At 71.0% G+C, this 55,161-nt stretch carries 61 protein-coding genes and 1 pseudogene (2 of these 62 cut by a window edge); 33 read left to right on the forward strand and 29 right to left on the reverse strand.

Annotation, left to right across the window (positions count from 1 at the left end):
* Positions 1-171 carry the final stretch of a glycosyltransferase family 9 protein gene (locus FZ046_RS09930; protein WP_070353536.1) on the forward strand. 792 nt of this gene lie to the left of the window's left edge, so only the last 171 of its 963 coding nucleotides appear in the window; its start codon lies off the left edge, out of view; its stop codon occupies positions 169-171.
* The gene (locus FZ046_RS09935; protein ID WP_070353594.1) at positions 171-1,463 is read left to right on the forward strand and encodes a UDP-glucose dehydrogenase family protein; all 1,293 of its coding nucleotides are present in this window, start codon (positions 171-173) and stop codon (positions 1,461-1,463) included. The genes FZ046_RS09930 and FZ046_RS09935 overlap by 1 nt, the downstream gene beginning before the upstream one ends.
* Positions 1,464-1,468: 5 nt before the next feature.
* On the opposite strand, the gene FZ046_RS09940 is transcribed toward FZ046_RS09935, so the two are convergent.
* Together FZ046_RS09940 and FZ046_RS09945 are read right to left on the reverse strand one after the other, a co-directional pair.
* A complete protein-coding gene (locus FZ046_RS09940; RefSeq protein WP_070353537.1) occupies positions 1,469-2,308 on the reverse strand; it encodes a glucose 1-dehydrogenase in 840 nt (279 codons plus the stop codon).
* Positions 2,309-2,396: 88 nt separating this feature from the next.
* Complete coding sequence (locus FZ046_RS09945) at positions 2,397-2,591, reverse strand: hypothetical protein (protein WP_070353538.1); 195 nt, start codon at positions 2,589-2,591, stop codon at positions 2,397-2,399.
* 109 nt (positions 2,592-2,700) lie between these two features.
* Here FZ046_RS09945 and FZ046_RS09950 point away from each other — a divergent pair, with 109 nt between their 5' ends.
* The 4 genes from FZ046_RS09950 to FZ046_RS09965 all read left to right on the forward strand — a co-directional run bounded on the left by FZ046_RS09950 (position 2,701) and on the right by FZ046_RS09965 (position 5,963).
* Complete coding sequence (locus FZ046_RS09950) at positions 2,701-3,372, forward strand: phosphodiesterase (protein ID WP_070353539.1); 672 nt, start codon at positions 2,701-2,703, stop codon at positions 3,370-3,372.
* Positions 3,373-3,424: 52 nt separating this feature from the next.
* On the forward strand, positions 3,425-4,072 hold the full coding sequence (locus FZ046_RS09955) for a phosphate signaling complex PhoU family protein (RefSeq protein ID WP_070353540.1): 648 nt from the start codon (positions 3,425-3,427) through the stop codon (positions 4,070-4,072).
* A gap of 108 nt (positions 4,073-4,180) precedes the next feature.
* The gene (locus FZ046_RS09960; RefSeq protein ID WP_246182953.1) at positions 4,181-4,834 is read left to right on the forward strand and encodes a PAS and ANTAR domain-containing protein; all 654 of its coding nucleotides are present in this window, start codon (positions 4,181-4,183) and stop codon (positions 4,832-4,834) included.
* 103 nt (positions 4,835-4,937) lie between these two features.
* Entirely contained in the window at positions 4,938-5,963 is a 1,026-nt protein-coding gene (locus FZ046_RS09965) for a helix-turn-helix transcriptional regulator (RefSeq protein WP_149484239.1), read from the forward strand.
* Positions 5,964-6,007: 44 nt separating this feature from the next.
* Here the strand turns inward: FZ046_RS09965 and FZ046_RS09970 are convergent, their stop codons facing one another.
* Complete coding sequence (locus tag FZ046_RS09970; RefSeq protein WP_070353543.1) at positions 6,008-6,340, reverse strand: DUF3140 domain-containing protein; 333 nt, start codon at positions 6,338-6,340, stop codon at positions 6,008-6,010.
* Positions 6,341-7,044: 704 nt separating this feature from the next.
* On the opposite strand from FZ046_RS09970, the gene FZ046_RS09975 reads away from it, so the two are divergent.
* The 5 genes from FZ046_RS09975 to FZ046_RS09995 all read left to right on the forward strand — a co-directional run bounded on the left by FZ046_RS09975 (position 7,045) and on the right by FZ046_RS09995 (position 10,401).
* The gene (locus FZ046_RS09975; protein WP_083298274.1) at positions 7,045-7,794 is read left to right on the forward strand and encodes a SigB/SigF/SigG family RNA polymerase sigma factor; all 750 of its coding nucleotides are present in this window, start codon (positions 7,045-7,047) and stop codon (positions 7,792-7,794) included.
* 54 nt (positions 7,795-7,848) lie between these two features.
* A complete protein-coding gene (locus FZ046_RS09980; protein WP_070353544.1) occupies positions 7,849-8,841 on the forward strand; it encodes a chemotaxis protein CheB in 993 nt (330 codons plus the stop codon).
* 10 nt (positions 8,842-8,851) lie between these two features.
* Complete coding sequence (locus tag FZ046_RS09985; RefSeq protein WP_083298262.1) at positions 8,852-9,589, forward strand: hypothetical protein; 738 nt, start codon at positions 8,852-8,854, stop codon at positions 9,587-9,589.
* 61 nt (positions 9,590-9,650) lie between these two features.
* Complete coding sequence (locus FZ046_RS09990) at positions 9,651-10,088, forward strand: phage holin family protein (RefSeq protein WP_083298263.1); 438 nt, start codon at positions 9,651-9,653, stop codon at positions 10,086-10,088.
* On the forward strand, positions 10,081-10,401 hold the full coding sequence (locus FZ046_RS09995) for a DUF3618 domain-containing protein (RefSeq protein WP_070353546.1): 321 nt from the start codon (positions 10,081-10,083) through the stop codon (positions 10,399-10,401). The genes FZ046_RS09990 and FZ046_RS09995 overlap by 8 nt, the downstream gene beginning before the upstream one ends.
* Positions 10,402-10,490: 89 nt before the next feature.
* Here the strand turns inward: FZ046_RS09995 and FZ046_RS10000 are convergent, their stop codons facing one another.
* Both FZ046_RS10000 and FZ046_RS10005 read right to left on the reverse strand, forming a co-directional pair.
* On the reverse strand, positions 10,491-12,842 hold the full coding sequence (locus tag FZ046_RS10000; protein ID WP_070353547.1) for a glycoside hydrolase family 65 protein: 2,352 nt from the start codon (positions 12,840-12,842) through the stop codon (positions 10,491-10,493).
* The gene (locus FZ046_RS10005) at positions 12,839-13,579 is read right to left on the reverse strand and encodes a beta-phosphoglucomutase family hydrolase (protein ID WP_083298264.1); all 741 of its coding nucleotides are present in this window, start codon (positions 13,577-13,579) and stop codon (positions 12,839-12,841) included. Before FZ046_RS10005 ends, FZ046_RS10000 begins: the two co-directional genes overlap by 4 nt.
* 105 nt (positions 13,580-13,684) lie before the next feature.
* Here FZ046_RS10005 and FZ046_RS10010 point away from each other — a divergent pair, with 105 nt between their 5' ends.
* From FZ046_RS10010 to FZ046_RS10020, 3 genes are all read left to right on the forward strand, one after another.
* Positions 13,685-14,320: a Crp/Fnr family transcriptional regulator gene (locus tag FZ046_RS10010; RefSeq protein WP_070353549.1), complete on the forward strand. Its 636-nt coding sequence runs from the start codon at positions 13,685-13,687 to the stop codon at positions 14,318-14,320.
* Positions 14,321-14,489: 169 nt separating this feature from the next.
* Entirely contained in the window at positions 14,490-14,861 is a 372-nt protein-coding gene (locus tag FZ046_RS10015) for an STAS domain-containing protein (RefSeq protein WP_070353550.1), read from the forward strand.
* Positions 14,862-14,929: 68 nt separating this feature from the next.
* A complete protein-coding gene (locus FZ046_RS10020) occupies positions 14,930-15,592 on the forward strand; it encodes a DUF6766 family protein (protein ID WP_070353551.1) in 663 nt (220 codons plus the stop codon).
* Positions 15,593-15,598: 6 nt separating this feature from the next.
* Here the strand turns inward: FZ046_RS10020 and FZ046_RS10025 are convergent, their stop codons facing one another.
* Positions 15,599-17,440 (reverse strand): CheR family methyltransferase, encoded by a 1,842-nt coding sequence (locus FZ046_RS10025; RefSeq protein WP_070353552.1) that lies wholly within the window; start codon positions 17,438-17,440, stop codon positions 15,599-15,601.
* A 378-nt stretch (positions 17,441-17,818) separates the two neighbouring features.
* On the opposite strand from FZ046_RS10025, the gene FZ046_RS10030 reads away from it, so the two are divergent.
* Positions 17,819-18,652 (forward strand): helix-turn-helix transcriptional regulator, encoded by an 834-nt coding sequence (locus tag FZ046_RS10030; RefSeq protein ID WP_070353553.1) that lies wholly within the window; start codon positions 17,819-17,821, stop codon positions 18,650-18,652.
* On the opposite strand, the gene FZ046_RS10035 is transcribed toward FZ046_RS10030, so the two are convergent.
* Entirely contained in the window at positions 18,643-19,290 is a 648-nt protein-coding gene (locus FZ046_RS10035) for a UdgX family uracil-DNA binding protein (protein WP_070353598.1), read from the reverse strand. The genes FZ046_RS10030 and FZ046_RS10035 overlap by 10 nt on opposite strands.
* Before the next feature lie 107 nt (positions 19,291-19,397).
* Here FZ046_RS10035 and FZ046_RS10040 point away from each other — a divergent pair, with 107 nt between their 5' ends.
* On the forward strand, positions 19,398-20,960 hold the full coding sequence (locus FZ046_RS10040; RefSeq protein WP_246182954.1) for a Na+/H+ antiporter: 1,563 nt from the start codon (positions 19,398-19,400) through the stop codon (positions 20,958-20,960).
* A 3-nt stretch (positions 20,961-20,963) separates the two neighbouring features.
* Here the strand turns inward: FZ046_RS10040 and FZ046_RS10045 are convergent, their stop codons facing one another.
* From FZ046_RS10045 to FZ046_RS10070, 6 genes are all read right to left on the reverse strand, one after another.
* Positions 20,964-22,400 (reverse strand): lipase maturation factor family protein, encoded by a 1,437-nt coding sequence (locus FZ046_RS10045; protein ID WP_070353554.1) that lies wholly within the window; start codon positions 22,398-22,400, stop codon positions 20,964-20,966.
* A 36-nt stretch (positions 22,401-22,436) separates the two neighbouring features.
* Positions 22,437-23,570 carry an AI-2E family transporter gene (locus FZ046_RS10050; protein ID WP_070353555.1) on the reverse strand — a complete coding sequence of 378 codons (1,134 nt, stop codon included), beginning with the start codon at positions 23,568-23,570 and terminating at the stop codon, positions 22,437-22,439.
* Positions 23,571-23,609: 39 nt separating this feature from the next.
* The gene (locus FZ046_RS10055) at positions 23,610-23,765 is read right to left on the reverse strand and encodes a hypothetical protein (protein WP_099045934.1); all 156 of its coding nucleotides are present in this window, start codon (positions 23,763-23,765) and stop codon (positions 23,610-23,612) included.
* A gap of 85 nt (positions 23,766-23,850) precedes the next feature.
* Entirely contained in the window at positions 23,851-24,468 is a 618-nt protein-coding gene (locus FZ046_RS10060) for a pyridoxamine 5'-phosphate oxidase family protein (protein ID WP_070353556.1), read from the reverse strand.
* Between the two features lie 7 nt (positions 24,469-24,475).
* Entirely contained in the window at positions 24,476-25,627 is a 1,152-nt protein-coding gene (menE, locus tag FZ046_RS10065; RefSeq protein ID WP_407664477.1) for an o-succinylbenzoate--CoA ligase, read from the reverse strand.
* On the reverse strand, positions 25,624-25,923 hold the full coding sequence (locus FZ046_RS10070; RefSeq protein WP_070353601.1) for a DUF3349 domain-containing protein: 300 nt from the start codon (positions 25,921-25,923) through the stop codon (positions 25,624-25,626). Before FZ046_RS10070 ends, menE begins: the two co-directional genes overlap by 4 nt.
* A 244-nt stretch (positions 25,924-26,167) precedes the next feature.
* Here FZ046_RS10070 and FZ046_RS10075 point away from each other — a divergent pair, with 244 nt between their 5' ends.
* The 3 genes from FZ046_RS10075 to FZ046_RS10085 are packed head-to-tail and all read left to right on the forward strand — an operon-like array spanning position 26,168 to position 28,048.
* The gene (locus tag FZ046_RS10075) at positions 26,168-27,418 is read left to right on the forward strand and encodes an inorganic phosphate transporter (protein WP_070353557.1); all 1,251 of its coding nucleotides are present in this window, start codon (positions 26,168-26,170) and stop codon (positions 27,416-27,418) included.
* Positions 27,419-27,444: 26 nt separating this feature from the next.
* Positions 27,445-27,729 carry a hypothetical protein gene (locus tag FZ046_RS10080; RefSeq protein ID WP_070353558.1) on the forward strand — a complete coding sequence of 95 codons (285 nt, stop codon included), beginning with the start codon at positions 27,445-27,447 and terminating at the stop codon, positions 27,727-27,729.
* A 4-nt stretch (positions 27,730-27,733) separates the two neighbouring features.
* Positions 27,734-28,048: a DUF3349 domain-containing protein gene (locus FZ046_RS10085; protein ID WP_070353559.1), complete on the forward strand. Its 315-nt coding sequence runs from the start codon at positions 27,734-27,736 to the stop codon at positions 28,046-28,048.
* 13 nt (positions 28,049-28,061) lie between these two features.
* Here FZ046_RS10085 and FZ046_RS10090 read toward each other — a convergent pair whose 3' ends face one another.
* From FZ046_RS10090 to FZ046_RS10115, 7 genes are all read right to left on the reverse strand, one after another.
* The gene (locus FZ046_RS10090; RefSeq protein WP_070353560.1) at positions 28,062-28,448 is read right to left on the reverse strand and encodes a VOC family protein; all 387 of its coding nucleotides are present in this window, start codon (positions 28,446-28,448) and stop codon (positions 28,062-28,064) included.
* A 105-nt stretch (positions 28,449-28,553) separates the two neighbouring features.
* Positions 28,554-29,354, reverse strand: a complete 801-nt coding sequence (locus FZ046_RS27835; protein ID WP_246182955.1) for an ABC transporter permease — start codon at positions 29,352-29,354, stop codon at positions 28,554-28,556.
* Positions 29,351-30,094 (reverse strand): ABC transporter permease, encoded by a 744-nt coding sequence (locus tag FZ046_RS27840; RefSeq protein ID WP_070353561.1) that lies wholly within the window; start codon positions 30,092-30,094, stop codon positions 29,351-29,353. The genes FZ046_RS27835 and FZ046_RS27840 overlap by 4 nt, the downstream gene beginning before the upstream one ends.
* On the reverse strand, positions 30,091-31,038 hold the full coding sequence (locus FZ046_RS10100) for an efflux ABC transporter ATPase subunit, DrrA-related (RefSeq protein ID WP_070353562.1): 948 nt from the start codon (positions 31,036-31,038) through the stop codon (positions 30,091-30,093). The genes FZ046_RS27840 and FZ046_RS10100 overlap by 4 nt, the downstream gene beginning before the upstream one ends.
* A gap of 28 nt (positions 31,039-31,066) precedes the next feature.
* Positions 31,067-31,942 carry an SDR family oxidoreductase gene (locus tag FZ046_RS10105; RefSeq protein WP_070353563.1) on the reverse strand — a complete coding sequence of 292 codons (876 nt, stop codon included), beginning with the start codon at positions 31,940-31,942 and terminating at the stop codon, positions 31,067-31,069.
* Between the two features lie 11 nt (positions 31,943-31,953).
* On the reverse strand, positions 31,954-32,517 hold the full coding sequence (locus tag FZ046_RS10110; RefSeq protein WP_070353564.1) for a GNAT family N-acetyltransferase: 564 nt from the start codon (positions 32,515-32,517) through the stop codon (positions 31,954-31,956).
* A gap of 80 nt (positions 32,518-32,597) precedes the next feature.
* A complete protein-coding gene (locus tag FZ046_RS10115; protein ID WP_070353565.1) occupies positions 32,598-33,518 on the reverse strand; it encodes a 1,4-dihydroxy-2-naphthoyl-CoA synthase in 921 nt (306 codons plus the stop codon).
* Between the two features lie 106 nt (positions 33,519-33,624).
* Here FZ046_RS10115 and FZ046_RS10120 point away from each other — a divergent pair, with 106 nt between their 5' ends.
* Positions 33,625-33,900 carry a hypothetical protein gene (locus FZ046_RS10120; RefSeq protein ID WP_070353566.1) on the forward strand — a complete coding sequence of 92 codons (276 nt, stop codon included), beginning with the start codon at positions 33,625-33,627 and terminating at the stop codon, positions 33,898-33,900.
* On the opposite strand, the gene FZ046_RS10125 is transcribed toward FZ046_RS10120, so the two are convergent.
* The 4 genes from FZ046_RS10125 to FZ046_RS10140 form a co-directional block, all read right to left on the reverse strand.
* The gene (locus FZ046_RS10125; RefSeq protein WP_070353603.1) at positions 33,878-34,300 is read right to left on the reverse strand and encodes a nitroreductase/quinone reductase family protein; all 423 of its coding nucleotides are present in this window, start codon (positions 34,298-34,300) and stop codon (positions 33,878-33,880) included. The two genes, FZ046_RS10120 and FZ046_RS10125, sit on opposite strands and share 23 nt — an antisense overlap.
* Positions 34,301-34,345: 45 nt before the next feature.
* Positions 34,346-35,032: an HAD family hydrolase gene (locus FZ046_RS10130; protein WP_070353567.1), complete on the reverse strand. Its 687-nt coding sequence runs from the start codon at positions 35,030-35,032 to the stop codon at positions 34,346-34,348.
* Positions 35,029-36,261 (reverse strand): RNA polymerase sigma factor, encoded by a 1,233-nt coding sequence (locus FZ046_RS10135; RefSeq protein WP_070353604.1) that lies wholly within the window; start codon positions 36,259-36,261, stop codon positions 35,029-35,031. Before FZ046_RS10135 ends, FZ046_RS10130 begins: the two co-directional genes overlap by 4 nt.
* Positions 36,262-36,332: 71 nt before the next feature.
* Entirely contained in the window at positions 36,333-37,499 is a 1,167-nt protein-coding gene (locus FZ046_RS10140; protein WP_070353605.1) for a CynX/NimT family MFS transporter, read from the reverse strand.
* A gap of 98 nt (positions 37,500-37,597) precedes the next feature.
* Here FZ046_RS10140 and FZ046_RS10145 point away from each other — a divergent pair, with 98 nt between their 5' ends.
* Positions 37,598-38,272, forward strand: coding sequence for a FadR/GntR family transcriptional regulator (locus FZ046_RS10145; RefSeq protein ID WP_070353568.1), 675 nt, complete (start codon positions 37,598-37,600; stop codon positions 38,270-38,272).
* On the opposite strand, the gene fadD8 is transcribed toward FZ046_RS10145, so the two are convergent.
* Complete coding sequence (gene fadD8, locus FZ046_RS10150; RefSeq protein WP_070353569.1) at positions 38,269-39,870, reverse strand: fatty-acid--CoA ligase FadD8; 1,602 nt, start codon at positions 39,868-39,870, stop codon at positions 38,269-38,271. The two genes, FZ046_RS10145 and fadD8, sit on opposite strands and share 4 nt — an antisense overlap.
* A gap of 64 nt (positions 39,871-39,934) precedes the next feature.
* Between fadD8 and FZ046_RS10155 the strand changes: the two genes are divergently transcribed.
* Positions 39,935-40,201 carry a DUF3253 domain-containing protein gene (locus FZ046_RS10155; protein WP_083298269.1) on the forward strand — a complete coding sequence of 89 codons (267 nt, stop codon included), beginning with the start codon at positions 39,935-39,937 and terminating at the stop codon, positions 40,199-40,201.
* Positions 40,202-40,279: 78 nt separating this feature from the next.
* Here the strand turns inward: FZ046_RS10155 and FZ046_RS10160 are convergent, their stop codons facing one another.
* Entirely contained in the window at positions 40,280-40,747 is a 468-nt protein-coding gene (locus tag FZ046_RS10160) for a YciI family protein (protein WP_070353570.1), read from the reverse strand.
* 118 nt (positions 40,748-40,865) lie between these two features.
* On the opposite strand from FZ046_RS10160, the gene FZ046_RS10165 reads away from it, so the two are divergent.
* The 7 genes from FZ046_RS10165 to FZ046_RS10195 are packed head-to-tail and all read left to right on the forward strand — an operon-like array spanning position 40,866 to position 48,853.
* Positions 40,866-42,473, forward strand: a complete 1,608-nt coding sequence (locus FZ046_RS10165) for an amidohydrolase (RefSeq protein WP_070353571.1) — start codon at positions 40,866-40,868, stop codon at positions 42,471-42,473.
* Positions 42,474-42,505: 32 nt separating this feature from the next.
* On the forward strand, positions 42,506-44,098 hold the full coding sequence (locus tag FZ046_RS10170) for a long-chain-fatty-acid--CoA ligase (RefSeq protein WP_070353607.1): 1,593 nt from the start codon (positions 42,506-42,508) through the stop codon (positions 44,096-44,098).
* 15 nt (positions 44,099-44,113) lie between these two features.
* The gene (locus FZ046_RS10175; protein WP_070353572.1) at positions 44,114-45,085 is read left to right on the forward strand and encodes an o-succinylbenzoate synthase; all 972 of its coding nucleotides are present in this window, start codon (positions 44,114-44,116) and stop codon (positions 45,083-45,085) included.
* A 26-nt stretch (positions 45,086-45,111) separates the two neighbouring features.
* Positions 45,112-45,852, forward strand: a complete 741-nt coding sequence (locus FZ046_RS10180) for a DJ-1/PfpI family protein (protein ID WP_070353573.1) — start codon at positions 45,112-45,114, stop codon at positions 45,850-45,852.
* A complete protein-coding gene (locus tag FZ046_RS10185; RefSeq protein ID WP_070353574.1) occupies positions 45,849-46,631 on the forward strand; it encodes an alpha/beta fold hydrolase in 783 nt (260 codons plus the stop codon). Before FZ046_RS10180 ends, FZ046_RS10185 begins: the two co-directional genes overlap by 4 nt.
* A gap of 36 nt (positions 46,632-46,667) precedes the next feature.
* Positions 46,668-48,317, forward strand: a complete 1,650-nt coding sequence (menD, locus tag FZ046_RS10190) for a 2-succinyl-5-enolpyruvyl-6-hydroxy-3-cyclohexene-1-carboxylic-acid synthase (RefSeq protein ID WP_070353575.1) — start codon at positions 46,668-46,670, stop codon at positions 48,315-48,317.
* Positions 48,318-48,346: 29 nt separating this feature from the next.
* Complete coding sequence (locus FZ046_RS10195) at positions 48,347-48,853, forward strand: DUF3592 domain-containing protein (protein ID WP_246182956.1); 507 nt, start codon at positions 48,347-48,349, stop codon at positions 48,851-48,853.
* Here the strand turns inward: FZ046_RS10195 and FZ046_RS10200 are convergent.
* Positions 48,814-49,491, reverse strand: coding sequence for a DsbA family protein (locus FZ046_RS10200; protein WP_070353576.1), 678 nt, complete (start codon positions 49,489-49,491; stop codon positions 48,814-48,816). The two genes, FZ046_RS10195 and FZ046_RS10200, sit on opposite strands and share 40 nt — an antisense overlap.
* Positions 49,492-49,598: 107 nt before the next feature.
* Between FZ046_RS10200 and FZ046_RS10205 the strand changes: the two genes are divergently transcribed.
* The gene (locus FZ046_RS10205) at positions 49,599-50,726 is read left to right on the forward strand and encodes a glycosyltransferase family 4 protein (RefSeq protein WP_070353577.1); all 1,128 of its coding nucleotides are present in this window, start codon (positions 49,599-49,601) and stop codon (positions 50,724-50,726) included.
* A gap of 983 nt (positions 50,727-51,709) precedes the next feature.
* On the opposite strand, the gene FZ046_RS10210 is transcribed toward FZ046_RS10205, so the two are convergent.
* Entirely contained in the window at positions 51,710-51,892 is a 183-nt protein-coding gene (locus FZ046_RS10210; protein WP_070353578.1) for a hypothetical protein, read from the reverse strand.
* A gap of 4 nt (positions 51,893-51,896) precedes the next feature.
* Positions 51,897-52,721, reverse strand: coding sequence for an SDR family oxidoreductase (locus tag FZ046_RS10215; RefSeq protein ID WP_070353579.1), 825 nt, complete (start codon positions 52,719-52,721; stop codon positions 51,897-51,899).
* A gap of 113 nt (positions 52,722-52,834) precedes the next feature.
* Here FZ046_RS10215 and FZ046_RS10220 point away from each other — a divergent pair, with 113 nt between their 5' ends.
* From FZ046_RS10220 to FZ046_RS10230, 3 genes and pseudogenes are all read left to right on the forward strand, one after another.
* Positions 52,835-53,524, forward strand: coding sequence for a demethylmenaquinone methyltransferase (locus FZ046_RS10220; RefSeq protein ID WP_070353580.1), 690 nt, complete (start codon positions 52,835-52,837; stop codon positions 53,522-53,524).
* A 143-nt stretch (positions 53,525-53,667) separates the two neighbouring features.
* Positions 53,668-54,213 carry a hypothetical protein gene (locus FZ046_RS10225; RefSeq protein ID WP_070353609.1) on the forward strand — a complete coding sequence of 182 codons (546 nt, stop codon included), beginning with the start codon at positions 53,668-53,670 and terminating at the stop codon, positions 54,211-54,213.
* Between the two features lie 17 nt (positions 54,214-54,230).
* A pseudogene (locus tag FZ046_RS10230) lies at positions 54,231-55,161 on the forward strand (HAD-IC family P-type ATPase); its annotated part runs 3,371 nt beyond the window's last position; the annotation flags it as partial.

Raw genomic sequence — 55,161 nt, forward strand, 5'->3', positions numbered from 1 at the left:
GGGCCGACGTCGCCCGCGCACTGGGGCCCGCGCCGGCCCGGTCGCCACGTCGCCCTGTGGGCCGGCCGTACCGGCGACCCCCACGCCGGCGACCCCGACCCGGGGTTGCTGGCGCTTTCCACCACGACGGTGCTGGACGCCGTCGACGAAACGTTGAGGGAGTGCTCGTGATTCGCGCAGGTGTCGTCGGAGCGGGATACGTCGGCCTGACGACGGCGGTGTGCGTCGCCGAGCGCGGCGTCGACACGGTGTCGGTGGACACCGACCAGGCCCGGGTGGAGATGCTGACCGCGGGATTGTCGCCGATCGACGAACCCGACCTCGAGGACGCGATGCGGGCGGGCATGGCCGCGGGCCGGCTGCGCTTCACCGACCAGTTCGACGCCCTGGCCGACCGCGACGTCGTCTTCGTCTGCGTCCCGACGCCCAGCGGCGCCGACGGCGCGGCCGACCTGCGAGCGGTCGACGCGGTGGCCGACCGGCTCGCCGACGTCCTGGCGCCCGATGCGGTGATCGCGGTCAAGTCGACCGTGCCCGTCGGCACCACCCGGCGCCTCACCGAACGCGTCGCACACCGGGGGATCCGCGTGGTCTCGACGCCGGAGTTCCTCCGCGAGGGGCACGCGGTGCACGATTCACGGCACCCCGACCGCGTCGTCATCGGCGCGTTCGGCGACGCCGAGGCCGAGGTCGCGCTGCACGCGTGCGGCACGGCGGACGCCCCGGTGCTCCGCATGAGTCCGGAGAGCGCCGAACTCGCGAAGTACGCCTGCAACGCGTTCCTCGCCGTCAAGCTCTCCTACGCCAACTCGCTGGCCCAGTTGGCCTCGGCGCTCGACGCCGACGTCACCGACGTCACGTCGTGCATGGGTGCCGACCCGCGCATCGGCGGGGCGTTCCTGGCTCCCGGTCCCGGGTGGGGTGGCTCCTGCCTACCGAAGGACACCGCGGCGCTGCTGCACCTGGCGCACCAGGTCGACGTGCCCGTCGCCGAGGTGCGGGCGTGCCGGGAGACCAACGCGGCGCAGGCCGACCGGGTGGTGGCAGCACTGGGCCGTGCCATGACCGCGCCGTGGGAGTCGGCCACGGTCGCCGCACTCGGGCTGACGTTCAAGGCGGGCATCAGCGACACCCGTGACTCGCCGGCGCTCGAGGTCTGCCTGCGGCTCGCCGAGACCGGTGCCCAGGTACACGCGTTCGACCCGCGGCTGTCGGCCATCGACCCCGAGATCGTGAAGGCCGCCCGGGCCACGCCCATCGACGACCCCTACCAGGCGATGAAGGCCGTCGACGCGGTGGTGGTGCTCACCGAGTGGCCGGAGTTCCGGGACCTGGACTGGGCCGCGGTCGCCGAGGGTGCGCCCGACGCGGTGGTGATCGACACCCGCAACCTGCTCGATCGCGACGTCGTCGAACGCGCCGGGCTCACCTATCTCGGCAACGGCAGGCCCGCCGGCTACTGACCCGGCTAGAGGACCGGTCGCCCGCCGGTCACGGCGAGGCGGGCGCCGGAGATGTAGCTGCCCTCGTCGGAGGCCAACAGGACGTACGCCGCGGCGAGTTCGGCGGGCTGCCCGGCCCGGCCGAGCGGGGTGTCGTCGCCGAAGTTCTGGACCTTCTCACTCGGCATCGTCGCCGGGATGAGCGGCGTCCAGATCGGCCCGGGCGCAACGCTGTTGACGCGGATGCCCTTCTCGCCGAGCAGCTGCGCCAGGCTGGCGGAGAAGTTCGCGATGGCCGCCTTGGTGGCGGCATACGGCGCGAGCGTCGGTGACGGCATGTCGGAGTTCACCGACGAGCTGCCGATGATCGAGCCGCCGGACGGCATGTGTCCGACCGCCGCCTTCACCAGGTGGAAGTAGGCGCCGACGTTCAGCTTGAAGGTGTGGTCCCACTCCTCGTCGCTGATCTCGTCGAGGCTGTCGTGGGTCATCTGGTACGCCGCGTTGGACACCAGGACGTCCACTCGACCGAATTCCTCGACGGCGGTGGCGATGACGGCACGGCAGTGCGCCGGATCGGACAGGTCGCCCGCGACCGTCACCGCGCGGCGCCCCTCGGCCTCCACCAGCTTCGCGACCTCGGCGGCGTCGTCGTGTTCGTCGAGGTAGGAGATGAGGACGTCGGCGCCCTCGCGCGCGAAGGCGATGGCGACCGCGCGGCCGATGCCGCTGTCGGCGCCGGTGATGACGGTCTTCTTGCCGGTCAGCCGGCCGTTGCCGCGGTAGCTCCGTTCGCCGCAGTCCGGCGTGGGGTCCATGAGTGACTGCACGCCGGGGGGTTGCTGCTGCTGGTCGGGGAAGGGCATGAGGGTCCTCTCGTCGATGTGCCCGTGCTCGCGCGCCGCGGCCGGGGTGCGGCCGCGGGCGCTCGACAGGTACCCGCCGCGGCAGGGCTCACGCCACGGATTCGTTGTCCAGTGCGCGCCACGGTCCGTAGCTGACCACCCGCGTGATCAGCCGACCCTCGCCGATGAGGTCGAGCGTCCGCTCGGCTTCGTCCAGGTCCTCGGTGACCATGAGGATCGTCTTGCTGTTCGGCGTCTGGATGCCGTACTCGGTGACCGTCGCGGCGCCGTCCCGTGCTGCCATGTGTCCTTCTCCTCGCCCCCGGGTGCGCCGCGGATACCCAGCCGCGGTGCGGCGACACACCGGTGGGCGATGTCGTTTGTGCGAGCGCCGTGCGGGCATCCGTGCCGCCATGAAGCCGACCGACGTGCTGTCGTTGCCATTCGAATGGGGTTCCGCGGTGCGGCACGCCCGCATCTTCCATCCGCGCGGCGTCCTGCTCTCGGGGACCGTGGACCGCATCGCGCCCGAGGACCGCGGGTTGCCGCTGGTGTCCGGTCCGGTCGTCGCGCGGTTCTCCAAGGCGGTGGGGTTGCCCGGCGCGCTGCCGGACATCGGCGGGCTCGCGCTGCGCGTGCCGTCGGTCGATACGAGCCGCCCGGACTGGGACGTCCTGCTCGTCACCGTCTACCGCGGACTGCTGGGCCGGGCGATCCTGCGGCCGGTCACGTCCTGGCAGGGCCCGGTGTTCTCGACGCTCGCCCCGCTGGAGCACGACGGGCAGACGTGGTGGCTGCGGGCGAGGATCGACAGCCGCATGGACGGTGGCGGGCTGACGTTGGACGGCGTGGCCGCGCAGGTTCGAGCGACCGGGGTGGAGATCGACGTCGAGCAGGCGCTCGGCACCGGCGACTTCGAGCCGCTGGCCCGGCTCTCGCTGACCGGCGAGACGCCGCGCGGCGACGTGTCGTTCGACCCGGTGCGCAACCGGGCGCCCGGTGTGCGGTTGCTGCCCGGCTGGCTCAACGACCTGCGCGAGGCGGCGTACCGGCGCAGCCGGGAGGGCCGGCACGCGGACGTTTGAGATCGCGCATTGGCGGGTAGGTGGCCGCGCAGTCTTCGAACGAGGAGCGGTCATGCGCGACGACTTCCACCAGCAGCTCGACACGCTGCGCGACGACCTGGCGAGGATGTGCACGCTGGCAGGGACTGCCCTGCGGCACGCGACCGCCGCGCTGCTGGACGGTGATCAGGAAGCTGCCGGGCTGGTGTTCGACGACGTCGAGCGGTTGCGGCTGCTTCAGGGCACCGTCGAACGGCGGACGGTCGTCATCCTCGCCCGACAGGCACCGGTCGCCGGTGACCTCCGCACGGTGGTGTCGGCCATCCGGATCGCCGCCGACGCCGACCGCATGGGTGGTCTCGCCGCCCTGGTGGCCCGCATGGCCGTTGCCCGTCATCCCGGCCGCGTCCTGCCCGACGACCTGATCGACACGTTCGGGCGGATGGCCGACATGGCGATCGAGTCGGCCGACCGCTGCGTCGACGCGGTGCGCACCGGTCACCTCGACCTCGCCGGGGACATCCGCGAGCGCGATGACGCCGTGGAGGAGATGCATGCCGACCTCCACCGCAGGGTGGTCGGTGCATCCTGGCCGCACGGGTGCGCCGTCGCCAGTGACGTCGTGCTGCTGGGCCGGTTCTACGGCCGCTTCGCCGACCACGCGGCCGAGATCGCCCGGCGGGTGCGATTCCAGGCCGCCGGCGTGACGGCGGGCATCTGACCGTCGTTCACCGACGACGTATTCGCCTGCGGGACTGGACTTCGCGAGGCGGATGATCCGCTGCCGACTCGCCGCGCCGGGCGTGCCGGTGTGATAGATGTTCCTGCTGTGGTCGTCGCGTCAACCCCCGAGCCGGCGGAGGGCTTCGAGTGGGTGGGCAGCTTCCGCTACCTGCTCGCCGAAGGCACCTGGGAGTGGTCGGACGCGGTGGCCCGCATGCACGGCTACGAGCCGGGCACGGTGATGCCGACGACGGAGCTGATCCTGTCGCACAAGCACCCCGACGACAAGGCCGCGGTCTCGGAGATCATCACCAGGGTGCTGCGGGAGGGGGCGGCCTTCAGCAGCAGGCATCGCATCATCGATGCCTCGGGCGGTGAGCACGTCGTCGTGGTCGTGGGCGACGAACTGCGCAACTCCTCGGGTGAGGTCATCGGTACGTCCGGTTTCTACATCGACGTCACCGAGTCGTTCGAAGCCGACATGCAGCGGTCGGTCAGTCGCGTCGTCGCCGAGGTCGAGCAACGCCGCGCCGTCATCAATCAGGCCATCGGCATCATCCGCATGACCTATGGCGTCTCGGCAGAACGCGCCTTCGAGGTCCTCGTCTGGCGGTCCCAGGATGCCAACGTGAAGCTGCGGCAGATCGCGGAGAACTTCGTTGAACGGCTCTCGGGTCATCCGTTCGATCCGACGGTGCGCGGACAGATCGACCACGTCCTGCTGACCGCGCACGACGACGCCGAACGGACCGGGTCCTGACCGACGGCCCGGGCAGGACAGTTTGCGAAGTCGGGGAGTCGGGTAGCCTACGTCGACAGCGAGTTCAGACGTCAGCTCGAATGCTGCACGCGGGGAGCCCCTCATGCACAGCGCTCGACTCGATCACGCCACCCTTCAGCGCGAGGCCGGACGGCTTCGTCGACGAGACTTCGCGCACGACGACGTGGACGAGATCCGTCGTCATCTCGGCCGGTTGTACGACACCGACCTCGCCATCGAACTCCTCGACCGCCCGTCGCACGGGCCTCGGGAGCGGCCATCGGTGGCGCACCGGCGCATCGACGCGGGCGCCTTCGCGCTCGAGGACGTCCGGCACGGCGGTCACGCCGCCGCGCGGGCCGACGACGTCCCGGTCATAGTGGTGCTCGCACCCGTCGACGGCGCCGTCCACAGCTGCATCCGCGATCGCGCGGCCGATGCCGGCCCGGGCACCTTGGTGCTGGCCGCAGCGGGACGTGGACCCGTGGAACTCCGCAGCCGCGAGGCCACCCTCAAGACGGTGGTCCTCGGCCACGACCTCGTCGACCGCGTCGCGCGCGAGGCCGCCGGCAAGCCCGAGGGTTCGGGTGTGCAGTTCACCGACGTAAGGCCGCGGAGCCAGGCGGCTGCCGAGGCACTGCTCAAGGCGCGCCGCTACGTCGAGCAGACCGTGCTCGGCAGCGCCGACGTCGCGACACCGCTGGTCCTCTCGGCCGCGGCGCGGTTGCTGGCGGCCACTACGCTGGCCGCGTTCCCGAACACCGTGACCGACGGCGAACCCCATCGCGACCGCGGGCAACACCGCCAGCCGGTGCACGTGCGGCGCGCCATCGATTACATCCACGAGCACGCCGGCACCGACATCGGAATCTCCGACGTCGCCGCGGCCGTGTGCGTGACGCCGCGGGCGCTGCAGTACGTCTTCCGGCGCCACCTCGATACCACGCCGATGGCCTACCTACGGACGGTGCGTCTGTCGCGGGCGCACGACGACCTGCTGCGCGCCGATCGCAGCGCGGCCACCGTCACGTCCATCGCCGCGCGGTGGGGATTCGCGCACACCGGCCGATTCGCGGTGCTGTACCGCGAGGCTTACGGGCAGAGCCCGCACGTCACGCTGCGGCAGTGAGCCGCAGCGTCACTGCGTCCGGGGATCGTCATCTCTTCAGGGGATCACTTCTTCAGGGGATCGTGGCCCCAGTTCATCAGTGAGTACCGCCATGGCGTGTCCTCGACGTCGCCGGACGGCTTCTGCGCCTGGTGGCGCTTGACGTAGCCGACGACCTTGCGCATGTGCGCGTAGTCGTCCGAGGACAGGTCGCCCTTCTTCTTCTCCAGGATCTTCACGATGTGCCGTCCGCTGGCGTGGCCGGTGGACTCGGAGTCGCCGGACTTCTGCCCGACCTTCTTCGATTCATCGGTGTCCAGGAACGTCTCGAGCTGCTTGGCCGTCATGTTCACGGCTTCCTTGAATTCGTCGTACGTGGTGTCGTCGTCGTCGCTCATGTCCTCGGCTCTCGTCGGTGGCTCTCGTCGGTTGGGTGCGTGATTTCCCGGTCGGCGGGGCGACAAACGATTGTGACGTCGCGGGGACGTCCGCGGCGGTGGCGTTTCGCAACGGGGCGCCCGGGTAACGGCCACACGTGTCGGCCGCCCCTGCGCGCCGACGACGACGAAAGGGGCGACCATGGCCGTCACGCACTGGAGGAACGCCGCAACGGGAGCCGGGTTCGCCGCGTTGCTCGCGCTCACACCGATCCTTGCGGCATGCAACGGCGAGGACTCCGCCCCCACCTATTCCAATACCAGTGAGACCTCGAGTTCGTCGTCCCCGAGCCCGACGCCGTAGCGGCGCGAACCCGTCTGCGGGCAGGAACGCGAAGCCATTTCGCGAAGAGTGCATGCCGGACGGTTGGCCGCTGCACGAACAGATCGCGCGGGCGTCGAAGAGCCCGTCCCCGGGAAGCGGCTGTTGTACGGGGTGCTTAGCCGGGCTGCCGGTTGACGCGTCGGGGAGCGCCCGTTCCGATCTTGATGCATCCGGAGCACAATGATCGTGGCCCTCCAGCCTCGCGGGGTGACGCATCGTCTGCTCCTGGAGGTCGAGGACGTTGACCACCGATCGCACCGCCGCTTCTCCCGCCGTCGGCCGCGCCGCCAGCCGCGGCCCCGCCCACGACGACGAGCACCGCTACGCCCGCGTGCAGACGATGTTCCGCGAATTGCGGACGCTGCCGGTCGAATCCGTCGAGCATCGGCGGCTGCGCGACGAGATCATCGGTTCGGCACTGCCATTGGCAGACCACGTCGCACGCCGCTACACGCGCAGCAATGAGTCCTACGAGGACCTGGTGCAGGTCGCGCGCGTCGGCCTGCTGAACGCCGTCAACCGCTACGATCCCGACGCCGGCGACTTCCTGGCCTACGCCGTGCCGACGGTGATGGGCGAGGTGAAGCGGTACTTCCGGGACTGTGGCTGGGCGGTCAAGGTGCCGCGCCGCCTGAAGGACGTCTACCCGCGGATCGCCCCGGCGACAGCCGAACTCACGCAGCGCCTGGGCCGCGCGCCGACGCCGAGCGAAGTCGCCGCCGAGATGGGCATCGATCGCGAGGACCTCGTCGAGGGGATGCTCGCCGGCGAGTCCTACTCGACGCGTTCCATCGACGCCGTGATCGGCGACGGGGACGACGGGCACGCGATGGTGGACCGGCTCGGCGCGCTCGATCCCAACATCCGGTTCATCGAGGACCGCGAGGACCTGCGCACCCACCTCGCACTCCTGTCGCGCCGGGAGCAACAGATCCTCAAGATGCGGTTCTTCGAGTCGCTCACCCAGAGTGAGATCGCCGCACGAGTCGGCGTGTCGCAGATGCATGTGTCGCGGTTGCTCGCCCAGGCGCTGACCACGCTGCGCGACGCGATGAGCGACTCGCCGGCGCCGCTGTCCCGCGCCGGGTGAGTCGCACTGCGGCGCCGACGGGTTGACGGGCTCGCGGGCGGGTAGGTTCCCACCATGTCCGATCCCGCCCTTCGCGGCGTCGTTGCCGTCGGTGCGTCTGCCGGAGGAGTCGAGGCGCTCAAGGACTTCGTTGCCGGCCTGCCCGAGGGCTTCGGATACGCAGTTCTCGTCGCGCTGCACACCGCGCCAGGATCGCCCGGCGTACTCGGCCGCATCCTGGACCGCTGTGGGCCATTGAGCGCCGCCACCGCGCACCACGGCGAGCCCCTACGGCCGGGGCGCGTGTACGTAGCGGTGCCCGACCGACACATCATGGTCGACGACCGTCGGGTGGTGTTGTCCCGCGGCCCGTCCGAGGGTCGACACCGCCCCGCGATCAATCCGCTGTTCCGGTCCGTCGCGTTGCACCATGGTCCGCGCGGGGTCGGCATCGTGTTGTCGGGTGTCCTCGACGACGGCGTCTCGGGGCTGGGCGCCGTCCACGACCGCGGGGGCCTGACCGTCGTCCAAGACCCCGACGAGGCGCTCTATTCGGACATGCCGCTCAACGCGCTCGCGGCGGTGCCGGTCGACCACACCCTCAAGGCGGCCGAAATGGGTGCGATGCTCTCGAACCGCCCCTGGCCGCTCGGCGCGGTCACCGACCTGCCGCCCGACCCGTCGCTGGAGATGGAGCAACGAATCGCCATGGGATCTCCCTATGCCAGCTCTGGTGCAACGCAACTCGGTCCGCCCTCGGGTTACTCCTGCCCGGATTGCAATGGCGGCCTCGTGGAGGTGGGACCGGGCAACTACCGGTGCCGTGTCGGGCACGCGTGGACGCCAAACGCGCTCTTCGACGCCTGGGACTCCGAATCGGAGAACGCCTTGAGCATGGCGGTGCGCAGCTTGGAGGAGAAGGCCCGCCTCGCCCGCCACCTCGCCGGGACGGTGAGCCCCGGCATGCTGCAACGTCGCTACGCCGAGATCGCCGACGAGGGCGATGCAGCCGTGGAAGTGCTTCGGGCGCGCCTAGATCGGGCTCGCGAGGAGATGGACGGTGAGTGACCATTCCCTCGTGACGGTCGAAGTCAACCGCCGCGAGGCCTGCGTGGAGTTGACGTTCGATGGCACGCTCGACGGCAGGACTTACCGGGAGGTGCGCGACGCCGTGGTCAAGGCGGCCATCGATGAACCGCACGTCCTGGTCCTCGACGTCACGAACCTGCAGGCGCCCCTGCCGTCGGCGTGGTCGGCGTTCACCAGTGCCCGTTGGCTGGTGGTTCGGTGGCCCCACGTCCCGATGGGTCTGGTATGCACCTACGCCAGTGGCAGGAGAACGTTGCGCCGCAACGGAATCGGACGTTATCTCCCCATCTACGGATCATCGGAGGCAGCGTCCGCCGCCCTGACGGTCGATAGGGAACGCGATGTCAGGCAGCGCGCACGACAACGCTGGCCTGCCCATCGGTCGTCGGTGGCGGCGGCACGGCGCTTCGTGGTGGACGTGCTGCACGACTGGGGTGCGGACGACATGATTCCGGCGGCGTGCGTGGTGGCCACCGTCCTGGTGGAGAACGTGCTCGTGCACACGGACAGCGAACCGGACGTGCGGCTCGAGTCGGACGGCGACAAGGTGACGGTCGCCGTCGCGGACGGCAGTGCAGCTCTGGCCGAGATGCCCGAGCGGGCCGAGGCCCACGGTGTCATGACCGACCTCGTGATGGTCAGCGCGCTGTGTGCCGCATGGGGTAATTCGCCCACTGCCGACGGCAAGGTGGTCTGGGCGGTGCTGACCCCGCGCAGTCGGATCTGACCCCCCGGGAGCGTTTCGTCCCCGGCCCGTCGGGTATCGACTCCTCAGCTTCCGAGGAGGTATGGCGATGAGCACGGCATCCGAGGCCAGGTCCGGCGCCCCCGGCGCGCCGAACGCCCCCGAACCGACGGTAGGCGAACTGCTGGGCCGACTGTCCGAGCAGACGTCGCGGCTGGTGCGCGACGAGATGAAGTTGGGGCAGAAGGAGTTGCAGCACTCAATCACGCATGCCGCGGTCGGTGCCGGGCTCGGTGGCGCCGCCGGCGTGCTGGCGCTGTTCGGCTTCGGCGTGCTGCTGGCTGCGATCGTCGCGGCGCTCGCACTGGTCCTGCCGGTGTGGGCCGCGGCGCTGATCGTGGCAGCCGTGCTGTTCGTCGGCGCCGCGATCGCCGGTCTACTCGGCCGCAAGCAGGTGGCCGAGGTCGCTCCCGTCGCGCCGAAGACCGTCGACACGGTGCGCGACGACATCCGCGAGGTCAAGGAGGCCCGCCGTGCCTGACGAACGTGAACCCGGCCCCGACGCCAGCATCGACGACATCCAGGCCGACATCGAGGCCACCCGGGCCGAACTCGCCGACACCGTGAGCGCGCTCGCCGACAAGGCGGACGTGAAGGGTAGGGCGCAGGACAAGGTCGCCGAGACCCGTGAACGGGTCGCCGAGTCGGTGCAGGACACCAAGGAGACGGTGGTCCGCACCACGCACCAGGCCACCGAGACGGTCACCCAGAACCGCGGGGCGAGCATCGGCGCCGTCGTCGCCATCGCTGCCGTCGTCGGGCTGGTCGTCTGGCTCCGCCGCCGCAACGCGTAGACAGGCGCCCTTCGGCGTCGACCGCGGGCCGCGTGCACGCCAAGGGCCGGTTTCGCGTACCCAACCCCCACACTCGGCGCCGGATGGTCCTACCGCTGGCGGCCGAGGGGGATGCGGCCGACTGGCTGGCGCGGGGTGCCGAGCAGCGGCGTGCGCGGAACCATCGGCACCGTGGTCGGCCCGTGGGTGGTCAGGTGTAACTCCTCGCCGGCGTGCTGGATGGTCAGCTCGCCGTCGGGACCGTCGCGCAGCGTGTAGGTGATGTCGTCGTGCGTCACGTCGACCGTCACGCGGAACCCCTTCCAGCACAATCGGAATCGCAGCCGTGCCAGTCCGTCGGGAAGTGCCGGGTCCAGGGCGACCACGTGCTCGTCGTCGCGCAGCCCGCCGAAGCCCGCGACCAGCGCCGTCCACGCCCCCGCGAGCGACGCCATGTGCAGTCCGTCGCGGGTGTTGTGGTGCAGGTCGCGTAGATCGATGAGCGCCGCCTCGTAGGTGTAGTCGTGCGCAAGCTCGAGGTGGCCTACCTCCGCGCACAAGACGGCCTGGGTGCACGCCGACAAAGACGAATCACGCACCATCCGTGGCTCGTAGTAGTCGACGTTGCGGGCCTTCTGCTCCTTGCTGAATGCATGCCCCTGCCAGTGCATCGCCAGCACCAGGTCCGCCTGCTTGATCACCTGCGCGGGATAGAGCCGGACATAGGGCTCGTGCAGCAGCAGCGGGTACTGCGTGTTGTCGTCGAAGTCCCACTCGCGCAGCGTCGTGAAACCCTCGCACTGCTCGTGGACGCCCAGGCCGTCGTCGTACGGCAGGTGCGCGGCCTCGGCGGCGTCGCGCCACGCCGCCATCTCCTCGGTGGTGACGCCGAGTTCACGGGCGCGGTCCGGATGCCGCACGCACGCCGCGGCGGCAACCCGAAGGTTGTGCGCCGCCATGAGATTGGTGAACACGTTGTCCCGGACGACGGCGGTGTATTCGTCGGGCCCGGTGACGCCGTCGAGATGCCAGACGCCGTGCCGGTCGTGGTGCCCGAGCGACCGCCACAGCCGCGCCGTCTCCACCAGAACCTCGATGCCGCAGTCAGCCTCCAGGTCGGCGTCGCCGGTCACCAGGCGGTAGCGCTCGAACGCGGCGGCGATGTCGGCGTTGACGTGCCATGCCGCGGTGCCGGCCGGCCAGTAGGCCGAGCACTCCTGACCGCGGATCGTGCGCCACGGGAATGCCGCCCCGTCGAGGTCGAGTTCCTTGGCGCGGTCGCGCGCAAGGTCGAGCGTCGACGCCCGCCAGCGCAGCGCGTCGGCCGCCGCCCGGGGCACCGTGTAGGTCAGCACGGGCAGCACGTAGCCCTCGGTGTCCCAGAACGCGTGCCCGTCGTATCCGGTGCCGGTGAGGCCCTTGCCGGCGATCGCCCGGCGCTCGGCGCGCGCGCTGGCCTGCAGCACGTGGAACAGCCCGAACCGCACCGCCTGTTGGATGTCGGCGTCGCCTTCGACCTCCACGTCGGCGCGGTCCCAGAAGTCGTCGAGGTACGCCCGCTGCGCGTCGAGCAGGCCCTGCCAGCCGACGTAGCGGGCGCCCGCGAGCGCGGCGGCGGTCTGGTCCCGCAGCGCGGGTCGCGAGCGCAGGCTCGACCATCCGTAGGCGAGGTACTTGACGATGCGCAGCTTCTGGCCCGGCCTCAGCCCGCAGATCACCGTGGTGCGCGCCAGGTCGTCGCGGGCGTCCGTGGCGACCTCGACGCGGCCGGGCACGTCGACGTCGTGGTCCATCGCCGCGGCCATCATCAGCTCGGAGTAGCGCGTCTCGTGGATGAGGATCGCGCCGTCCTGCTCGCGCTCGTGCGACACCGCCCGTAGCGGCGTCTTGAGGATCGCCGAGGCGCGCGGATCGTTCGACGTCTCCGGCTGATCTTCATTGGCGACCAGCTCGGACTGCACGGTGACGCGCGTGAACTCGTCGATCGCCTCGACGCAGTACTCGATGGCCGCGACGCCGCGCTGCTCCAGGGACACCAGCCGCGTCGACGTGATCGCCACCCGCTTGCCGGCCGGCGAGCACCAGCGCACCTCGCGGGTCAGCGTGCCGGCCCGCATGTCCAGGACGCGTTCGTGGTGCTGCAGTTCGCCGTAGCGGACGTCGAACGGTTCGTCGTCGACGAGCAGCCGGATGAGCTTGCCGTTGGTGACGTCGACGACGGTCTGCCCCTCCTCGGGGTAGCCGAAGCCCGCCTCTGCGTACGGCAGCGGACGGATCTCGAAGAACGAGTTGAGGTAGGTGCCGGGCAGCCCGTGCGGCTCGCCCTCGTCGAGGTTGCCGCGCAGCCCGATGTGGCCGTTCGACAACGTGAAGACCGACTCGGTCTGGGCCAGGATGCCGAGGTCCAGGGTGGTCTCGCGGATGGTCCACGGTTCGACGGTGAACGCGCCCTCGTGGATCATCGGGCGTCCAGCAGGTCGGCGAGGTCGGTGACGACGACGTCGGCCCCGTGCTGGCGCAGCGCGTCGGCGTGGCCGACGCGGTCGACGCCGATGACGATGCCGAAGTGGCCGGCCCGGCCGGCCGCCACGCCGGAGAGCGCGTCCTCGAAGACGGCCGCCGCGGACGCGTCGACGCCGAGGCGGGCTGCCCCGGCGAGGAAGCTGTCCGGTGCGGGCTTGCCCTTGATGTGCTCCTCGCGCAGCGTCACCCCGTCGACGCGGGCGTCGACGTACTGGTCGAGCCCGGTCAGTGCGAGCACCTCGCGGGTATTGGCCGAGGACGACACGACCGCGACGGCCAGGCCGCCCTCCTTCACCGCGCGCATGTAGTCCCGCGAGCCCGCGAAGACCTCGATGCCGTCGGCGTGCATGGTCTTCTGGAAGGCCGCGTTCTTGCGGTTGCCGAGCCCGAAGACCGTTTCGGCGGATGCGTCGTCGTCGGGGCTGCCCTCGGGCAACGTGATCCCGCGCGAGGCGAGGAAGGAGCGCACCCCGTCCTCGCGGGTCTTGCCGTCGACGTAGGTGAGGTAGTCGGCGTCGACGTCGAACGGCGTGAAGTCGCCGCCGTGCGCGCGTTGGCGCAGGAAGTCGTCGAACATCGCCTTCCACGCCTTGCGGTGAACGCTGGCCGTGTCGGTCAGCACTCCGTCCAGGTCGAACAGGCAGGCGCGCACACGATCGGGGAGTCCGAAGCTCACCCGGGCTCTGTACCCACTTTCCCCGTGCGCGCCGCGACGGTCCGGTGTGTCACGCCGCTAGGAGTGGGTACTGGCAGGCATCGACCGGACGCGCGGGAGGTATTCGTGCCGAGTGAGCTGACGTTCCGCAGCGGCGACGTGATCTTCGCCCAGGCGGACCCGCCGGACTGCCTCTACCTCACGACCTCGGGCAAGGTCCGCCTCGGCCGGCACGACGACACCGGGCGCACCTGCCTCTACACCGTCGTCGGTCCCGGCGAGGTGTTCGGGGAGGTCGCGATGTTCGACACCAGCCCGCGCACCGAGATGGCCGTCGCGATGACCGACGTCCGTGCGCTGGCCTGGGACCGTGCCGGGCTCGACGAGCTGTTCGCCACCGATCCGACGGCGGCCGAGCACCTGCTGCGCGTGCTGGCGCGGCGCATCCGCCGAGCGTCCGACGACATCACCGACCTGATGTCGGCGACGGTGTCGAGCCGGGTGGCCAAGCAGCTGCTGCGGCTCGCTCAGCAGTTCGGGGTGCAGCACGACGGCGCGGTCCGCGTCGCGCTGGACCTCAACCAGGAGCAGCTCGCGCAGCTCACCGGGACCTCGCGGGAATGCGTGAACCGGGCGCTGTCGGAGTTCTGCGATTCCGGCTGGATTCGCGTCGAGCCGAACGCCGTCCTGATCGTCGACCGGCAGCCGCTGGTGCGGTGCGTCGACGGAGGCCGTCGCATCGGCAGCGGCCGCGCGCACTGAGCTGTGGTTCAGAACACACCCCCGGGCGCATTCGGTTTCGGGTGTCGGCCACGTCCTCCTAGGACACGTCCACACCAGGGCACGCCCGTACCAGGGCACGTCCACACCTGGCGGTGACCGTCGCCGCCTGCTCGATGCATTCCGGTTCCACCGGAAGGGAAGGCACGGCGTGAACGCTCCTCGCACGACACGGCCCGAACCGCTGCTCGACGTCGTCACCACCCAGCACGACGACGCGCTCGTCCTCCACGTCAGCGGCGACATCGATCTGGCCTCGGCGCCGACGCTTTCCCGGGCGATCGTGACCGCGCTGGACGATCGACCGCCGACGCTCGTCTTCGACCTCACCAGGGTGCGCTTCCTGGCGTCGGTCGGGCTCAGCCTGCTGATCGAGGCGCAGTCCTCGGCCCACCCCGCCACCCACGTCGTGGTGGTCGCCGACGGCCCGGTGACCGCGCGGCCCATCACCATCACCGGCGTCGACGAGATCGTGCCGCTCTACGCGACCCTGGGTGAGGCATTGACTGCCGCGTCGCGCTGAGCCGGCGGGCACGTTCCGGACGGGGCGTGCGCGGCATACCATCGTCATCCCCGAACAGGAGATGACGGATGCGGTGGTTGCGGAACAACGGCCTGCTGTTGGCGTGCCTCGGCCTGTTCGTGACGTTCTTCGCCGGAATGGTCGTCTCGGGCACGGCGACGTACAACGACGAGCAGAAGGAGCACGGGGACGCCCAGACCGTGTCGGTGTGGAGCTATCTCGGCACGGGCGACTTCGTCGAGGCCACCTTCGAGAACTGGGAATCCGAGTTCTTGCAGATGGGCATGTACGTCGTGTTGACGGCGTTCCTCTACCAGCGCGGCTCGGCGGAGTCCAAGCCCACCGAGCGTCCCGCCGAGCAGGACGCTGATCCCTTCGTCACGCCGCTGATTCCAGGAACCCCGTGGCCGGTCCGGCGGGGCGGCGTGGTGCTGTGGCTGTACCAGAACTCGTTGGCGATCGCCTTCTTCTTGCTGTTCTTCACGTCCTGGGCGCTACATGCCCTCGGCGGCGTCCGGGCCTTCAACGACGAGCAGGCGATGCACGGCCAAGCGCCGATCTCGGTGTGGCGCTACGTCACGACCGCGCAGTTCTGGTTCGAGTCGATGCAGAACTGGCAGAGCGAGTTCGTCGCGGTCGCCGCGATCGTCGGCTTGTCGGTGTTCCTGCGGCAGCGCGGATCGGCGGAATCGAAGCCGGTGCCTGCGCCCCACCGCGAGACGGGTGCGTGAGGCGAACTAGTCGACGGTCCGCATCAGCAGCAGCGCGCCCGTGATCGCGCCCTGTCGTGAGCGGAACGAGGTGCAGGTGATCTTCACGTCGACGTGACGGCCCCGCCGATTGACGGCATTCACCTGGGTCTCGTCGTGCGCATTGCCGTCGACGAACGCACTACCGATCAGTGCCTTCATGCCGTCGAGTGGCAGGCCGAAGTCGAGGTCGGCCAGAGGAATGCCGGTCGTCTCCTCGGCACGTAGACCCCACAGTTCCTCGCTGCCGCGATTCCAGGACACCACCCGCATCTCACGATCGACTACGATCATGCCCAATCGGATGGAGTCGACCAATGAGTCGAGGAAGTCGGTGGTGTCGGCGAGTTCGCCGGTGCGCTCGCGCAACGCATCGTTGATGGTGTGGAGTTCGTCGTTCGTGGACTGCAACTCCTCGTTCATCGTCTCGAGTTCCTCGTTCGTGGACTGCAGCTCCTCGTTGGTGGTCTCGAGTTCCTCGACCGTCGACTGCAGTTCCTCGTTGGTGGTCTCGAGTTCTTCGTTCGTGGACTGCAATTCCTCGTAGGCAGCCTCCAGTTGGCTGTTGGTGTGCACCACCTTGTCGACGAGCGACCGGTTCGCCGACACGTCGAAGTACGCGATCGACACCCCGACGAGGCCGTTGTCCGCGCCCACCAGTGGCGTGATGTGGAGCTCGAACCACACCGGGTCCTCACCCGGGCGTTGCCAGCTGACGTCGGTGATGCGGGCGGGCCGCCGCTCGACCTTGGCCTGCTCGACGTACGCGCGCAACTCGATGGGCCGGTAGGAGATCTCGAGATCTCTGAGCAGTCGGCCGATGTCGCGGGCCGAGAGGTTCAACAAGGACTCGGCCTGCTGATTGATCATGGCGACCGTGTCGTCGCCGGTGACCACCAATTGCGCCACCGGACTGGCGCGGAAGGCCAGATCGCGCAGCGGATCCAGACCGGCGAGGCTCCCCAGGCGTTCGAGCTGCGGGTCGGCGAGCTCGGTGACCCGCCCGAGTTCGCTGTGCGATCCGGCGGCGCGCACGAACAGCCGGTTCTTGAGGTCCACCGGCGTGAATTTGTCCGCGTGGCTGAGCAACATCTCCGCGTGGCCCAGGAACAGCACGCCGGTCGGTGCCAGGGCGAAGTGCAGACGACCCAGGACCGCTCGCTGAGTGTCGGCATTGAGGTACATCAACGTGTTGCGACACACCAGCAGTTGCACTCGAGAGATGGGCGCGTCGCGGACCAGGTCGTTGCGCCCGAAGATGACGGCACGCCGGAGGTCCTTGTTGAAGACGTACTTGGAGCCGATGAGGTCGAAATACCGCTCGAGGAGGTGCGCCGGCACCGACTCCACCGCTCTCGCGTCATAGGACGCCGTGCGCGCGTGTGCAAGCGCCTCCTCGTCGACGTCGGTCGCGTAGATCTTCACCCGCCGACGGAACTCGTCGGGGGGCATGGCCTCGGCCAGCAGCATGGCGAGGGTGTACGCCTCCTGCCCGGACGCGCACCCCGCGCTCCAGATGCGGATGGTGCCGTCGCCCACCTGCTGGCGGACGAGTGCGGGAATCACGTTCTCGGCGACGAAGTCCCACGCCTCCGGATCGCGGAAGAAGGCCGTGACGTTGATCAGGATGGTGTTGAACAGCGCGGCGAACTCGTCGGCGTTGGCCTGCAGCACGTCGAGGTACTCCTCGAACGTCTGTACCTCGAGGTGATCCATGCGGCGGCGCACCCGTCGCATCAACGAGGTGCGCTTGTATCCCGTGAAGTCGAAGCCGCGGGCATCCCGCATGAAGCCCAGAAGGGCTTCGAAGTTCTCGTCGGGTCCGGTCATTCCTTCTCGTTCACGCCGCCATCCACCCGTTGACCATAGCCCTCTGTCGGGGGTGGCCGCCGCATTCCGCTCGTCGGCTGCGTGATCGGCCCGAACCCACGGGCTCGCGGCATCGCCGATTCCTTCGTTTGGTGGATTTTCCGGTACCCGTCGGCATGAGAACATCACATCTTCACTGGGCCGCCAGGTGTCGGAAGGAGCGTCATTGCTGGTCGGTGGACGAGGGGTGTCGTCATAGATCGCCACCGTGACGCACTCCGGGTCGAGCGAGCCGACTTCCATGGCACCGATTCACGACGGGTCACCGATCACCTGGCCGACATTCTGGGCGCTGCGGTCACGATCGAGTCCGGTAGCGGTGTCCTGACCGACACGAGCATGTCCTTTGGAGCGCTGGCGCTGCACCGCATCGTGGTGTCGGGCTCCGCCCAGATCTACGTCGCGCCTCCTGCCAAGTCGGTCGTCGTCTGGCTCCTCGACGGGCACTCGACGGTGACCCAATTCGGTGAACCACGCGACCTCGCCGCCGGTGACGTCGTCCTCGCCCCCGCCGGGCCGGTGCCGATGACGGCACTCGTCACCGACGCGACCGCGTCGGTGGTGACCATCGACCCCGCTGTGCGCGGTGAGCGCTTCGACGCCGCGGTTCCCCCGCACCTCGGCGGAAGCGGCGTGCGCTTCACGCAGAGCGCACCCGCGAGCGACGATCTCGGCCGCGCATGGCGGGAAACCGTGTCGTTCGTCGAGCACACCGTGCTCGGCACGGCCGACCCGAGCTCGGAGATGCTCGGGGTTGCCTTGCGACTCGTCGTCGCGACCGTGTTGACCGTCTTCCCGCACGAGGTGGACCGCGACGTGCGCTTCGACGGCGCCGGCGCGACGCTGCCGCCGGTGCTGGCGCAAGCCGTGCGCTTCGTGGAGCGCAATGCCCACCGCGACATCGGCGTCGAGGACATCGCAGGAGCCGTATTCGTGACGCCTCGGCGCGTGCAGGTGCTGTTCCGCGAGCACCTGGGAACGACGCCGACGGGACACGTGCGCGACGTACGGTTGCGGCGCGCACACCGCGACCTGCTGCAGGCCGACCGCGGGTCGACCACGGTGAGCGCGGTCGCGGCACGGTGGCGGTTCACCCACACCGGACGCTTCGCGGTCCACTATCGCCAGGTCTTCGGCGAGAGCCCGCACGAGACGCTGCGCCGCTACCCCTGACCGGCCAGCAGCCCGGACGCGAAGCGCAGATCCTCGACCAGCCCGTCGAACGCCTCGTCGCGCTGCTCGGGCGGGCCGCGCAGGATGGACGAGGGGTGCACCGTGACCACCAGGTCTGGCGTCACGTCGGGGGCGTCCAGCGCGGGCGGCAGGGCGAGGACCTCTCGGCGGTGCGCGGTGATGCGGAAGTCGTTGCCCAGCAACGACTTGGCCGCAGTCGCACCGAGCAGCACCACCACCTCCGGTCCGACGGCGGACAGTTCGGCGTAGAGCCAGGGCCGGCAGGACACCACCTCGGTCCGGCTCGGCGTCTTGTGCAATCGGCGGTTGCCGCGCTCGGCCCGGGTGAACTTGAAGTGCTTCACCGCGTTGGTGACGTACACCGGCTCGCGGTCGATGCCCGCCGCGTCGAGCGCCTTGTCGAGCACCCGGCCCGCCGGCCCGACGAACGGCTCGCCCTTGCGGTCCTCTTGGTCGCCGGGTTGTTCGCCGACGAGCATCAGTCGGGCCGCCGCGGGCCCGGCCCCGAACACCGTCTGGTCGGCGTCCTGGTAAAGGTCGCAGCCGCGGCACGCGCGCGCTGCCTCCGCCAGCCGTGCGGTGTCCCGTGTCGCCGGGACGAACTCCTCTGCACCCACGCCTCCCCGATTACCCGCCGCGCCCTGCCCGAATCCCCGGTTCGAGTGCGCGCTGGCGGGGAATCACCGACTGCCGAATCGAGCGACCGCGACGAGAGGAGTCACCGGTGACGCTGGTCCTGCTGCTGGTCGTGGCGACCGTGCTGCTCGCGCCGCTGGCCGAGCGCATCACCGTGCCCTATCCCGTCGTGCTCCTGGGCTTCGGCCTGCTCCTCGGGCTGGTGCCCGGGATGTCGGTGCCCACGGTGGATCCCGAGTGGATCCTGCCCCTGGTGCTGCCGCCGCTGCTGTTCGCGGCGGGCCGGCGTACGTCGTGGCGCCAGTTCCTCGACAACCGCCGCGCGATCGGCCTGCTGGCGGTGGCCCTGGTGGCGGTGACGGCCTTCGCGGTGGGTGCCACCGTCAGTGCGCTGGTGCCCGGGTTGCCGCTGGTTGCGGGTGTCGCGCTGGGAGCCGCGGTCGCGCCGCCCGATCCGGTGGCCGCGACTGCCGCGGCGCGCAAGCTGCGCCTGCCGCGGCGACTGCGCACCATCCTCGAGGGGGAGGGGCTCAGCAACGACGCCACCGCCCTGGTCCTCTACGAGGTGACGATCGCGGCCACGGTGACCGGCGCGTTCTCCCCCTCGAAGGCCGCCACGGCCCTCGGGCTCGCCGTGGTGGTCGGCATCGGCGTGGGACTGCTCATCGCGGCCGCGGCCCGCTGGCTGCTCGACAAGCTGCCGCCGCACCCGTCGGGCAGCGCCCTGGTGCTCGCCATCCCGTTCGTGGCGTACTGGATCGCCGACGCCGCGCACGGCAGCGGAGTGCTGGCGGTGGTCACCGTCGCGCTGGCGTTGAGCCGCTATGGCGACGTCGAGTCGGCGCAGACCCGGCTGGTGACCGGGACCGCCTGGGACATGGTGGAGTTGCTGCTGACCGGAGCCGCCTTCGCCTTCGTGGGTCTGGAACTGCGCAACGTCGCCACCGCCGTCGACGGACCGCTGCACGTCGCGCTGTGGCAGGCGCTCGCGGTGACGGCGGTCGTGGTGCTGATCCGGTTCGCCTGGATCTTTCCGGTGGGCGCGGTCGACGAGCGGCTGCTGCGCCGCCGCGTGCACCTCGCCGAGCCGGTGGGGTGGCGTGAGATGACGGTTGCGTCCTGGGCGGGCATGCGCGGGGTGGTGACGTTGGCCGCCGTGCTGGCGCTTCCTGCGGGAGCGCAACCGTTTCCGGAGCGCGACCGGCTGATCTTCATCGCCTTCGTGGTGATCGTGGCGACGATGCTGGTGCAGGGGCTGACGCTACCGCTGCTGGTGCACCGCCTGGGCGTGCGGGCGTCTGACGACGACCGGGATCTCGCCGAACAGCAGCTGATCACGCGTGCCCGCGAGGCCGGAACCCGTCGACTCGAGCACCTGCGCGAGACCGGCGAGGTACCGTCCGACGTCCTCGACCACGCCGAGGACAACGCCGAACGGATGTGGCACAGCATCGGTTTCGACCCGCACGACACCGAGGAGGACAGCCGGCGCAACGCCGATCACGCCCGGACCGCCAACGGCATCAAGGACGAGCTGCTGACCGCCGCGCGCGAGGAGATCGTCGCGGCGCGTGCCGAATCCGGGGTCGACCCGACGATCGTGGACGGCTTGTTGCGACGGCTCGACGCGCGCGGCGCCCTGCCGGAATAGCGGTCAGCCGACGAGGCGGGCGACGTCGGCCGCACCGACCGGCGCCAGGTACGTCCCGATCGGTTCGCGGTGCCACCAGGCGCGGTCGCGGCGCAGTTCCCGCGCGGTCGTGAACCGGTAGCGGTACAGCACCGCCCGGATGCGACGCGGCGGCGCGCCGGGAAACGGATTGCCGCGCAACAGCTTCAGCGTGACCTCGTCGCCCGCCAGCAGAGCCGCGCAGAAGCGGCCCATCCACGGCCGGGCGTACGACGGTGAGATCGCGGCGAACCACATCAGCCAGTCCAGGCGCAGGTGGTACGGACTGCACTGGCGCGGTAGCCGGCGCACGTCACCGGGCTTGCCGCGGAACTCGTACGGACGCCAGTCGTCGCCGTCGTCGTCCGGGCTCCCCTCGAAGACGATCTCGTGCCGCTCGCGTCCGACCGTGCCGAAGGCGCCGTACGAATTCACCAGGTGCAGCGGGTCGTAGGTGCTGTTCATCCGCTGCCGGCGCGACAGCAGGTTACGGGCGGGCCGCACGCTGAGGACCGCCACCAGCGCCGCGACCGCGACGCTCAGCGCCGCGAACCACAGCGGCTGCTCCCCGCCGATCGCGGGCGCGTTCAGCCCCGTGACGCGGTGCACGGTGCCGTCGTCGATCGCGCTGAGTCCCAGGATGATCGTCAGCCAGTTGAGCCAGGCGAAGTTGCCGGACGCCACCAGCCACAGCTGCGTCACGACGACGACGGCCCCGGCGGCGCTCGCCACCGGCTGCGGCGCGAACAGGCCGAACGGCACGACGAGTTGTGCCACGTGGTTGCCCGCCACCTCGACGCGGTGCAGCGGCCCGGGCAGCCGGTGGAAGAACCAGCTGAGCGGCCCGGGCATCGGTTGCGTCTCGTGGTGGTGGTGCAGGCAGGTGAGGTCGCGCCAGCAGCGGTCCCCGCGCAGCTTGATCAGCCCGGCACCGAACTCGACGCGGAACAGCAGCCACCAGAACGCGCACAGCACCAGCAGCGGCGGTGCGGTGTCGGCGTTGCCGAGGAACACCATCGCCGAACCGACTTCGAGCAGCAGCGATTCCCAGCCGAACGAGTACCACAGTTGGCCGACGTTGACGATCGACAGGTAGCCCGCCCACAGCACCAGCCAGGCCAGCATCGCCACCGGCAGCGGGACGGCGTCGGCCGCACCGAGGACCAGCGCCGCCGACAGCGCGACCCCACACCAGCAGACGACGGCGAAGAAGCGGTCCGAGTAGTGGAGGTGGAAGACGCTCGGCGTCGTGCGGAACGTCCGTCGGGCCAGGTACGCCGGGATGGGCGTCAGACCGCGGCTGCCGAGCAGCGCCCGGAACTGCCGGGCGGCGCACAGGAACGCGATGACGTAGACGGCGGCGACGCCGCGCTCGAGGACGAACCGGGCCCAGCCGTAGTCCGTTGCGGCCAACCACTCCATCGAGGCGGTGTGCCCTCACCGGGCGCGGTCGAACCGTCAGTCGGGGTCGTCGGCGTCGGCGTCGACCAGCGGCCCGTCCTCGTGTCGAAGAGCCTCGTTGCGCCGGTCCGGGTCCTCGGCCGCGAGCACGCGGATGAAGCTGTTGAAGAAGGCGATGGCGGGCACGGCGAGCAGGGCGCCGATGACGCCGGCGATCACGCTGCCGCCGGTGATGCCGATGACGACGGCCAGCGGGTGCAGTGACACGGCGCGGCCCATCACCAGCGGCTGCAGGATGTGGGCCTCGAGCTGCATCACGGCGACGATCAGCCCGAGGGTGATGGCGGCGTAGACGACGCCCTTGGCGAGCAGCGCCACCACCACGGCGAGGAAGCCGGTGACCAGCGCGCCGACCACGGGGACGAAGGCGCCGAGGAAGATCAGCGACGCCAGCGGCAGGGCGAGCGGGATGCCCATGATGGCCAGGCCGCTGCCGATCGCGACGGCGTCGACGAGGGCCACCAGTGTGGTCGCGCGGGCGTAGCCGGCCAGTGAGTGGAAGCCCGCGGCACCGGCCTCGCGAACCCGCTCACGCTGGGTGCCGGGGATGAGTCGGGTGACGAACTGCCAGATGTTGCGTCCGCCGAGCAGGAAGAAGATGACGGTGAACAGGCACAGCAGCGCACCGGTGAGGATCTCCGCGATGGTGCCCGCGGTGGAGAGCGCGCCGGAGGTCAGCTGCGCCTGGTGGTCGCGCAGCGAGTCGATGATCGTGTCGCCGGCGCGGTTGATCTGATCGCGGCTGAGGTCGGCGGGCCCGTTGATCAGCCAGTCCCGGGTGGAATCGACGCTGCGGGTGACCTCGTCGACGAGTTGCGGTGCGCCGTCGACGAACTGGTTGACCACGAAGCTCATGACGCCGACCAGGACCGCCAGGCCGAGCACCATGACGAAGGCGACCGCACCGCCACGCAATGCGCCGTAGCGGTCGAGGAAGTCGACGGCGGGCAGCAGCAGCGCGGTGATGACGAGGGCGATGGCGACGGGGACGACCACCACGGCGAAGTACCGCAGCAGTTCGAGGGTCACCCAGCCGGCCGCAGCGAGCAGCAGCAGACGCCATGACCACGCCGCGGACGCCCGGACCAGTGGGCTGACCCACCGTCCGTCGGCGTCCGCGGCGTGGTTCATCGGTGTGCGCAAGACCGGTGGTTACCCGGTCGCCGGTACCTAGAACCAGACTTTTCGGCCACCGACCGGGCGGCCGACCGCTCCGAGGATCCACAGGACGACGCCGACGACGACGAGGATGCCGCCGATCGTGTACAGGATCGACAGGCTGGTGAAGTAGCCGATCAGGAGCAAGATGACGCCGAGAACGATCATTGTTCTTCCGATCTGTCGGGGGAACGGGGATGTTCCGCCCACGGGAATTGCCCGGACCGTCAAAACCAAACCTATGAGTTTCGGTCTAGTACAGGACCTTGCGCACGTTCTCCTCGGCCAGCTGCGCCTCCAGCGTCGCGTCGTCGACGTCGGGCAGGATCGCCTTGGCGAGCTGCGCGACGCTGGGCACCGCGGTGGGATCCCAGGTGTCCGGGCGCCACGCGTCGGAGCGCAGGAAGGCCTTGGCGCAGTGGAAGAAGACCTCCTCGACGGCGATCTCCAACGCCAGGATGGGGCGCTTGCCGTCGACGGCCATGGCGTCGAAGTACTCGGCGTCGTACAGGATCCGTGCCGTGCCGTTGATGCGCAGCGTGTCGCCGCGGCCCGGGATGAGGAACACCGTGCCCACGTGCGGGCGCTGCAGCACGTTGAGGAAGCCGTCGACGCGCCGGTTGCCCGGCCGCTCCGGGATCGCGATGGTCCGGTCGTCGAGGATGCGGACGAAGCCCGGCGGGTCGCCCTTGGGGGAGACGTCCACCCGACCCGCGGCATCGGTGGTGGCGACGAAGCCGAGCGGGGAGTGCGACAGCCACTGCTGCTGCGCCTCGGACAGCCGCGGCCGCACCTTCTTCGCGACGGCCTCGTTCGGCTGCCCGACGATGGCGCGCAGCTCCTCGACGGAGGTCACTTCCCGGCGGTCCACCAGACCATCATGCGCCGCCGGTGAACCGCTCGGTGAGCTTCCTCCGGTCGACCTTGCCGATGCCGCGCCGCGGCAGCTCGGCGACCACGTGCACCTCGCGCGGCGCGGCGGTGGCGTCCAGTGTGCGGGTGACGTGCTCGCGGAGTTCGGCCGGAGTCGGGGCGGCCGCACCGGTGGCGAGGACCACCGCGACCGCCACGCGCTGGCCCAGGCGGTCGTCGTCGACGCCGAACACCGCGGCGTCGGCGATCGCCGGATGGTCGGCGAGCGCCGCCTCGACCACGCTCGGCAGTACCGTCAGCCCGCCGGTGCCGATGGCGTCGTCGATGCGCCCGAGGATCCGCAGCCGGCCCGCGTCGTCGAGCGCTCCGACGTCGTCGGTGCGGAACCAGCCGGGCTCGTCGAACGGATCGGGCGTCGTGGGGTTGCGGTAGCCCTTGGCGACGGTCGGCCCGCCCAGGTGCACCCGGCCGGCGTCGTCGAGCCGCACCGTGACGCCCTCGAGCGGCACCCCGTCGTACACGCAGCCACCGGCGGTCTCGCTCATGCCGTAGGTGCGGACCACTGCGATCCCCGCCACCCGCGCGCGCTCGGCGATTCCGGCGGGTAGCGGTCCGCCGCCGATCAGCACGGCGTCGAGCGTCGCGAGCGCCGCGGTGGCCGCCGGATCGGCGAGCACCTTGTCCAGCTGCACCGCCACCAGGGACGCGTACCGCCGGCCGGACTCCATCGCGTCGATCGCGGCGGGCAGCGCGGCGGCGTCGAAGCCGGGGTGCAGCACGGTCGGCACGGTTCCGGCGATGACGCTGCGGATGACCACCTGCAGTCCGGCGACGTGGTGGGCGGGCAACGCCAGCAGCCACGCGCCCGGGCCGCCGAGTCGCTCGTGGGAGGCGTCCGCGCTCGCCACCAGGGCCGGCGTCGTGAGCATGGCGCCCTTCGGCGTCCCGGTGGTGCCCGACGTCGAGACCACCACGGCGACGTCGTCGTCGATCTCCTCGTCCACCCGCAGCGCCGCGGCGAGGTGCTCGGCCTCCCGGTCGTCGGCGGGCAGCGGCAGCACCCCGGACAGCCGGCCGTCGACGACGCCCTCGAGCACCGCGAGCAACGACTCGGCGGATGGGACGGCCGGGATGACGACGGCGCGCAACGTGGCTATGGGGACTCCTCGGGTCGCGGATCGTCGAGCGGCCATCCCTGGGCGGCCAGGCGTGCCCGGACGCGCTCGACGTCCTCGTCGCGCGGCAGCTCATCGGTGATCCGGGTGATGAGGACCTTGATGTCGACGTGGTCGAATTCGCCGCGATCGCGCAGGTCGCGGACGACGGCCGTCACCTCGTCGTTGGTGAGCCGCCGGCTCAGCAACGCCAGGAGAGGCACCTGGTCGGTGGCCGGCACCCCGTGTGGGTAGCCGGCCTTCAGCCACGCGACGATCTTGGTGAGGAAGGCATTCATGGCGTCGTGGGTCCCCCAGAGCGTGGGCATGCGCAGAACACGTCGATGGTAGTCGGGTCGTCGCGGATGCCCGCAGCGCGAGCGACCCGTGAACAATGGCTCAGGGTGTGGGCTAACGGCACCTGCCCTCCGGATGAACATCGGATGAACACTTGCCGGGACCCATCATCGTGCCTGTTCAGCGCGGGTTTCAGCCGTGCTGACGTTTAGTGGATTTCGCTGAGAATCCCTCAGAATCGACGCCATGAGCGCAGAGCTGATCATCCTGGTGCTGTTGATCGCCACGGCACTGGCCTTCGACTTCACGAATGGCTTCCACGACACCGGCAACGCCATGGCGACGTCGATCGCCACCGGTGCGCTGAAGCCGAAGACGGCCGTCATCCTGGCAGGCGTCCTCAACCTCGTCGGCGCCTTCCTCTCCGTGGAGGTCGCGGTCACCGTCACCACGTCGGTGCTGAAGATCCAGGACTCCAAGACCGGCTCGCTGGTGTCGGGTATCGACGCCTCGACGGGACTGACGATCATCTTCGCCGGCCTCATCGGCGGCATCCTGTGGAACCTGCTGACCTGGCTGTTCGGCATCCCCTCGAGTTCGTCGCACGCGCTCTTCGGCGGACTCATCGGCGCCGGCCTGGCCGCGCTCGGCACGTCGGGCGTCAACTGGAGCGGCGTCCTGCAGAAGGTGCTCATCCCGGCGATCGCGGCGCCGTTCATCGCCGGTCTGGTGGCCGCCTGCGGCACCTGGCTGGTTTACCGCATCACGCGCAACGTGCTCAAGAGCCGCCGCGAGGAGGGCTTCCGCTGGGGCCAGATCGCCACCGCCTCGCTCGTCGCGCTGTCGCACGGCACCAACGACGCGCAGAAGACCATGGGCGTCATCGCGCTCGCGCTCATCACCACCGGCCACCTGACCGGCGACGTCAAGTCCAACGGCCTGCCGTTCTGGATCATCGCGTCCTGCGCGCTGGCCATCGGCCTGGGCACCTACATCGGCGGCTGGCGGGTCATCCGCACGCTGGGCAAGGGCCTCGTCGAGATCGAGTCCCCGCAGGGCCTCGCCGCCGAGGCGTCCTCGGCCGCGATCATCCTGTCCTCGTCGGCCGCCGGCATGGCGCTGTCCACCACCCACGTCGCCACCGGATCGATCCTCGGCTCGGGCGTCGGCAAGCCGGGCGCCCAGGTCCGCTGGGCCGTGGCCGGCCGCATGGCCGCCGCCTGGCTGATCACGCTGCCCGCCGCGGCGCTCGTCGGCGCGCTGTCGTACTGGCTGTCGCACGTGCTCGAGGAGGTCACCGGCAACCAGCTGGTCGGCGACGGCACCATCTTCGTCATCCTGGTCGCGCTGTCGGGCTTCATGTACTACCGCGCCCAGCAGCAGAAGGTCGACCACAACAACGTCAACGCCGACTGGGACGAGCACACCAACTCCGTCGTTCCCGCCGAGGTGCGCACGGGCACCGAGCCGACGGCCAAGCCCACCGCGTCGGTCTGACCGGATGACCGAGACAGGAGAACGACATGGTCTATCTGGAATCGATCCTCAAGGTCCTCGCGATCGGTCTGGTGCTCGGCGCCGGTCTGCCCGCGCTGTTCGCGACCGGTCTGGTGGCCTTCTCGAACGGAGCGGGCGGCACGCACGAGGACGGCACCGTCGTCCGGCCGAACGCCGGCCTGAAGTACGCCGGCCTGCTGTTGTTCGCGGTGGTGGCCGCCGTCATCGTGATCGCCATCCTGTGGATCACGAAGTCCACCATCGAGCACCACTTCGGATTCAACCCCGTCGCCTTCATCCCAGGGAGCTGAGGACATGACCGAAACCCGCGAGACCAACGCCTTCGACAACGTCCTCGGCTGGCTGCGCGACGGCTACCCCGAGGGCGTGCCGCCCAAGGACTACTTCCCGCTGCTGGCGCTGCTGAAGCGCTCGCTGTCGGAGGAGGAGGTCGTCAAGGCGGCGCAGTCGGTGCTCAAGTCCAGTGATTCGGACACCGTCACCGAGGACGAGATCCGCACCGCCGTGCACGCGATCATCGAGAAGGAGCCGAACCCGGAGGAGATCCACCAGGTCGCCGCGCGGCTCGCACTCGTTGGCTGGCCGCTGGCCTCGGCGCCGGCCAACTAGGCTTCTCTTCGTTTCAGGCCCGGGTATCGCGACGCAGCGGATGCGTCTCGGGGATCTGCACGAAGATCAGCGTGACGCCGTCGGGGTCGGTCACGTGCAGCTCGTGCAAGCCCCACGGTTCCTCGCGGGCCTCGCGAGCGATCGGCACGCCGCGGCCCTCGAGTTCGGCCTGCGTCGCGCGGACGTCGCGGACCTGCAGCCACAGCGCCCCCGGGAACGGCGGCGCACCGTCCGGCGGGGCGCCGTGCCCGGCCAGCTCGATCAGCGACTGCCCGGCGTAGAAGACCGTTCCCGCGCCGTACTCCCGGGCGATCGCCAGCCCGACCTCGTCGCGGTAGAACCGCACCGACCGCTGGTAGTCCGCGGGCCGGAACAGCACGCGACTGGCCAGGATCTCCATGCCCTCAGGTCTAACACACCGCCGACATGACATTCCCCGTCGCCGAGCGCGCCGCCTGGCCACCGTGCCTTCCGGCTCGACGGCTCGGGCTTCCGGCTCGACGGCTCAGGTCCCCGACTCGGCGGCGATCCGGTAGCCGCGCACCGCAACGGGCCCGAACACCGCGAGCAGACCGACGACCCAGGCCGCCGACTGCAGCAGCGGCACCAGGATCGGTCCGCTGTCGGCGAGCCCGCGCATCGCCTCGATCGCCGGCGACATGGGTTGCGCCCGCACCGCCGGCTGCAGCCAGCCGGGGAAGACGTCGATGGGGACCATCCCGGAGTTGAAGAACAGCAGCAGGAAGCACACCGTCGAGAGCCCGGTGATGATGTTCTTGCCGTTGGCCTGCACGCCGACGGCGACGATCACCGCGGCGAAACCGACCACCATCAGTACCGGCACCAGCACGAAACTCAGTGCGGCGAGCGCCCCCTGACCGAAGCGCAGCCCCATCGCCACCCCGACCGCGGTGATCGCCACCGCACCGATCAGCGCGCGGGTCGCCTCGGCGAGCAGCCGCCCGGACAGCGCGCTGGCGCGGTGCACCGGCAGCGCCCACAGCCGGCTCAGCAGACCGGACTCGCGTTCGTCGGGCAGCGCCGCGCCCGCGCCGATCGCGCCGAACATCGCGCCGACGATCGCGCACATCGGCACCAGGCCGTAGAGGCTGTTGGCCCCGGTGAGGTTCTGGATGGACTCGCCGATGACCAGCTTGTAGACGACGAGCAGGAACGTCGGGAAGATCAGCGACTGGATGAGGACGACGGGCTCGCGGGTCCAGCGCAGCAGCAGCCGGCCCGCCTGCAGCGTGGTCTGCGAGACGAAGGTGCTGCGCAGCGGCGCGGTGGCCGCGCCGGCGGTCACGCCGACCTCCGCTGCATGCGCACCGCGATGAGGCCGAACACCGCGAGCAGGCCGAGGCACCAGGCGAGGCTCGCCGACAGGTCGCCGCCGGCGACGTCGCCCTGGGCGAGGTCGCGCAACGTCCCCGCGATCTGGGACACCGGCTGGCGTTCGACGAACCAGCCGAGCCAGTGCGGGAAGGCGCCGGCCGGCGCGATGCCCGTCGACACCATGACCAGCAGCAGCTGCGGAATGAGCAGCGTCTGGCCGGCGGCCTCGGCGTTGCTCGACACCGAACCGAGCGCGTCGGCCCCCAGCGACAGGCCCAGCGACAGCAGCAGCGCGATCGCGCAGAAGCCGACGACGTCGAGCACCGTGCCATCGAAGCGGAACCCGAAGGCGAATCCGACGGCCAGCGCCGCGGCCAGGGATGCCGCCGCGCGCAGCAGCGCCGAGAGCATGCGCGCGGTGACCGGTACCAGTGCCGGCATCGGCAGGCTGCGCAGCCGAATCCCCATGCCGCTGAGGTTGTCTCGCGCCGCGCGGTCGGCGGTGGTCATCGCGGTGAAGATCATCGCCTGCACGACGATGACGGGCAGCACGTACTGCGGGTAGGGCACGTCCCCGGTGTCGATGACGTGACGCAGCGTGACGTCGAAGCACAGGAAGAACGCGATCGGGCCGCCGATGGCGAAGATCAGGTCGCCGTCGCTGACGGTGCCGAGCACCGACCGGTGCGTCAGGGCGCCCAGTGCGCTCACGACGCGGCCGCCGGGGCCGTGCCGGTGAGGGTGAAGAACACCTCGTCGAGCGACGGCTTGCGCAGCGAGATGTCATTGAGTTCGACGCCGGAGGCGGTGACGCGGGCGAAGACGTCGCTCATCGTGGCGAAGCCGTCCGGTGCGGGCACCGACACCGTGCCGCCCTCGGCGTCGACCTCCACGCCTGCGATGCCCTCGAGCGCGGCGGCGACGCGGGCCACGTCGGCGTTGCTCACCGGCGTCACCTCGCAGTAGCTGCCGCCGATGCGCGCCTTGAGGTCGTCGGGCGTGCCGTCGGCGATCACCCGTCCGCGGTCGATCACCACGATCGCGTCGCTCAGCGCGTCGGCCTCCTCGAGGTACTGGGTGGTGAGCAGCGTCGTGATGCCCTGGTGGCGCAGCCCGGCGACCAGATCCCACACCTCGCGGCGGCTGCGCGGGTCCAGGCCGGTGGTCGGCTCGTCGAGGAACACCACCTTGGGCGGCACGACGAGGCCGCAGGCGATGTCGACGCGACGGCGCATGCCGCCGGAGTAGGTGGCGACGCGCTTGTCGCCGGCCTCGGTGAGGCTGAACGCGGCCAGCATCTCGTCGGCGCGCGAGCGCGCGGCGTGCTTGTCCATGCCGCGCAGCCGCGCGAACAGGATGAGGTTCTCGCGTCCGGTGAGCAGTTCGTCGATCGCCGCGTACTGGCCGGTGAGTCCGATCGACTCGCGCACCTTGCCCGCCTGGGTCACGACGTCGTAGCCGGCGATGGTCGCGGTGCCGCTGGTCGGGCGCAGCAGCGTGGCGAGGATGTTGATGGTGGTGGTCTTGCCGGCGCCGTTGGGACCCAGCACGCCGAGCACCGAGCCGACGGGCGTGGAGAACGTGACGCCGGAGAGCGCCTGATGGTCGCCGAAGCGCTTGGTCACCGCGTCGAGCTGGATGGCGAGGTCGGACACGCGCCTCAGTATGGCATGCCTAACCTAACTAACTACTGTGCGGCACCGGCTGTCGCTTCATCACGGCGTCGACGGCGGTCGGCGCGACGGCGTTGATCAGGTCGGCCGTCACCGCGATGCGCGGCGCGATCCGCAGCGGTCGGCGCCGTGCGGCGGTGAGCATCCACTCGGCGGCCTCGTCGGAACTCAGTGCGGGCAGCCCGTCGAAGGCGCGCGTCGGCGCGATCATCGGCGTCTTCACCAGCGGGTAGAACAGCGTCGTCGCGTGCACGCCTTCGGCGGCCCACTCCGTCTCGATCACCCGGCTGACGGCGGTGAGCGCGGCCTTGCTGGCGTTGTAGACGGCGAAGAGCGGCGAGGACTCGCTGAGCACGCCCCACGTCGCGACGTTGATCACGTGCCCGTCGCCGCGCTCGCGCATGCCCGGCGCCAGCCCGCGGATGAGCCGCAGCGGCGAGTAGTAGTTGAGCGTCATGGTGCGCTCGACGTCGTGCCAGCGGTCCAGCGACTCGGCCAGCGGGCGGCGGATCGAGCGGCCCGCGTTGTTCACCAGGACGTCGACGCCGCCGAAGCGGTCGAGCACGTCGGCGACCAGCGCATCGATCGCATCGAGGTCGCTGAGGTCGCAGGGCAGCGCCGATGCGGTGCCGCCCGCGGCGGTGATGGTGTCGGCGACGCCGTCGAGCAGCTCCTTGCGCCGCGCGACGACGATGACGTGCGCGCCCGCCTTGGCCAGCTTGTAGGCGCCGGCCTCGCCGATGCCCGACGAGGCCCCGGTCAGCAGGATGCGCTTGCCGGTCAGGTCGATCTCGCGGCGCGGCGCCAGCAGCTGAGCGGTCAGCGGCGGGCGCATGCTCGCCAGCAGAAGGCCGGCGGACAGGCGGCGCAGAGGGTTCCTACTCACGGGTCACGAGCTTAGGGCCGCTCGGCGAACTGGCGCAGATGGGCCACCGCCAGCGTCTGCTCGGCGCCGTACTCAACGAACGTCGTCGCCGGGACGAAGCCCAACCGCCGGGCCAGCCGCAGCGACCGGGTGTTGCGGCTGTCGGTGACCACGATGACCGGCTCGTCCGGTAGTTCGGCGGCCGCGGCCCGGAGCACGGCGTGCGCGGCGCGGAACGCCAGGCCGCGGCCCCACCGGTCGCGGTCGAGTGTGTACGACAGCTCGAGTTCCTCGCCGCCGGGAGCGACGTGGCCGGGGTGGTGCATGCCGCGCCGCGTCAGCGACATGGTCCCGACGAGCGTGTCGGTGGCCTTATCGGCCAGCACGAACGCGCCAGGGGCGTCGGTCACCGCACCCACGCCGGCGGCGTCGAGGTCGTGTTCGACGGCATGCCGGGGCTGCGGCCCGCCGAGGTGCGCCCGCACGTCCGGGTCGATCGCGTGGGCGATGATCGCCTCCCGGTCGGACTCGCGGGCCTTGCGCAGCACGACGTCACCGACGTCGAGGTACACCGCGGTGAACGTCCGTCCTGGCACCGGTCGAGTGTGCCACCCCCGTCCCCCGGTGATTTCGGCGCGCGGACGTTCGCCACGCGACGGTAAGCGCGCCGAAATCGCTAAAAGTAGCGGGGGAAGTCGGACCAGTCGGGGTCGCGCTTCTGCAGGAAGGCGTCGCGGCCCTCGACGGCCTCGTCGGTCATGTAGGCCAGCCGGGTGGCCTCACCGGCGAACAGCTGCTGGCCGACCAGGCCGTCGTCGAGCAGGTTGAAGGCGTACTTGAGCATGCGGATCGCCTGCGGCGACTTGCCGTTGATCTCCGAGGCCCATTGCAACGCAACGTCTTCCAGGTCGGCGTGGTCGACGACCTCGTTGACCGCGCCCATCGCGTACATCTGCTCGGCGGTGTAGGGCCGGCCCAGAAAGAAGATCTCGCGGGCGAACTTCTGCCCGGTCTGCCGCGCCAGGTACGCGCTGCCATAGCCGCCGTCGAAGCTGCCGACGTCGGCGTCGGTCTGCTTGAACCGGGCGTGCTCGCGCGACGCCAGCGTCAGGTCGCACACCGCGTGCAGGGAGTGCCCGCCGCCGGCCGCCCACCCGTTCACTAGACAGATCACCGGCTTCGGCATGAACCGGATGAGCCGCTGCACCTCGAGGATGTGCAGCCGGCCGGCCTGGGCGGGGTCCACCGTCTCGGCGGTCTCGCCGGACGCGTACTGGTACCCGGTGCGACCGCGGATCCGCTGATCGCCGCCGGAGCAGAACGCCCAGCCGCCGTCCTTCGGGGACGGGCCGTTGCCGGTCAGCAGGACGACGCCGACGTCGCTCGACATCCGGGCGTGGTCGAGCACGCGGTACAGCTCGTCGACGGTGTGTGGCCGGAACGCGTTGCGCACCTCGGGCCGGTCGAAGGCCACCCGCACGGTCGGCTGCGCGACGCCGTCGACGACGTGCCGGTGGTAGGTGATGTCGGTCAGCTCGAAGCGGGGCACGGGCTCCCACACGGTCGGATCGAACGGATTACCCGAGAAATCGCTCACGGGAACGACCTTAGAGCGGGTGCGCTCGGGTTTCACAGGCGCTGCCCAGGGGTACCAATCGACCCGCAGGTGGTGCGATCCGAGCACCCCGGACGAGAGGACCACGATGAAGCGGTCAGCAGGAGTGTTGGTCTCGGGCGTCATCGCCGGACTGATGCTGGTCGGATGCTCCCCGTCCGTCCAGGGCGGCGACACCCCGTGCAAGGACTTCGTCGGGGCCGACGAGAAGACGCAGAACGAAGCGGTCAACAAGATGCTCAAGGACGAGAAGGGCGCCGATCCGTCGTCGCTCGAGGTCTCGGGCACCCGCCTCGCGGTGCAGACCTACTGCCAGACCGCGGGCACGCAGGACACCCCGATCAAGAACGCCCCGCACCTGTAACGGGGTCGAACCGGAACACCGCGCAACGCCCGGCGAGTGCCTCGAACTCGTCGGGCGTTCCGTCTGTCACCAGCCCCGACCGCTGCATGAAACTCACCCCGGTGGGGACCAGCGTCGGGAACTCACGCAGCAGCGGACGTGCCTCGTCGGCGGACAGTTCGACCATCCGGACGGTTTCCGAGCGCCTGCCCTGGGTGAGCGTCGCGGTCTCCGCGGCGCGGGCGTTGCGCTCCCAGTCGGCTCCGGGGAAGCCGGAGACGACGTAGCGCCGGCCGTCGACCGTCATGGGCGTGATCGGCGTCGACCGCGGCTTGCCCGACGTGCGCCCCGGCACGGTGAGCACCACCGGCCCGTCCTTCATCAGGCCGGTCTTCATGACGGCCATCATCAGCTTGTTCATCGGTTTGAGCCACCACGGCGGCGTCGGTTCGGCCACGTCGCCAGCCTAGATCTCGACGCCGGCCGCGGCCAGGGCGCGGATCAGGCCGTCGGGACGGCGGTCGGTGGGCAGCGGATCGACAAGGGCGAAGCGGCAACCCACGGCCTCGGCGCCGCCGTCGGCCTCCTCGCTGTCGCCGACCATCAGCGTCTCGGACGCGTCGACGCCGAGCCGGTCCAGGGCGATGGTGAAGATCTCCGGCGTCGGCTTGACCGCGCCCACCTCGAAGCTCAGCACGAACTCCGTCACGCACTCGGCGACGCCGAGATCGCGGAACGCGGGCCGGAGGTCGAACGCGATGTTCGACACCACTGCCACGCGAATGCCACTGTGCCGCAACGACGTCAACACCTGGGCGGTGTCGGGGTAGGGCGTCCAGCTCGCCGGGTCGACGAGCCGGGTGTACAGCGAGCGCGCGTGGTCGTCCGCGATTCCGGAGGACCGCAGGACGTGCAGGTAGGCCTCGCGGTGCAGGTGCGGTTCCAGGTCGCGGTTCACCCAGTTGCGGTACTGCTCGTCGTTCATCTCCACCGAACGCCCGGTGGGGGCGGTGAGCCGGCGCATCAGTTCGGCCTGCACGTGCCCGTCGATCTCCTGCTCATCGACGGTGATGCCGGTGAACCAGCTGTCGTCCTCCTCGAGCCGGAACAGCGTTCCCGAGAAGTCGAACAGCACCGCGCGGGTGGTCGTCATGGCATCCTCTCCGTCGTGGGCAGGGTCTGCGACCGCGCCCGTACCGCCTTGTCCTGCAGTGTCTTGCGCTCCGCATCGTTGGCGGCCAGCGCGGCCGCGGCGTCGAACTCCGTCGCCGCGTCGCGGTGGCGTCCCGCGCGTGCCAGCAGCTCACCGCGCACGCTGGGCAGCAGGTACGAGCCGTCGAGCCCGTCGATCCGGTCGAGCAGCGCGAGGCCCGCCTCCGGTCCCGAGCGCATGGCGACGGCGACCGCCCGGTTGAGTTCGACCACCGGGGACGGCGCAATGCGCAGCAACGCGTCGTACAGCGTCACGATGCGCACCCAGTCGGTGTCGGCGGCCGTGGGCGCGACGGCGTGGCATTCGGCGAGCGCAGCCTGCAGGCCGTACGGACCCCAGCCGGACCCGTTGCGCGCCAACACGTCCGAGGCTCGTCGCAGCGACGCGACGCCGCGGCCGATCTGCGCGCGGTCCCACGCCGAACGGTCCTGGTCCTCCAGCAGGATCGGCGTGCCGTCGGCCCGGGCGCGCGCTGCGAACCGCGATGACTGGAACTCCATCAGCGCCACCAGGCCGTGCACCTCGGCCTGCTCGGGGAGCAGCGCCGCGAGCGCGCGGCCCAGCCGCAGTGCCTCGGTGCACAGTTCGTCCCGGATCCACCGCTGGCCCGAGGACGCGGAATAGCCTTCGTTGTAGATCAGGTAGACGACCGCCAGCACGGCGGCGAGGCGCGACGGGTACTCCTCGGGCCCGGGTACCTCGAACGGCACGCGGGCGTCGCCGAGTGCCTTCTTGGCCCGCACGATGCGTTGTGCCACGGTCGCCTTCGGCACCAGGAACGCCGAGGCGATCTCCTCGGTGGTGAGCCCGCCGACGACGCGCAGCGTCAGTGCGATCTGGTTCTCCCGGCTCAGCACGGGATGCGCCGCGGTGAAGATCAGCCGCAGCACGTCGTCGTCGATGCGGTCGGGATCCCACGCGTCGACGTGCGAGGTCTCCAGCTCGTGGGCCAGGGCGGCGTACTTGGCGTCGAGGCGTTCGGCGCGGCGCCAGTGGTCGATCGCCTTGCGCTTGGCGACGGTGGTCAGCCACGCGCCGGCGTTGCGCGGCACGCCCGTCGAGGGCCACTGTTCGAGTGCGTCGAGTAGGGCGTCGGCGGCGAGGTCCTCGGCGAGCCCGACGTCACCGACGAGGCGGGTGAGCGTCGCGACGATCCGGGCGGCCTCCATGCGCCACACCGCGTCCACCGTCCGATGGATCCCCGCGGCGGTCGACACCCGACCATTCTGCCGCGCCGTGCCTACACGTAGCGGGCGCGTCCGGCGAGCGCACCGGCGGCGATCTGCACGGCGTAGACCGCCAGGAACATCACCCACGGCACCGTCCACCCGTGCGAGACGTCGTGCAGCAGGCCGAACAGGAACGGGCCGGTGCCCGCGATGAGGTAGCCGAGACCCTGCGCCATGCCGGAGAGCTGCGCGGTGTCGTCGGCGTTGCGGGCGCGCAGCGCGATCACGGCGAGCGCCATCGAGAACGCGCTCATGCCGACGCCGATCAGGATGCTCCACAGCACGGGCTGCGCGGCGGGCGCGAGCATCAGGCCCACGGCGCCGATCAGGCCGGTGGCGCCGAGCCCGACGATCCACCACGTCTGGTGCGCGCTGCGGGCGGCCAGCGGCGAGATGACGAGCGACACCGGCACGCCGACCAGCGACGCCAGCCCGACGAGGATGCCGGCGTGCAGCTTCTCGACGCCGTGGTCGATGAACACCTGTGGCAGCCAGCCCATGACGATGTAGGCCATGAACGCCTGCGTGCCGAAGAACAGCGTCACGGTCCAGGCGAGCGGGCTGCGCAGCAGCGAGCGGCGGGCGCCGGACGGGCGGGTGTGCGCGGCCCACGCGCTGCGGTGCCGCCGGGACGCGGGCAGCCAGACGGCCAGCGCGAGGATGGCGACGACGGCCCACGCGGCGAGCGCGGCGCGCCAGCCACCGAGCGGCTCCTCGAGGCCCGGCGTGACGGCCGATCCCAGCGCGCCGCCGCCCTGCAGTGCGGCGGTGTAGATGCCCGTCATCAGTCCGACGCGGGCCGGGAACGAGCCCTTGATGACGACCGGGATGAGTACGTTGACCAGGGCGATGCCCGCGCAGGCGATCAGGGTCGCGCCGATCAGCAGCGACGGGCCGCCGGTGACGCGCAGGCCCAGCCCGACGGCGAGGGCGACCATGGCCGCGGAGATGGTGCGGCCGAGCCCGATGCGCTGCGCCAGCCACGGCGCCGTCAACCCCGCGGCGGCGAAGCACAGCGCGGGCAGCGTGGTGAGCAGGCCCGCCCAGGTGGCCGACGTCGCGAGGTCGGCGCGCATGTCACCGAGAACCGGCGCGACGCTGGTGACCGCGGGCCGCAGGTTGACCGCGGTGAGGACGACGGCCACCGCGAGCAGGGCCCCGCCCGCCACCACCGGCATCCGGTGGGGTTCGTCGAGCGGCGTCGTGTCGGCATGCGGGGTCGTCGTCACCTTGCTAGGGTCTCATAGATCCCATGATTGGTTGAAAGGATGTCCCTGTGCCGTTGAGCACTGCGCGCCGCACGGGCCTCGTCGATCAGGTCATCGACCAGCTCCGCGCCGCGATCACCGCGGGCGAGTGGCCGATCGGCGGACGCATCCCCAACGAGACCGTCCTCGTCGAGACGCTCGGCGTCGGCCGCAACACCGTGCGCGAGGCCGTCCGGGCGCTGGCGCACGCGGGCATCCTCGAGGTACGCCAGGGTGACGGCACCTACGTGCGGGCCACCAGCGAGGTGTCCGGGGCGTTGCGCCGGCTGTGCGGCGCCGAGCTGCGCGACGTGCTCCAGGTGCGTCGTGGGCTGGAGGTCGAAGGCGCGCGTCTCGCGGCGGCGCACCGCACGCCGGCCGACGTCGACGAACTCCGGGCGCTGCTCGGGCGCCGCGACGCGTGTCTGGCGTCCGGTGACACCGACGCCTTCGCGCGCGCCGACGCCGAGTTCCACCTGGCGGTCGTGCGTAGCGCCCACAACCCGATGCTCGCCGAGCTCTACCGCGGGTTGATGGAGGCCATCACCGCGAGCGTCGCCACCACCCACGAGCAGCCGGTCGAGATCGTCGACCACGGGGTGTTGTTCGACCACATCGCCGCCGGGGACGTCGACCGCGCCGCCCGGACCGCCGGCGAGCTGATCGACCGGATCCTCGCCGGGCTGCCCGAAGCTCGCGCCTAGCCGACGCGCCGCTCGGCGCCCGCCCAGAACTGCGCGCGGACCGCTTTCTTGTCCGGCTTGCCCAATGCGGTGACGGGGACGGAGTCCACCACGACCACCTGCTTGGGCGACTGCACCGAACCCTTGCGCTCCTTCACCGACGCCTGGATCTCGGCGGTCATCCGCGCCACCGCGTCGTCGTCGGTCGGGGCGTCGGGGCGCAGCACGACGACGGCGGTGACGGCCTCGCCCCACTTCTCGTCCGGGGTGCCGATGACGCACACCTGTGCGATCGCGGGATGCTCGGCGACGACGTCCTCGACCTCGCGCGGGAAGACGTTGAACCCGCCGGTGACGATCATGTCCTTGGTGCGGTCGACGATGTACCAGAAGCCGTCGGAGTCCTCCCGGGCCAGGTCGCCGGTGTGCATCCAGCCGTCGCGGAACGTCTCGGCGGTGGGCTCGGGAAGCTGCCAGTAGCCACCGGACACCAGCGGACCGGACACGCAGATCTCGCCGACCTCGCCCTGGGGCACCCGCTTGCCGTCCTCGTCGAGCAGCGCCGTGCGGGCGAACAGCGTCGGCTTGCCGCACGACGTCAGCCGCTTCTCGTCGTGGTCCTTCTTCGCCAGGTAGGTGATCACCATCGGCGCCTCGGACTGGCCGTAGTACTGCGCGAAGATCGGGCCGAACCGGCGGATCGCCTCGGCCAGCCGGACCGGATTCATCGCCGAGGCGCCGTAGTACACGGTCTCCAGCGACGACAGGTCGCGGGTGTGGCTGTCCGGGTGATCCATGAGCGCGTAGATCATCGACGGCACCAGCATCGTCGCGGTGATCTTCTGCTCCTCGATCACCCGCAGCACCTCGGCGGGATCGAACTTGGTGAGCACGATCAGCTCGCCGCCCTTGATGATCGTCGGCACGAAGAATGCCGCGCCGGCGTGCGAGAGCGGCGTGCACATGAGGAAGCGCGGGTTCTCCGGCCACTCCCACTCGGCGAGCTGGATCGTCGTCATCGTCGTGATCGACTGCACCGTGCCCATGACGCCCTTGGGCTTGCCCGTGGTGCCGCCGGTGTAGGTCAGCCCGCCGATGTGATCCGGCGGCAGGTCGGCCGCCACCAACGGCTGCGGCTCGTACTTCGCCGCCTCGGCGGCGAGGTCCACCGCCACCCCGGCCAGCGCCTCCGGCACCGGACCGATCGTCAGGATCTGCGTCAGCGACGGCACCTTCTCCAGCAGGCCCAGCGCCCGCTCGGTGAACATCGGGTTCGGGTCGATGATCAACGACGAGACGCCGGCGTCGGACAGCACGTAGGCGTGATCGTCCAGCGAGCCGAGAGGGTGTAGTGCCGTGCGGCGGTACCCCTGGGTCTGCCCGGCGCCGATGATCATCAGCACCTCGGGCCGGTTGAGCGACAGCAGGCCGACCGCCGCGCCGGTGCCCGCGCCGACCGCCTCGAACGCCTGAATGTACTGGCTGATGCGTTCCGCGAGCTGCCCGCCGGTGAGCGTGGTGTCGCCGAGGAAGAGCACCGGCTTGTCCCGGTTCCGCTTCAGCGCGCCGACCGTGAGGTGACCGGAGTGGATGGGGTGCCTCAGCAGGGAGTCGCTCATGGCATCAGATTAGAACGTGTTTCAGTTTGCTTTCAAGGGTGGCCGCGTCGCCGCCGGTGGTTGGATGGACGGGGTGAGCGACCTGCGGACGACGATCCTCGAGCTGGCCCGCGCCCGCGGCCCGGCCAAGACGATCTGCCCGTCCGACGCCGCCCGCGCCATCGGCGGCGACGGCTGGCGCGACCTGATGGACGACGCCCGCGAGACCGCCCGCGACCTCGCCCGCCTCGGCGAGGTCGAGATCACCCAGCGCGGCGACGTCCTCGACCCCGACGCCCCCTGGCGCGGCCCCATCCGGATCCGGATCGCCCGCGCCGATCCCGGCGACTAGCCCCCAGTTGCGCCGAAATGACATTCCCTGCGCTCAAGGCGCTGCTCTGGGCACGGGGAATGTCATTTCGGCGACGGCCTACCGCGCCAGTCGGTCCGCGTCGGCCCGCGCCTTGGCGGCGAGCTTCTCGGCGAGGTCCGCCTTCCACGCGATCTCCTTGCGGATCCACGGGTTGTCGAGCGGGAACTCGTCGGTTTCCGACACCCGCCGCACCTCGAGCTTCACGCCGGGCCCGAGCGGCACCTTGCGCGCCCACTGCTTGGCCTCCTCCTTCGAGGACACCTCGAGGATCCAGAAGCCGTTGAACAGTTCCTTGGCCTCGGTGTAGGGCCCGTCGGTCACCACCGGCGGGTCGGCGTCGAAGTCGACGACGAAGCCCTCCTCCGGTCCGGTCAGGCCTTCGCCGGCCAGCAGCACGCCGGCCTTGATCAGCTCCTCGTTGAACCGGCCCATCGACTCGATCACCTGGTCGAAGTCGATCTCCATCTCGGCCATCAGCGCCTCGGCCCTGGGGTCGACCCGCATGATCAGCATGTACCGCGCCATCGTGATGTCCCTTCCTCCGTGGGCCGCACCATTGTCGTTCGGCGGCCCTCGTGATGACGTCGAACGGCGCACCCCGGATTTCGACACGGGACGCGAGATTCGTAGCAGAATTCCCGACGTGCCCGCTGACCTGGTCGTCTACGGAACCATCCTGACCGTCGACGACGCCAGGCCGACGGCCGAGGCGCTCGCCGCGGTCGACGGGCGCATCGTCGCGGTGGGGTCGCGCTCCGAGGTCGCCGGCCACGTCGGGCCGGACACGGAGGTCCTCGACGTCGCCGACGGGTGCGTGCTGCCCGGCTTCGTCGAGGCGCACGGCCATCCGCTCATGGAGGCGATGGTGCTGTCCGACCGGATCGTCGACATCCGCCCCGTCACGATGCGCGCCGCCACGGACGTGCTGCGGGCGATCGGCAGCGAGGTGGCCGCGCGCGGTGGTGACGGCGCCTACCTCAACGGCTGGGATCCGCTGCTGCAGGAGGGCCTGCCGACGCCGACACTGGCGTGGCTCGACGCCCAGGCGCCCGACACCCCGCTGGTGATCGTCCACAACTCCGGACACAAGGCGTTCTTCAACTCCGCTGCCGCGCGTGCCCGGGGGCTGACGCGCGACACCCCCGATCCGAAGGGGGCGCGCTTCGGTCGCGACGCCGCCGGGGACCTGGACGGCACGGCCGAGGAGTCCAGCGCGGTGTTCGCCCTGCTCGGCGGAGCGATCGACACGGCCGGCTATCCGGGGATGCTGCTGGCCGAGTGCGCCCGGCTGAATCGTGCCGGGCTGACGACGTGCTCGGAGATGGCCTTCGACCCGATGTTCCAGCCGGCCCTCGACGCGCTGCGCGACCGTCTGACGGTGCGGTTGCGCACCTACGAGATGTCGACGCCGGCCATGGCGACCCGGGCGACGCTCGCCAACGGCGACGACGTGGTCAAGCAGGTCGGCATCAAGATCTGGGTCGACGGGTCGCCGTGGATCGGCAACGTCGACCTCACGTTTCCCTACCTGGACACCGACGCCGTGCGGGCGATCGGCGTGACGCCAGGGTCGTGCGGACACGCCAACTACACCCGTGAGCAGTTGACCGAGATCGTGCACGCCTACTACCCGCTCGGCTGGCAGATGGCCTGCCACGTGCAGGGTGATCGTGGCGTCGACACCATCCTCGACGTGTACGCCGACGCGCTGGAGCGCTGGCCGCGCGCCGATCACCGGCTGCGGCTGGAGCACGTCGGGGCCATCACCGACGCGCAGCTGCGCCGCGCCCACGACCTCGGCGTGACGTGCAGCATCTTCGTCGACCAGATCCACTACTGGGGCGACGTGCTGGTCGACGGTCTGTTCGGGCCGGAGCGCGGCTCGCGGTGGATGCCCGCCGGGTCGGCCGTCGCGACCGGCATGCGCATCTCGCTGCACAACGATCCGCCCGTCACGCCGGAGGAACCGCTGCGCAACATCGCCGTCGCGAGCACCCGCACGGCACCCAGCGGCCGGGTGCTCGCCCCGGAGGAACGGCTCACCGTCGAGCAGGCGATCCGCGCGCAGACCCTCGACGCGGCGTGGCAGTTGTTCGCCGACGACGTGATCGGCTCGCTGGAGGTCGGCAAGTACGCCGACCTGGTCGTCCTGTCGGCCGACCCCCGCGCGGTGGCGCCCGAGGACGTCGCCGACCTCGAGGTCCGGGCGACCTATCTGGCGGGTCGGCGGGTTTACGCCAAAGCGGGTTGACAACTGGCGTTGTCATGGCACGCTTCGGAGTCATGTCCGACCAGCCGTCCGCCCCCGCGGAGACCCCCCGCTTCCTCGACGAGCGCACCGCCCACTGGGCCGCGACCACTCCCGACGCCGAGGCCATCACCTATCGCGACCGCACGTGGACGTGGGCGCAGTGGTACGACCGCATCCAACGCCTCGCCGGCGCGCTCGCCGAGCGCGGGATCGGCCGCGGCGACGTCGTCGCGTTCCTGGACAAGAACCATCCCGCCTGCGTCGAAACCACCCTTGCCGCAGCATCTCTGGGCGCCGCGACCGCGATCATCAACTTCCGGCTCGCCGGCGACGAGATGGACTACGTGCTCAACGACTGCGGCGCCACGCTGCTGATCGTCGGCTCGGAACTCAAGGGTGGGATCGAGAAGATCCGCGAGAAGCTGACCCACGTCGAGCACGTCATCGAGGTCACCCCGGACGGGACCACCGAGGACGGCGACCCCGACGAGTACGAGGCCATGCTCGCCGCCGCGGAACCGGTCGGCCGCTCGGCCGACGTCGACCCCGAGGACGTCGCAATCATCATGTACTCCTCGGGCACCACGGGCCGTCCCAAGGGCGTCGCGCTGACCCAGGCCAATCTCATCGAGCACACCGTCAACGCGTTCCAGGGGTGGGAACTCGACCCGGACGACAAGAGCCTGGTGTCCATGCCGCTGTTCCACGTCGGCGGCAGCTCCTACATGCAACTGGGTCTGCACACCGGGATCGCCAGCTACATGACCCGCGACGTCGACGGCGCCCAGCTCGCCGGCGGCATCCTGGCCGGCGCGAACCGGACGTTCCTGGTCCCGGCCGTGCTGGCCAAGGTGCTCGAGTCCGGCCCGGACGCGGTGAAGTTGTTCAGCGCGCTCAAGACCTACGGCTACGGCGCCTCGCCCATGCCGCTGCCCCTGCTGCGGCAGGCGCTCGAGGCGTGGCCCGACACCGACTTCATCCAGGCCTACGGGCTCACCGAGGTCGGCGGCGTCATCAGCCGACTGATGCCCGAGGACCACCGCAGCGGCAACGAGGAGCGCATGGTCAGCGCCGGGACGCTGGTGCCCGGCGCCGAGCTGCGCGTGGTGGACCCCGACACCGGAGAGGACGTGCCGACCGGCGAGCAGGGCGAGCTGTGGTTCCGCACCAAGCAGCTGATGAAGGGCTACCACAACAAGCCCGACGCGACGGCCGAGGCGATCACCTCCGACGGCTGGTTCCGCACCGGCGACATCGGCCGGATCGACGCGGACGGCTTCATCTTCGTCGAGGACCGGCTCAAGGACATGATCATCACCGGCGGTGAGAACGTGTACTCGATCGAGGTGGAGCGCGTGCTCGCCGAGCACCCGGCCGTGGCCGAGGTCGCGGTGATCGGCGTGCCCGACGAGAAGTGGGGCGAGGCGGTCAAGGCCGTCGTGTCACTCGAGGGCGAAGCCAGCGAGTCCGACCTCATCTCGTTCGCCCGTGAGCGTCTCGCCGGCTACAAGTGCCCGAAGACCGTCGACATCGTCGACGAGCTGCCCCGCAACCCCACCGGCAAGATCCTCAAGAAGGACCTCCGCAAGCCGCACTGGGAAGGCCGGGACCGGGCGACCGTCTAGGGCTACCGTCGAAGGATGCCGCCGACGCTCGACGATCTGCTCGACCGGCTGCACGTCGTCGCGCTGCCGATGCGAGTTCGGTTCCGCGACATCGAGGTTCGCGAGGTGGCACTGATCGACGGGCCGTCCGGCTGGGGCGAGTTCGGCGCGTTCGTCGAGTACGCGCCGCCGGAGGCCGCGCACTGGCTGGCCGCCGGAATCGAGGCCGCCTACGGTGCGCCGCCCACCCCGCGCCGCGACCGGATCCCCATCAACGCCACCGTGCCCGCGGTGGACGCCGACCGCGTCCCCGAGGTGCTCGCCCGCTTCCCCGGCGCCCGCACCGCCAAGGTCAAGGTCGCCGAGGCCGGCCAGACGCTCGGCGACGACGTCGCCCGCGTCGAGGCCGTGCGGGCGCTGGTCCCCGCGGTGCGCGTCGACGCCAACGGCGGCTGGACCGTCGAGCAGGCCGTCGCCGCGGCGACGGCGCTCACCGCGGGCGGCCCGCTGGAGTACCTCGAGCAGCCGTGCGCGACGGTGCCCGAACTGGCCGAGGTGCGGCGCCGGGTGAGCGTTCCCGTCGCCGCGGACGAGAGCATCCGCAAGGCCACCGATCCGCTGCGCGTCGTCCGCGAGCGTGCTGCGGACGTCGCGGTGGTGAAGGTGGCGCCGCTGGGCGGGGTGGGCCGCCTGCTCGACGTCGCCGCCCAGATCGACGTGCCCGTCGTGGTGTCGAGCGCGTTGGACACCGCGGTCGGCATGTCGCGCGGCCTGCTCGCCGCCGCCTGTCTGCCGGAGCTGCCGTTCGCCTGCGGCCTCGGCACGGGCAGCCTGTTCGTCGACGACGTCGCCGAGCAGGCTCCCGCCGTCGACGGCACGCTTCCCGTGGCCGCGGTGGCGCCCGAGCCGGCTCGGCTCGCCGCGCTCGCCGCGCCCCCGGACCGACGCCGGTGGTGGATCGACCGCATCGCCGCCTGCCTCCCACTCACGTCCCCGTCACGCGTCTGAGTCACCACCATTCCGAGGAGCGCCCCGTGCAGATCGCCGTCGTGCTGTACCCCCACTTCACCGCGCTGGACTTCATCGGCCCCTACGAGGTGCTGCGCATGCTGCCCGACGTTCGACTGCGCTTCGTGTGGCACGAGACCGGCCCGGTGACCGCCGACTCGGGCGTGCTCCTGGTCGGGGCGACGCACACCTTCGCCGAGACGCCCACCCCGGACGTCATCCTGGTGCCCGGCGGCCCCGGCTCCATGGAGCACGCCCGCGACGAGCGGGTCCTCGAATGGCTGCGCCGGGCGCACCAGACGTCGACCTGGACGACGTCGGTGTGCACGGGCTCGGTGCTGTTGGCTGCCGCCGGTCTGCTCGAGGGCCGGCGCGCGACGACGCACTGGTCGAGCCTGCCGATCCTCCGGACGTTCGGCGTCACCCCCGTCGGCGACGAGCGGATCGTGCGCGAGGGCAAGATCGTCACCGCGGCCGGGGTGTCCGCGGGGCTCGACATGGCGCTGTGGCTGGCCGGCGAGATCGGCGGGGAGGCGCGGGCCAAGGTCGCCCAGCTCGTCATCGAGTACGACCCGCAGCCGCCGTTCGACTCCGGCCACACGTCCAAGGCGTCGGCCGCCACGAAGGCCGGCGCGGCCGCGCTGCTGTCGACCGACATGGCCAAGACCGGCCAGCTCAGCGCCCCGCTGCGGCTGCTGTGGGACCGTGCCGTCGACGTCGCCCGCACCCGGGGCAAGAGGAAGGGGCCGGTAGGGTCGGCCGGGTGAATCTGGCCTACGACGATCGCGGCTCCGGCGACCCCGTCCTGTTCATCGCGGGTCGCGGGGGAGCGGGCCGCACCTGGCACCTGCATCAAGTTCCGGCCTTCCAGCGGGCCGGCTACCGCGTCGTGACGTTCGACAACCGCGGCATCGGCGCCACCGAGACCGCCGAGGGATTCACCACCGCCACCATGGTCGCCGACACGGCGGCGCTCATCGAGAAGCTCGACCTCGCACCCGTGCGCATCGTCAGCGTCTCGATGGGCTCCTACATCGCCCAGGAACTCATGCTGGCCCGCCCCGAGCTGGTGTCCTCGGCCGTGCTGATGGCCACCCGCGGCCGCGAGGACCGCACCCGCGAGTTCAGCCGTGCCGCCGAGCGCGACCTGCACGCCGCCGGCGTCGAACTGCCGCCGTCCTACGACGCGAAACTGCGTCTGCTGGAGAGCTTTTCGCCCAAGACGCTCAACGACGACGCCAAGGTGCGCGACTGGATCGACATGTTCACCATGTGGCCCACCAAGCTGACCCCGGGCCTCAAGGCGCAGATCGACGTCGCCCCGGACGGCAACCGGCTCTCCGCATACCGCAGCATCGCGGCGCCGGTGCTGGTGATCGGCTTCGCTGACGACATCATGCTGCCGCCGCATCTCGGCCGCGAGGTCGCCCAGGCGCTGCCCAACGGCCGCTTCCTGCAGATCCCCGACACCGGTCATCTGGGCTTCATCGAGCGTCCCGAAGCGGTGAACGCCGCCATCCTGGAGTTCTTCGGCTCGGGAGTCTGACCGTCACTCGTGACACCCTGGAGAGATGGTGACGCGATGAACCCGTCGACGGTGCAGGCGCGCGTCGTCGTCGACGAACTCATCCGCGGCGGCGTCCGCGACGTCGTGCTGTGCCCCGGCTCGCGCAACGCACCGCTGGCCTTCGCGCTCGAGGCTGCCGACCGGCAGGGTCGGCTGCGCCTGCACGTCCGCATCGACGAACGCACCGCCGGCTTCCTCGCCGTCGGACTCGCCGCGTCCGCCGGCGCCCCGGTGTGCGTGGCGATGACGTCGGGCACCGCGGTGGCCAACCTGGGTCCGGCCGTCGTCGAGGCCAACTACGCCCGGGTGCCGCTCATCGTGCTGAGCGCCAACCGGCCCTACGAGATGCTCGGCACCGGCGCCAATCAGACGATGGAGCAACTCGGCTACTTCGGCTCACAGGTCCGCGCCATGATCAACCTGGGCCTGGCGCCCGATCTCGACAGTGCCGACCTCGACGGGCTGAACGCGACGTGGCGCTCGGCGACCTGCCGCGTCCTGGTCGCCGCCACCGGGGCGCGCACCGCCAACGCCGGCCCCGTGCAATTCGACATCCCGCTGCGCGAACCGCTGGTGCCCGACGCCGAGTCCGGCGACGCGGCGATCCCGGCGGGCCGCCCCGACGGTCACCCCTGGACCCAAACCCCACCCGTCACGTTCGACCAGCCGCTCGACATCGACCTCACCCCGGACACCGTGGTCATCGCCGGCCACGGCGCCGGCGTGCACCCCAACCTCGCGGGGCTGCCGACCGTCGCCGAGCCGACCGCCCCGCCGGCGGCCACGCCGCTGCACCCGCTGGCGCTGCCGCTGCTCGCGCCGCGGCAGGTCATCATGCTGGGCCGGCCGACGCTGCACCGCCCGGTGTCCGCGCTGCTGGCCGACCCGAGCGTGCCGGTGTTCGCGCTCACCACGGGCCCGCGCTGGCCCGACGTCTCGGGCAATTCGCAGGCCACCGGCACCCGTGCGGTCACGCACGGCACCCCCGACCCGGCGTGGTTGCGTCGCTGCGCCGAGGCCAACGCCGCCGCCGTCGCCACGGTCCGCGAGCAGCTCGCCACCCACCCGCTCACCACGGGACTGCACGTCGCGGCGGCCGTCGTCGACGGGCTGCGCGACGGCGACCAGTTGGTGCTCGGCGCATCCAACCCGGTGCGCGACGCGTCGCTCGTCGGGTTCGACGGCCGCGGCGTCACCGTCCGCTCCAACCGCGGCGTCGCCGGCATCGACGGCACCGTGTCGACCGCCATCGGTGCCGCGCTCGCCCACGATCGCACCGGGGGCCGCACCGTCGCGCTGATCGGCGACCTGACGTTCCTGCACGACAGCTCGGGTCTGCTGATCGGACCCACCGAACCCCGCCCGGCGAGCCTGACCATCGTGGTATCGAACGACAACGGCGGCGGCATCTTCGAACTGCTCGAGCAGGGCGACCCGCGGTTCTCCGACGTCTCGGCCCGGATCTTCGGCACCCCGCACGACGTCGACGTCGCCGCGCTGTGCCGCGCCTATCACGTCGAGGCTCGCGCGGTGGAGGCCGATCAGCTGGCCGACGTGCTCGCCGAGCCGTTCGACGGGATGCGCGTGCTGGAGGTGAAGGCCGACCGGTCGTCGCTGCGCGGGCTGCACGCGGCGATCCGCGCCGCGCTGCGCGAGGCCCCGTGATCCAGACGGTCACACAGGCGGTTCTGCGGGTGCGGCGCGCGCTCATCCCGCACCTCACCGGCGAACCGGGGGAGACGCGGCGGCAGCGGGCGATCCGCTACGCGCGCGTCGCGGTGGTGATCTTCGCCGCGCTGGTGACGTTGCAGTCGGTGCTGCTCGTCGCCGGGGCGTGGCGCAACGACCGGCAGATCGAGCGCCACATGGGCGTGGCCGAAGCCGAAGTGCTCGACGCCGGTCCGCGCCGGTCGACCATCGAGTTCGTCACCCCCGACCGGATCACCTACCGCCCGGAACTCGGCGTGCTGTACCCGTCGGAGCTGGACACCGGGATGCGGATCTACGTCGAGTACGACCGCAACGATCCCGACGTCGTCCGCGTCCAGGACCGCAACGCGCTGCTGGCGGTGATCCCGGCCGGCTCGATCGCGGTGCTCGGCTGGCTGGTCGCCGGCGCACTGCTGGCCGGACTGGCGCTGCTGCAGCGCCGGATCGACGCTCAGGAGGACATCAGCGAGGTCAGCCAGGCGTCGTCGTAGACGTCGAGCTTCTCGTCGTGGGTCAGGTCGTACACCGTGGGCGTACCGGGCTCGACCGGGTCGATGTCGTAGAGGAAGCCGAAGTTCGCATCCGAGGCGCCGGCGGCGTCGAACGCCATCGCGCCCTCGGCGATCCGCCGAACCTGCGGCACGGGAATGCCCGCGGCGCGAGCCAGGTCCGCCATCTCGGTGGGCGTCGCCGCGGCGCCCCGGTGAGTCCACAGCGCGGTGACGAACCGCTGGAACTGCGGACCGGCGGTCGCGGGCGCGTCGCCGTCCCCGGGGCTCGCCGCCTCGACCATCGCGTTGACCACGGCGGCGGAGTACGTGGCGGGCGGGGTGTCGAGGAACGTCAGCGGGCGGTAGGTGACGGCCAACTGGCCGGTCGCGATGTAGTGCGCGAGCTGGTCGCCGAAGTCGGCCTGCAGGTCGGCGCAGTGGCGGCACTGCGGCTCGGTGTAGATCTCGACCTCGACCGGCGCGTCGTCGAAGCCGGCGCGGATGCCGTAGCCGTCGTCGGTGAATGCGACCGGCGCCCGGAGCGGGTCCGGTCGGGCGAGGCCCTCGACGGCGCGGCTGCAGCCGGTCAGCGCGAGGAGGAGGGTCGCGATGGCGAGCAGCGGACCGATCCGGCGCATCGAGTCCTCCTTCGGTCAATGCCCAGTATGGCGAGCGCATGCAGACTTCGCGTCGCGTATCCCTCGGCGCAACCTGCCGGACAGGCTCGGCTGAGACTCTTCTCGGCGTGCGCGTTGCCATCGTCGCCGAGAGCTTCCTGCCCAACGTCAACGGCGTGACCAACTCGGTGCTCCGGGTGATCGAACACCTCCGCCGCACGGGTCACGAGGTCATGGTCATCGCCCCGGACACCCCGCGCGGGCAGGAGCCCGCCGACCGCGTGCACGACGGTGTCCGCGTACACCGCGTACCGTCGCGGATGTTCCCCGGCGTGACGTCGCTGCCGCTCGGGCTGCCGGGACCGCGGATGGTCGGCGTACTCCGCGACTTCGACCCCGACATCGTGCATCTCGCATCGCCCGCGCTGCTCGGCTGGGGCGGCGTCCACGCCGCTCGTTATCTCGACATCCCCACCGTGGCCGTGTTCCAGACCGACGTCGCCGGCTTCGCCGAGAGCTACGGCATCGGCGTCCTGTCGCGCGCGTCGTGGGCGTGGACCCGGCGGCTGCACGGCAAGGCCGACCGCACGCTCGCGCCGTCGACCGCGGCGATGGAGGACCTCGTCGCGCACCGCATCCCGCGGGTGCACCACTGGGGTCGCGGCGTGGACGTCACCGGCTTCGTGCCGTCGGCCCGCGACGACGCGCTGCGGGCGCGCTGGTCGCCCGATGGCAGGCCGGTGGTCGGCTTCGTCGGCCGGTTGGCGCCGGAGAAGCACGTCGAACGGCTCGCCGTTCTGGAGAAGCGTGGCGACGTGAAGCTGGTCGTGGTCGGCGACGGCGTCGACCAGGCCAAGCTGCGTGCGCTCATGCCGTCGGCGGTGTTCACCGGTGCGCTGTACGGCGCCGAGTTGGCTGCTGCCTACGCCAGCATGGACGTGTTCGTGCACCCCGGGGAGCACGAGACGTTCTGCCAGGCCGTGCAGGAGGCGATGGCATCCGGGCTGCCGGTCATCGCGCCCAACGCCGGCGGCCCTCGGGACCTGGTGACGCCCATGCACACCGGGCTGCTGCTCGGGGTCGACGAGTTCGAGGCCAAGCTGCCCGGCGCGGTGGCGCACCTGCTCGCCGAGCGGCAGCGCTACTCGGTTGCCGCGCGCCGCAGCGTGCTAGGCCGTACCTGGCCCGCAGTCTGCGCCCAGCTCGTCGAGCACTACGACTCGGTTCTCGGCCTCCGCGGCGCCAAGGCCGCCTAGGTCCCGGGCGCCCGGCGGCTACTGGCCCCGTCGCCCCGGAACGCCCCTCGCCCCGGCACGCCCGTCGGCCCGGCACGCCTGTCGGCCCCTGCGGCCGCCGCGGCCCGGGGACGGCGATCTCGGTTGCCCGCCTCTGCGCGACAACTCGCGACAATCGCGGTGCCTGCGATGTCGCGTCGCCTCGGCGGCCGCGGAAACTCGATTGCGGTTGCCCGCCTCCGCGCGACAATTCGCGACAACCGGTGTGCGCGCGACGTCGCGTCGCCTCGGCGGCCGCGTGGACGTCGATTGCGGTTGTCCGCCTCTGCGCGACAATTCGCGACAATCGCGGTGCGCGCGACGTCGCGTCGCCTCGGCGGCCGCCGGGAACTCGATTGCGGTTGCCCGCCTCTGCGCGACAATTCGCAATAATCGGGGTGCCTGCGACGTTGCGTCGCCTCGGCGGCCGCCGAGAACTCGATTGCGGTTGCCCGCCTCCGCACGACAATTCGCGACACCGCATCCGCCGGCCGCCCCGTTGTCGCTACTTGTCGCTACAAGGTGGGCAACCGAGATTTAACGTCGTCGGCTCGGCTCGGCTCGGCTCGGCTCGGCTCGGCTCGGCTTGGCTCGGCTCGGCCGTACCCGGCCCATACTCCCGCGGGCGGCCCGGATCGGGATCCCCCAGGGGCCCCGGCCACCCCTTTGTCGCGACTTGTCGCTCAAAGGTGGGCATTCGAGATGCACTGTCGTCCTGCTCGGCGCACCCGACCCGCATCCCGCGTGCGGGCCCGGACCAGCACCCCCGGCCACCCCTTTGTCGCGACTTGTCGTCCAGAGGTGGGCATTCGAGATTCACCCCTGACCGGCTCGGCTCGGCCGCACCCGACCCGCATCCCGCGTGCGGGCCCGGACCAGCACCCCCGGCCACCCCCTTGTCGCGACTTGTCGCTCAGAGGTGGGCACTCGAGATCCACTCCCGTCCGGGCTGAGGCCGCTGCCGCTCACGAATAATCGCGGAACGTCATGACGAAGCCGACGAGGGCCAGCACGACCGCGGCGACGTAGATGACCACCGACAGCCACACCTGCTGCACCGACGATGCCCACCAGCACGACAGGAAGGCGATTGCCAGCAGGCACGCGCCGTAGAACGGCGTGCGCTGCGGATGGTCGCCGCGCGCCACGTGGCTAACCCTGGGCCAACTCGGCGACGGGCTGCCACTCCTCCCACGTCGCGAGCCGGTTCTCGTAGTCGGCCTTCGCGAGGGACAGCGGCAACGCACCGAAGAACACGCGCAGCGGCGGCTGCTCGGCATCGACGACGCGGAGGATGGCCCGAGCCGACGCCTTCGGATCACCCGGCGTCGCCGACCGCTGCGAACGGGCCTTCTCGGCGGCCTCGTGCACCTCTGCGTACTCGGGCAACGGCGTCGCGCGCTTCGCCGACGGGCCGGCCCAGTCGGTGGAGAAGCCGCCCGGCTCGATCAGCGTGACGTGGATGCCGAACGACTCGACCTCCTGCGCCAGCGCCTGCGAGAAGCCCTCGAGCGCCCACTTCGACGCGTGGTAGATCCCGACGTTCTGGAACGCCGTGATGCCGCCGATCGACGACACCTGGATGATGTGCCCGCTGCGCTGCGCCCGCAGGAACGGCAGCGCCGCCTGCGTCACCCAGAGCGCACCGAAGACGTTGGTCTCGATCTGCGCTCGCGCCTCGTCCTCGGTCAGTTCCTCGATGAAGCCAAACTGGCCGTAGCCCGCGTTGTTCACCACGACGTCGAGCCGCCCGAAGTGTTCGTGCGCCTGCGCGACGGCCGCGAAGTCCGCGGCCCGGTCGTCGACGTTCAGGCCGAGCGGCAGGATCGCGTCGCCGTAGGTGGCCACCAGGTCATCCAGCGCGGAGACGTCACGCGCGGTCGCGGCCACCTTGTCGCCGCGCTCCAGCGCCGCGATCGCCCACTCCCGGCCGAAGCCCTTCGAACTGCCGGTGATGAACCAGACCTTCTCCGCCATGTCTCTCCTCGTGTCGTTCAGGTTCCTCGCGGTTCCAACGTCGTCGAGGAGCACAACGCGGTCGGGTACCACCCATTCCCGTCATCCCACGATTCACAGGTAGCGTTTACCGGGTGAGCCGGGCGTCGTTGGAGAAGGACCCGCACGAGGTCGCGTCGATGTTCGACGCCGTCGCCAAGCGGTACGACGTCACCAACACCGTGCTGTCGCTCGGTCAGGACCGCTCCTGGCGCCGCGCCACCCGCGCCGCGCTGAACATCGGACCCGGCGATCGCGTCCTCGACCTCGCGGCGGGCACCGCGGTCTCCACGGTCGAACTCGCGAAGTCCGGCGCGTGGTGCACCGCCTGTGACTTCTCCGTCGGCATGCTGAAGGCCGGCGCCGAACGCGACGTGCCGAAGACCGCGGGCGATGCGACCCGGCTGCCGTTCGCCGACGGCGTCTTCGACGCGGTGACCATCAGCTTCGGCCTGCGCAACGTCAACCCGCACCTCGACGGCCTGCGCGAGATGGCACGCGTGACGCGGCCCGGCGGTCGGCTGGTGGTCTGCGAATTCTCGACGCCGACCAACCGGCCGTTCGCCGTGGTCTACAAGGAGTACTTGATGCAGGCCCTGCCGCGAATGGCCGCGGTGGTGTCGAGCGACCCCGAGTCCTACCAGTACCTTGCCGAGTCGATCCGGGCGTGGCCCACGCAAGCCGAACTCGCGCAACGCATTTCGCAGGCCGGGTGGTCCGACGTCCGGTGGCGGAACCTCACCGGCGGCATCGTGGCGTTGCACGCCGCGGTGAAGCCTCGCTGACGGATCGCCAAATCGGGCGCGAGCGAATACCTTTCGCTTTTCGAAGCAGTTCGCTCACCGGTTCAGTTCACCTTCGGTGGGTAGTCTCCGGTGTCTCGGCGGTGAACAGGTGGTGAACCGCAGCGGCAGGCGAGGTGGACGTCATGGACATACTGCGAAATGCGACCCGTGCGGTCGTGCGAACGGCGGAGGCGACGCTGGCCACGGCGGGCGCCGTCGGCGGCGCCGCCATCAACGGCGTGGCCGGGGGTGTGCGGGGCACGGTCACCGGCGTCAAGGACGGCCTGGGCACCGGGAGCCGCTCCACCCCGGCCGCGGTGCTGACGATTGCGGCGATCGGCGCCACCGGTCTGATCGAGTGGCCGCTGGTGCTCGGCGTCGGCGGCACGGCCCTATTCCTGCACCGACTCAACCAGCGCGGCGGTGTCGCCGAGCCGCCGCGACTGGCGGCAGTGCCCGATGACGGCGGCACCACCGCGCCACCGCGCAGCACGGCGACCGGCACGTCTGCAGCAGCAGCGACGTCGAACTCCGCCAAAACGCCGCCGGCGAAGAAGGCGACACGCACGACGGCCCGCAAGGCCACCAAGACCGCAGGCAAGGCCGCGCCGCGCAAGAACACCACCACGACCGCAGGCAAGGCCGCGCCGCGCAAGACCACGGCACGACGATCTCCGGGCACGTCCTAGTGGGCCTTTTCGGCCTGGTGCGATCCACCGCATCGCTGCCACTGCGCGTCCTCGACACCGGCGTCCGCACCACCGCGCTCGTCGCCACCGCCGGCGTCCACCTCGTCGGCGACACCACCCGCGCCGCGGCCGCCGGGCCCGCGTCGCTCGTCAACGCCGTCACCGACGTCGTCGCCGAACTCTTCGGCGGCGAATCCTCCCGCCGCTGTTGGCAGGGCGCAGAGCGGTGCTGGATCGAGGTCCGCGGCCTCGACGACGCCGCCCCCGACGGTGACCTGGCCCGCGCCGTGCGCGCGGCACTCGAGGGTTGCCGCGGCGTCGACTCCGTGAGCCTCAACCACCCGCTGTCCCGTGCGGTCGTCCACACCGACGGCACCGAGGTGCTCGAGGAGCTGTGCGAAGCCGTCGCGGCCGCCGAGGACCGTCTGGGTGCCCGACGAACCGACGAGCCCATCGACCTGCCCGCCGACCCGATCGTCCTCGCGAGCAGCACGACGGCCGTCGGCGCCAACCTGGTCGGGCTGGCGGTCACCGTCGCCGGCCGCGCGCTGGCGTGGCCGCGCTTCGCCCCCGGCATGGCCGCGGCCGTCGCGTTCGTCGACTACCAGCCGCGCCTGCGGGCCCTGGTCGAGGAGTGGCTCGGCGACTCGGCCGCCGACACCGCGCTGTCCCTGGCGGCCAGCATCGGCTATACCCTCGGGCAGCAGCCGACGTCGTTGGGCGTCGACCTGTTCATGCACCTCGTCCGGCTCGGCGAGACGCGTGCCGGTGCCCAGGCCTGGCTGGACCGCGAACCGGACCTCGCCGGACACGCCGACGCCGACGGGCTCGTTCGCTCCCGCGAGCGGCCGGTCCCGCTGCCGCTCGGCCCGGTGGAGAAGCACGGTGACCGCAGCGGCGTCGTGCAGGGCGTCGGCGCCGTCGGCCTCGGCGTCGCCACCGGCGGCA

It is taken from the genome of Mycolicibacterium grossiae, assembly GCF_008329645.1.
Classification (GTDB): Bacteria; Actinomycetota; Actinomycetes; order Mycobacteriales; family Mycobacteriaceae; genus Mycobacterium; species Mycobacterium grossiae.

Bases quoted from the DNA above. Each gene is read 5' to 3' on its own strand.
- FZ046_RS10200 (WP_070353576.1), bottom strand. From the start codon at position 49,491: ATGCGCCGGATCGGTCCGCTGCTCGCCATCGCGACCCTCCTCCTCGCG.
- FZ046_RS10030 (WP_070353553.1), top strand. From the start codon at position 17,819: ATGTCCTTTGGAGCGCTGGCGCTGCACCGCATCGTGGTGTCGGGCTCC.
- FZ046_RS09980 (WP_070353544.1), top strand. From the start codon at position 7,849: ATGTCCGATCCCGCCCTTCGCGGCGTCGTTGCCGTCGGTGCGTCTGCC.
- FZ046_RS10070 (WP_070353601.1), bottom strand. From the start codon at position 25,923: ATGAATGCCTTCCTCACCAAGATCGTCGCGTGGCTGAAGGCCGGCTAC.
- FZ046_RS09955 (WP_070353540.1), top strand. From the start codon at position 3,425: ATGCGCGACGACTTCCACCAGCAGCTCGACACGCTGCGCGACGACCTG.
- FZ046_RS09975 (WP_083298274.1), top strand. From the start codon at position 7,045: ATGTTCCGCGAATTGCGGACGCTGCCGGTCGAATCCGTCGAGCATCGG.
- FZ046_RS10000 (WP_070353547.1), bottom strand. From the start codon at position 12,842: ATGATCCACGAGGGCGCGTTCACCGTCGAACCGTGGACCATCCGCGAG.
- FZ046_RS10160 (WP_070353570.1), bottom strand. From the start codon at position 40,747: ATGGCGCGGTACATGCTGATCATGCGGGTCGACCCCAGGGCCGAGGCG.
- FZ046_RS10140 (WP_070353605.1), bottom strand. From the start codon at position 37,499: ATGCCGGTGGTGGCGGGCGGGGCCCTGCTCGCGGTGGCCGTCGTCCTC.
- FZ046_RS09970 (WP_070353543.1), bottom strand. From the start codon at position 6,340: ATGAGCGACGACGACGACACCACGTACGACGAATTCAAGGAAGCCGTG.
- menD (WP_070353575.1), top strand. From the start codon at position 46,668: ATGAACCCGTCGACGGTGCAGGCGCGCGTCGTCGTCGACGAACTCATC.
- FZ046_RS09990 (WP_083298263.1), top strand. From the start codon at position 9,651: ATGGCGATGAGCACGGCATCCGAGGCCAGGTCCGGCGCCCCCGGCGCG.
- FZ046_RS10090 (WP_070353560.1), bottom strand. From the start codon at position 28,448: ATGGAGATCCTGGCCAGTCGCGTGCTGTTCCGGCCCGCGGACTACCAG.
- FZ046_RS09950 (WP_070353539.1), top strand. From the start codon at position 2,701: ATGAAGCCGACCGACGTGCTGTCGTTGCCATTCGAATGGGGTTCCGCG.
- FZ046_RS10020 (WP_070353551.1), top strand. From the start codon at position 14,930: ATGCGGTGGTTGCGGAACAACGGCCTGCTGTTGGCGTGCCTCGGCCTG.
- FZ046_RS10045 (WP_070353554.1), bottom strand. From the start codon at position 22,400: ATGGAGTGGTTGGCCGCAACGGACTACGGCTGGGCCCGGTTCGTCCTC.
- FZ046_RS10135 (WP_070353604.1), bottom strand. From the start codon at position 36,261: ATGGAGGCCGCCCGGATCGTCGCGACGCTCACCCGCCTCGTCGGTGAC.
- FZ046_RS10075 (WP_070353557.1), top strand. From the start codon at position 26,168: ATGAGCGCAGAGCTGATCATCCTGGTGCTGTTGATCGCCACGGCACTG.
- FZ046_RS10215 (WP_070353579.1), bottom strand. From the start codon at position 52,721: ATGGCGGAGAAGGTCTGGTTCATCACCGGCAGTTCGAAGGGCTTCGGC.
- FZ046_RS10080 (WP_070353558.1), top strand. From the start codon at position 27,445: ATGGTCTATCTGGAATCGATCCTCAAGGTCCTCGCGATCGGTCTGGTG.
- FZ046_RS10130 (WP_070353567.1), bottom strand. From the start codon at position 35,032: ATGACGACCACCCGCGCGGTGCTGTTCGACTTCTCGGGAACGCTGTTC.
- FZ046_RS10120 (WP_070353566.1), top strand. From the start codon at position 33,625: ATGAAGCGGTCAGCAGGAGTGTTGGTCTCGGGCGTCATCGCCGGACTG.
- FZ046_RS10155 (WP_083298269.1), top strand. From the start codon at position 39,935: ATGGACGGGGTGAGCGACCTGCGGACGACGATCCTCGAGCTGGCCCGC.
- FZ046_RS10225 (WP_070353609.1), top strand. From the start codon at position 53,668: ATGGACATACTGCGAAATGCGACCCGTGCGGTCGTGCGAACGGCGGAG.
- FZ046_RS10170 (WP_070353607.1), top strand. From the start codon at position 42,506: ATGTCCGACCAGCCGTCCGCCCCCGCGGAGACCCCCCGCTTCCTCGAC.
- fadD8 (WP_070353569.1), bottom strand. From the start codon at position 39,870: ATGAGCGACTCCCTGCTGAGGCACCCCATCCACTCCGGTCACCTCACG.
- FZ046_RS10175 (WP_070353572.1), top strand. From the start codon at position 44,114: ATGCCGCCGACGCTCGACGATCTGCTCGACCGGCTGCACGTCGTCGCG.
- FZ046_RS10050 (WP_070353555.1), bottom strand. From the start codon at position 23,570: ATGAACCACGCCGCGGACGCCGACGGACGGTGGGTCAGCCCACTGGTC.
- FZ046_RS10055 (WP_099045934.1), bottom strand. From the start codon at position 23,765: ATGATCGTTCTCGGCGTCATCTTGCTCCTGATCGGCTACTTCACCAGC.
- FZ046_RS10025 (WP_070353552.1), bottom strand. From the start codon at position 17,440: ATGACCGGACCCGACGAGAACTTCGAAGCCCTTCTGGGCTTCATGCGG.
- FZ046_RS09965 (WP_149484239.1), top strand. From the start codon at position 4,938: ATGCACAGCGCTCGACTCGATCACGCCACCCTTCAGCGCGAGGCCGGA.
- FZ046_RS10125 (WP_070353603.1), bottom strand. From the start codon at position 34,300: ATGAACAAGCTGATGATGGCCGTCATGAAGACCGGCCTGATGAAGGAC.
- FZ046_RS09940 (WP_070353537.1), bottom strand. From the start codon at position 2,308: ATGCCCTTCCCCGACCAGCAGCAGCAACCCCCCGGCGTGCAGTCACTC.
- FZ046_RS09945 (WP_070353538.1), bottom strand. From the start codon at position 2,591: ATGGCAGCACGGGACGGCGCCGCGACGGTCACCGAGTACGGCATCCAG.
- FZ046_RS10085 (WP_070353559.1), top strand. From the start codon at position 27,734: ATGACCGAAACCCGCGAGACCAACGCCTTCGACAACGTCCTCGGCTGG.